The following is a 57,671-nucleotide window of genomic DNA, read 5'->3' as shown; positions in this document are numbered from 1 at the left end:
GATACTTCAATTTTATCAAGCGACTTAATTAAATTTCGTATTAAACTTGTTTTGCCCCCTCCAGAAGGTGCTGCAACAATAAATAAATTACCCAAATATCACTCCTAATAGTACTCATTCAATATTTTGAATTTGCTCTCGCATTTGCTCAATTAAAACTTTCATTTCTACCGCAGTCAGTGTTAATTCCACTAACTCAGATTTTGAACTTAACGTATTTACTTCTCGATTTAATTCCTGCATCAGAAAATCAAGGCGCCTACCTGCTATTTTATCGCAATTTAAAGTTCGACTCACTTCATTAATATGGGTCTGGAGGCGATCTAATTCTTCACTAACATCCAGACGTGCAATTATCAAAGCGATTTCCTGCTCAACACGAAGCTCAGAGACCTCAATTTCAACTGCTTGTAAACGAGTGAGCAATTTATTCTTGATTTGTTCTGACTGCGTGCATACTAAAAATCGTGAACGCTCAACCTCTTTACCCAGTTGATGTAAACGTTCTTCTATATGAGATTTTAAAGCATCCCCTTCAGTAGTACGAACGTGTAAAAGTTGCTCAATTGCTTGCTCAAACAAGGACAATACACTTTGTGTTAATTCCTCAACATCTGGGGTACTGGTTTGTACCACCCCAGGCCAGGATAATACATTGCTAACAGTAAAGTCATTAGCTAAATGATGAGAAGCAGATAATTGATTACTTAAATCCACTAATGTATTGACCATCGCAGTATTTATAGATAACGAATGATGATGAGAATCTGTATCATGGTATTTTAATTGACACTCTAACCTACCTCGATTTACTTTATCACGTAACACCTTTCGTAAATTCGTTTCTATAAAACGAAAAGGCTCTGGCAAACGAAATGAAACATCCAAATAACGATGATTAACTGAGCGAATCTCCCAGCTTAAATTTCCTAGGTTGATTTGTTTTTGCACTCGTGCAAAAGCGGTCATACTTTGAGTCATAAACACACCAATGAATAAACCTTGTACGAATATACCTCAATTCCAAATGATTGGACAGAGAACCGCAAGAAGTCTCGTATAAAATACAGTATTGAGTGCAACTCTACGAGTTAAGCGTTATAATCTCCTTTTTTTGCGAGGATTATCCCATGCGTCCCAGTAATCGTGAGTCTAATCAACTTCGTCCCATTAAATTAACCCGAAATTTTACAAAAAATGCAGAAGGTTCTGTACTTGTTGAGTTTGGTGGAACCAAAGTATTGTGTACCGCCTCTGTCATTGATGGTGTTCCCCGCTTTATCAAAGGAAAAAGCCAAGGATGGGTCACTGCAGAATATGGCATGCTTCCACGAGCAACACACAGCCGCACGGAACGAGAAGCAACAAAAGGAAAACAAGGTGGTAGAACTATGGAAATTCAACGTCTTATAGGACGTTCTCTAAGAGCCTGTGTGGATTTAAAATTTTTGGGTGAAAATACCCTCACGCTAGATTGTGATGTAATTCAAGCAGATGGTGGTACAAGAACTGCTGCCATCACAGGAGCCTGTGTTGCTATGAAAGATGCTATTACCTGGATGGTAGATCGTGAAAAAATACGCAAAATGCCTAATTTTAATTATATTGCTGCAGTTTCTGTTGGTATTTACAGAGGACAACCCGTTCTTGATTTGGATTATGCAGAAGACGTACTCGCTGAAACTGATATGAACGTAGTGATGAATGAAGAGGGACATTTTATTGAAGTACAAGGCACTGCGGAAGATAAAAATTTTAATCGCGAACAGTTAAATAACATGTTGGCATTGGCGGAAATGGGTATTCCTAAGTTAATTGAATTGCAAAAAAATGCGTAACATCACCTTCGAATATTCAACTCTAGGGTTGAACAATAATTGACTATTTATTGCGCTGATGTTGGGCCAAGGCCCAACCTGCCTGAATAACGCATAACAACCATCTCACTTCTATTTTAACGACACGATACTGGCATTTTTTAAAACAAATTTTTATCCACTGCGGCATGTTGTGCCACATACTTTGAAATGATATTTTTAGCTACTAATTCCATCAAATGCTGATCCAAAGTCTGCATCCCTTGAGCGTGCCCAGTTTGAATAGAAGAAAACATTTGTGCCACTTTATCTTGACGAATCAAATTGCGAATAGCACTCGTACATCTCATAATTTCCCAAACAGCAACTCGTCCCCCGCCATTTTTTTTCAATAAAGTCTGCGCAATGACTGCTTGCAATGATTCAGACAACATAGAACGTATCAGATTTTTTTCCTCTGCAGGAAACACATCAATAATACGATTAATAGTTTTAGTTGCAGAACTCGTGTGTAACGTTGCAAATACTAAGTGTCCAGTTTCCGCAGCAGTCATCGCCAGACGAATCGTTTCCAAATCACGCAATTCCCCAACCAAAATTACGTCAGGATCTTCGCGTAATGCAGAACATAAAGCCGCATTAAAACTATGCGTATCTTTGTAAACTTCTCGTTGACTTATCAAGCAATTTTTATTTTGATGCACAAACTCAATAGGATCCTCTACAGTTAAAATATGCTGGTGACGAGAAAAATTAATGTAATCAATCATAGCAGCTAAAGTCGTGCTTTTTCCTGAACCTGTAGGCCCCGTAATTAAAACTAAACCCGTAGAAAAATTGGCTATTTCTTCAAAAATTGGGGGCAAATTTAAATCATTCATACTTAAAACGGTCGAAGGAATAATACGAAATACTGCTCCTGCACCACGAAAATGATTAAAAACATTAACTCTAAAACGTGACAAATTCGTTATTTCAAAAGAAAAATCGCTTTCCAAATACTCTGCAAATTCTTTTTTTTGACGATCATTCATTATCGCATAAATGAGTTTTAATACTTCTTTATGTTCTAAAGGTGCTATATTGATTTGACGTAACTCGCCATCCACGCGAATCATTGGGGGTGACTCTGCAGACAAATGCAAATCTGAAGAATTATTTTTAACTGAAAATGCTAATAACTCTGTTATATCCATGAACTACTTATTCCTAATCGAGGTAAATACTTTTTTTAATTTGATTAATTACATGTTTTTTTGTCGTCAAATTCACTTTTTCCTTAGATTAATTTAACGCAAGATTCCACCTCATCGACATGATATCAAACTGATGAGCATTGATATAGAAATTCAAGGTACTATTTTTTTAATAAAATTGTGCGTTTTAAATTATTTATACTCGGCAAACACTGTTTGTTTTGTTATTGTTAGCCTTTGAGTTAATCAAACCAAAATATGAAACTTCAACAGAATTTAAATCAAATTAAACAACTGATAACTCAAGCTAAATTAGAAAGCGGTAGAGTATCTGATGAGGTTTTATTACTTGCTGTGAGTAAACAACAAAGCATTGAGATGATTACTGAAGCATTTCATCTTGGGATTAGAGATTTTGGTGAAAACTATTATCAGGAAGCACAATACAAAATAAATGCATTAAAAAATCTTCCTCTACGTTGGCATTTTATAGGCCCCATCCAGAGCAATAAAACTAAAGGCATTGCCAGTAATTTTAATTGGGTTCATAGTATAAACCGTGAGAAAATTGCCTTTTTACTTAATGAACATCGACCTGCAAATTTAGCCCCTCTCAACGTATGTTTACAGATTAATTTAATCGATGAAAAAAGCAAATCTGGAATCGTCCCATCAGAAGCTACAGATTTGGCTTTAGCAGTGAGTCAATTGCCCTATCTGAAACTTAGAGGACTAATGACTATCCCTCCTTTGCAAAAAGATCAGCAGAAACAATACGATTTATTGATACAGCTCAATCAACTACTACACTACCTTAATCAGCGACTTGGGTTAACTATGGATACATTATCTATGGGTATGAGTGATGATTTGGCGGCGGCGATTAAAGCAGGAGCTACTATAGTCCGTGTTGGGCATGCACTTTTTGGTGAGAGACAAAGGTAAAAGCCCTTGATATACTACGGTACTTTTTTAGATGATGTCTGTAGGGGAAAACATGCCAGGTCTAACAGCGGTAGGATTATTTGTTGTTTCATTATTTTTTTCACTTCTCAATTTTGCTCTATGGCTTCGTATTGCTTTGCATTATTTTCACATCAGTACACTCAACCCATTAAGTCAGCTTGTACATACAATTACTGATCCGTTGGTTAACCCAATTCAATTAGTGATAAAACAAAAACCAGGACAAAAATATAACCTCGCTGTCATTATATTATTAGTGCTAAGCGAGATATTAAAAATTCTCATTATTAGCCTTATCACCTTTCATACTATTATGCCCATGGCTTATTTTCTAGTATACGTACTAGCTGATTTAATCATTCAACCTTTTGATTTGCTCTTTTTTGCTATTTTAATTCGTCTCATCATAAGCTTTGTAAACCCCACGTGGAATGGTCCAATCGCTGATTTTTTACGTATATTAACCGAACCTCTTTTAAAATTCGGTAGAAAAATTATTCCAAACATTTCCGGCTTTGATTTTTCACCATTTATTATATTAATGATGCTAAAAATAGTTACTTTATTTATTAATGCCAGCCTTCCCTGGAGATTACTATAAAACAAACTATACTTATTTGTAGGTAAGAGCTACAAGGATGAAATCATGAAACTAACTTTCAGCATCAAGTTGGCATTGGTTATTTTACCCTTTAGTCTATTTGCCAATTCACAATCTTTGTATTGTCCTCAAAATCATGCTTACATCAATATTGGTATGACTCCTGACCAGGTTATCGCAGCATGTGGACAGCCAGTCAGTCAACAGGAATCCAATCAACCTGTAACACAAAAAATCCCAGTGCAACAGCTAATTTATAATAATAAAGGAACTACCACTGTTTTTTATGGGGTATGGAACATACCCACAGGTAATGGCGGCGCGCAACTTGAAATTAATATTGTTGATAGAAAAGTAAAAAGCATTAAATTAAATGGTTCTGATAGCAACGCAATATCTATTTGTGGAGGCAACAATTTCCAGATAGGTGATCCAATAGATAAAGTATATTACTCATGTGGCAGTCCTTCCATAACTAATAATACTTTCATTAATGAAATAGTTCCCTCTGCACAAAAACCTCAGGTGTGGATTTTTCAACCCGATCAATATCAGCCTTCAGTGACCTTGACTTTTGTTGATGGCAGATTACAATCCATTAACTAATTAATTAAGGTACCTTTAAATGTCTGAAACCGTTGATGATATCACTATTGCCTTTAGTGAAAATGATACTCAAATTACCAAAGAATTGGATAAACACATATTAAGCAAAGGTGCTTGGACCACCATTATATTTAAATATCAAGATTGGGATAATACCAAAAATGATTATGGCCCAATAAAATATTCCATTCGTCGTTACCAAAAACGTAATAATCAGTACTGGCAAAAATCCAAATTTAACATTTCCAGTGCGGATCAAGCACAAAAGATTGTGACAATTCTTAGTGATTGGTTGAAATAATTTTATTATACCCGACCAAACATGGTGTTCAGCGTGCAACCTAACTAAGGCTCAGCTTTCTTCCTCTATCCACTCTAAGGTAGTTTGCGTTCGTGTAAAATAACCATCTACCATTTGATCTGTAACCCCTTCCAATTGCTCAGGATACCAACGCGGTGTCCTATCTTTATCAATTAATAAAGCCCTGACCCCCTCATAAAAATCGTGACCATGCATAAAATGACTAACGATGTCATAATCCATTTGTAAACATTCTGCTAAGGTTAAGTCTTTAACTTTTTGCAATTGGGCCAAGGTCACTTTAAGACTCAATGGTGATTTTTGTGACAACGTATTATCAATATTTATAGCCCATGCTTCATTTAGTTCGAGCAAGGACGCTTTAATTTTTTCTACTGTAGAATGTGCAAAACAAACATCAATTGTTGGATTAATCTGACTTGGCTCTGCTGTCGCAGATATTAAAGAATATTCATGCAAACAATGATCAACTCCTTTATAAGCATCTTTTGATAAATCTGTATTTTTTAACATATTAAATAGCATAGGAATTCGTTCAAAAGAAACTATTTTTTTAACCAATCCAGCATGCAGAGCATCTATTGCTCCTAATCGATTACCTGTTAACCCTAAATAAATACCTAAATATCCAGGACAGCGATTTAATAAATAACTTGCGCCTATATCAGGGAAAAAACCAATTCCAGTTTCAGGCATAGCAAAAACAAAACGATCACTTGCCACTGGATGACTACCATGTAATGAAATCCCTACTCCCCCTCCCATGACCATACCATCAATCAAAGAAATATACGGCTTACCCAAATGATGAATAAAATGATTTAAACGGTATTCATGCCAAAAAAATTGCATTTGTTCTGCATCACTTAATCTACCAGAAAAGTAAAGTGAACGTACATCGCCCCCCGCACAAAAAGCATTGCCAGGCACCGCTTGCACTACAATCGCACAAATGCTGTCATCTTTTTTCCAAAGACTCAGTTGTTTTTGCATGGCAAGAATCATTGTTAAAGTTAGCGCATTTAATGCGCTAGGTCTATTTAATGTAATTAATCCTAACTGATCTTCTTGTCTAAATAGCACTTCATCCATCATTATTATTTTCCTTTAAATTGAGCTACTCGTTTAGCAAGAAATGCTGTTACCCCTTCTTGCTTGTCTTCCGTAGCGCATACTTTAGAAAAATGAAGGGCTTCTAAATGTAACGCATCGGTCAAGGATAGATCGTAACCATAATCGATCACTTCCATTACTCCTGCAACTGCAAGGGGTGCCATACCTAAAATACCTTGCAAGATAGCCCTCCCATGCTCTAACAATACTTCAGGTTTTACTACTTCACTGACTAATCCCCAATTCAAAGCAGTTTCTGCATTGATAAAGCGCCCGGTTAAACATAAATCTAAAGCACGTCCTTTGCCAATTAAACGTGCCAAACGCTGTGTACCTCCATAACCTGGAATAACACCCAACTTAACCTCAGGCTGACCAAATTGTGCTTGAGTAGATGCTATTCTTAAGGTAACCGCAATAGCTAATTCACAACCTCCACCAAAGGCAAATCCATTCACAGCAGCTAATGAGGGTTTACCCATAGTTTCCAACAAACGAAATACTTGTTGCCCATAACAGGCAAATTCGTAACCAGTTTGCGCAGTACACTCAGCTAATCGATTAATGTCAGCACCTGCACAAAAAGCTTTACCCCTGCCCGTAATCATAATGGCTTTAACTTTGGGATTTATCTTCGCTGCATGTAATAATTCAGCTAAGGTGTTTAATACCTCGGTACTTAATGCATTTAATTTTTCGGCTCTGTCTAAAGTGAGCAGCAAAATTCCCAATTCATCCAGTTCTTGTTCAATGAAATTCATTGAGTCACTCCTATTTAAATAAAGTAGTTAGCGCAAAATATACTCATCATCCAAACTTGCCTTCGCTATAATTTCACGCATAATTTCATTAGTTCCTTCAAGAATCTGGTGTACTCTTAAATCCCTGAAGATTCGCTCTATTTGATAATCCCGTAGATAACCATAACCCCCATGCAACTGCATAGCTTTATCACTAATCTGAAATGCAACATCAGTAGCTAAACGTTTTGCCATTGCACAGTACATCGGTGCGCGCGGATCATTTTTATCCATAGCATTAGCTGCACGATAAACCATCAAACGTGCTGACTCATAATCAGTAAGTATGTCTGCAAAATAAAAACGCAATGCTTGAATAGCTTTTAATTGCTTACCAAACTGTTTGCGTTCATGCAAGTACTGTTGTGTCAAACGTAAACAGGCAAGTGCGCCACCCAAAGAACACGAAGCAATATTTACTCGTCCTCCATTTAACGCATTTAAAGCAATTTTAAAACCCATTCCCTCTTCACCAACGCGATTTGTGATAGGAACACGACAGTTTTCAAAATAGAGCATGCATGTTGGTTGATTTCGCCAACCCATTTTTTTCTCTAATTTCCCAAAACTTAAACCTGGCGTATCTTTTTCAACCAACAAACAACTTATTCCTTGATGAGTTTCATCACCAGTACGTACCATACATAAGTAAATGCCACTAACGGAAGCCCCTGAAATAAAAGCTTTGTTGCCATTGAGCAGGTAATGATCACCATCTTTTATAGCTTTCGTTTTTAAAGAAGCTGCATCGGATCCTGCTTCTGGTTCAGTTAAACAATAACTGCCCAATACTTCCATAGAGGTTAATTTAGGTCCCCATTTTGCTCTTAATTCGGAATCGGCGTAATTATCCACCAGAGTGGTAACCATATTATGAATGGAAAGATAAGCACTAGTACTAACACAGCCTGTAGCTAATTGTTCGAACAATAAAGCGGAATCCAAACGAGTTAATTGTGATCCACCTATGTCTTCACGCGCCATCATACCCGCCATCCCTAAGGAAGCTGCTTCACGTAAAACATCTAGAGGAAAGTAGCTGTGCTCATCCCAACTGTCTGCCATAGGAGCTAATTTATCACGTGCAAAATCAGCGGCCATTGCCCTGATTTCTTGATGTTCCTCGGTGAATTCAAAATCCATAATTTGTCCTTAAAAAATTTCGTTATAACACCACTATATAGTCTGAAGTTGCTATATTCTACCTGAAGATACCGATTTTTCGCTATTGCTTTTGTGCTGGTTACACGTTTAAAAACTCATCGCCGAAGATTCAATTGCTCCTTATAGGATGCTATTATTATCAATTTTTGATTAATCTAAAAGGTATATGTTTCAAAAATTACCCCGAGCTTTTTATGAACGTGATACTATTGTTGTTGCCAAAGACCTTTTAGGCAAATACCTTATTCATCAAGAATACATAGGGAAAATCGTTGAAGTTGAAGCCTATTTGGGCCAGCATGATTTGGCTTCCCACACATCCAAAGGACTTACACAAAGAACAAAGGTAATGTTTGGCAGAGCAGGCCATGCTTATGTCTATTTAATTTATGGAATTCATTATTGTACGAATGTCGTCACGGAAAGGGAAGGAATAGGATCAGCGGTATTACTACGCGCCTTACAGCCCATCCAAAACATCCAAAAACGGACACAAGGACCGGGCTTGCTTTCAAAAGCAATGCATATTGATAAACAACTAAACGCGCATGATCTGACAAGCGATATTTTTTACATCGCCGCAACAGAAAACCAAGAATCGTTTACTATTGTAGAAAGACCAAGAGTTGGTGTGGATTATGCGAAAGATTGGGCTGAAAAATTACTGCGTTTTTATATAAAAGATAATGCTTTTATTTCCAAGCCATAATGATATGATTGTCGATCTTAACGTTTCTGAAAAAATAAGAATAATCCATGGAAACTTTAATACCAACCACGACTACGAATAAAAGCGCCTTGGCGGTGCTGAAAGAGTACTTTGGTTTTGATTCATTCAGAAATCCGCAAGAAGATATTATTACCGATGTTATTTCTGGAAATGATGTACTTGTTTTAATGCCTACAGGCGGCGGAAAATCCTTATGTTATCAAATTCCCTCTATAGTGAGGCCTGGCGTAGGCATTGTCGTTTCCCCATTAATAGCCCTAATGGAAGATCAGGTAACAGCACTGAAATTACAAGGAATTCGTGCAGCATACTATAATTCTTCCTTAACAAGCGAAGAAGCAAAAAGAATTTTAGCCCAATTACATCATGATGAATTGGATCTACTGTACATTGCTCCAGAACGTCTTATCAGTACTTCTTTTTTGGAACGCTTACAAGATTGTCATATTTCCCTATTTGCCATTGACGAAGCGCATTGCATTTCTCAATGGGGGCATGATTTTCGTCCAGAATATGCCGCTTTGGGTTTATTAAAAGATCATTTTCCGACTATTCCAATTATTGCCTTAACAGCTACAGCCGATAAACAAACACGCCAGGATATTGTCGTTAAATTAAATTACTCGCCCAAAAAATACATTGCTTCATTTAACCGTGCTAATATTCACTATAAAGTGGTTCCTAAAACGAATGCTGCAAAACAATTAAATCAATTTTTACACTCGATGGAACAACAATCTGGAATTATCTACTGTGGTACACGTAATAGTGTTGAAAATCTTGCTGGAAAATTGCAAGACATGGGTTTTAAAGCCCGTGCTTATCATGCAGGCCTTTCTCATACTGAACGAAAAGAAGTACAAAATTTGTTCAGGTACGATCGCATTGATCTTGTCGTCGCAACAATTGCCTTTGGCATGGGTATTGATAAGCCCAACGTACGGTTTGTAGTTCACCATGATTTACCTAAAAATATTGAAGGCTACTATCAAGAAACAGGCCGTGCTGGTCGAGATGGCTTACCAGCACAAGCTCTGCTCCTTTACAATGCAGCTGACAGTGCCAGATTACGCTCATGGATTATTAATATACCTGTTGATGAACAACGTCGAGTAGAAACCAATAAACTTAATCATATGCTTGCCTTCGCAGAGGCCTCACATTGCCGACGTCAAATCTTGTTACGGTATTTTGATGAACCTTGTGATATCGAGTGTAAATACTGTGATGTATGTGATAATCCCCCTGTCACTGCTGATGCAACAGAAGATGCACAAAAATTTTTATCCTGTGTTTATCGTCTGCGCCAAAATTATGGCTTGACATACACCATAGAAGTATTACGGGGCAGCAGCTCTGAGAAAATAAAACAATTCCGCCATGAACAGTTAAGCACCTTTGGTATTGGCAAAGACAAATCAGCGAATTACTGGAAGCAATTAGCATGGCAACTCATTCATAAGAATTATTGTTTTCAGGATATCAATCATTTTAATGTATTAAAACTAACTCAAAAGGCCATTCCTTTACTCAAAGGCCAAGAAAACATCTTACTGACTATTCCGAATAATGATCTTCAAGGTAGCAAGAAGAAAACAAAAGTACCACGTTCTCTAGCAAACACTAATAACCCATTGTTTGAAATATTACGCGCTTTAAGACGTAAACTAGCAGATGAAGAAAATAAACCTCCATTTATGATCTTCAGTGACGCTACGTTACATGCCATGACTGAGATCAAACCCCAAAACACAGAACAGCTCCTTGCCGTTCCTGGTGTAGGACAACATAAACTAGCTCACTATGGCTCCTGTTTTCTCAAAGCATTGCAGAAATACACTTCCGAGATATGAAGCTTCTGCAGTGCTATCACTCTGATCGTTCGTTATGGTAGAAGATAAAGAAAAATCAATTAAAACACCAAAATTATAAAAGTTAGAAGTAGACCTTCAGAATAGTTTTATTCCCAGATTTTTACCAGTACATACTCAAATTTTAATATTTTAAGAAAACTCTTGAGTATTAAAAAGAGTTGTTAGATAGTGTATTCCGCTTATAAAATCAAGGAGTCACAATGCAACACATTGAAGCGAATACAGTAAGTAGTAAATTTTCGAAAACTGATCTAACAATACCAAGTAAATGTCACGTTAATGACATTCTTTTTGCTCTACAACCATCCCAACAAATTATAGCTAGATTGAATAAAACAGCCCAAATCTCGGGTAACCCAAATTGCGTCATAACAAGTTTTATTCCCAATGAATCGGAAAATAAATTAATTATTACCGGCAAGTGTATTGATAAATTACTAAAAAGTGCCCATATTTATTTAAATTCACATTTAGTCACAGAGAGCGATTATAAAACAGTAATGGAGTTACTAAAGACTAAGAGCGACATACCCGAAAAATATAAAGGAATTGACTGGAAAAATCGTGCAGTAGGAGTATGCCATGCTCAGGAAATCCATTTACTTGCAGGGACATTCATTAATAAAAAAAGCGAAGTACTGAGCACAGTACTTCCCGATGAAACAACCATTACCGAAGATACTCCTACTTTATTATTACTTTCAAATCCCATATTAGATCTGAGCAAACTCGATTTCCAGAATAACGAAAAATACCCTGATTTAATCACAAGCATGTGCCGCAATCTATTCAATGCTGCAATGAGTGAAGGACGTGATTATATTGTAATGCCTGAAGCAAACTTAGGGAGGCATAAAGCAAAAATGTTTTTTGGTGCATTAATGGCCGTAGCAAAAGAGTATCCTAATTTAAATATTATTTATCATGCAAAACATAAAAAAATATTTGATGAAATATTGAATAGCGCCTTTAACGAGAACGATTTTAAAAATGGAACAAAAACAATTAACGTAACACGCACAAACAAAAATATTATTCTTGAAGCAGCTTCCTTAATGTCAGAAAATAAGCTTTGTGCCCTACACTATCCAGTGAGCAGCAATGTAATTTTCGGTTTAAGTGACATCAGTGAACATGGGCAATCACCTGGTCATAGCTTACTAAGGAAAAATAGAAATAAAACTTTTCAAACCTTCATAGGAACTGTATCTACAGCAATATTAGGCAGTTATAGTATTAATCCAACCGCTTTTAGCAAAATAGTAGAAAGAGATTTAAGCTATGCTTTAGGTACTAGTGAAAATCCTGATGTTTTACTTTTATCAGAATCTAATTCCATTCGTCCGAATATAAAGCCCCCTGCAGCAATAGATTCAATACCTCTTCCTGATAACAAAGATGTGCAATCTGTAGAAAGAGATTTAAGCCATACTTTAGGTACTAGTGAAAATCCTGATGTTTTACTTTTATCAGAATCTAATTCCATTTGTCCGAATATAAAGCCCCCTGCAGCAATAGATTCAATACCTCTTCCTGATAACAAAGACGTGCAATCTGTAGAAAGAGATTTAAGCCATACTTTAGGTACTAGTGAAAATCCTGATGTTTTACTTTTATCAGAATCTAATTCCATTTGTCCGAATATAGAGCCCCCTGCAGCAATAGATTCAATACCTCTTCCTGATAACAAAGATGTGCAATTTAGTAATGAAAAATTCAAAGCAAAAAGAAAATTTTCATTTAGAGATAGTATTTTTTTACCTTTGCCAGAACCCAAAGTTAATAAAGAAACTACTAAAACATCTGAAGAAATGAACACGTCACTTAGTGAAGTACAACTGAAAGAGATACATAAAACCATTGAGCAATTAACAAAAGAAATACAAAGTTGTTGGCCTTATCCTAATAAAGATCTAAAACAAATCAAGATAAATGCTCTAAATTATTTAATCACTAGTGCCCAAACAATGACTATAACTGAAGCAATTACCTCAGTTAAAAATAATTATCCTCGTGCTGTTGAAGGACGGTTTAGTACGCGTACCGCAGATTTGTTGCATCGATTAGATAACACAATTAGATTAACTATCTAGTTGTCATGAGTAGCCTTTTTTAACAGGCTACTCTTAAGCTCACAGCCATTTAAAGAACACTATACAACTACCTTGCAAAAAAAAACTGAAAAGTGAACAAAATATAAGATCTTAGTCCATACTTAAATTAATGTGTAAACTCAACACCCATTCCATCGTCAAGAATAATGATTTTTTGCAGTATATTTAAAGTGAGAGATATATATTAATTATTGGTAAATAGGTAGATTAACAATGAACTCAAGCCATCCGCCAATACGTAAGGCAGTATTTCCAGTTGCAGGCCTGGGCACTCGATTTTTACCTGCAACAAAAGCAGCTCCAAAGGAAATGCTGACCGTTGTTAATAAACCTTTGATTCAATACGCCGTTGAAGAAGCTTATACTGCCGGCATCCGTCAAATGATCTTTGTTACATGCCATAATAAACGTGCTATTGAAGATCATTTTGATCTTGCTTATCAACTTGAAACTGAGCTCATGGCACATCACAAAGAGGAACTCTTATCTGTAGTTCAATCTGTTAAGCCTGAAGATATGGAATGCTTCTTTGTACGCCAACCGAAAACACTAGGCTTGGGGCATGCTGTTTTATGCGCTGAAAAAATTGTAGGTGAAGAAGCATTTGCAGTAATCCTCGCCGATGATTTAATGATTGGAGAATCACCCATTTTACAACAAATGACTACAATTTATGAAAAATATGGACACAGCATTATTGCTTCAGAACATGTTCCGTCAGAGATGACAGAACAATATGGCATTATTCAAGGTATTCACTGGGAAAAAAATCTGTTGAAAGTGCAAAATCTGGTAGAAAAACCTTTACCTCATTTAGCAGCGTCAAATATGGCAATTGTAGGTCGTTATATTCTTACCGAAAAAATCTTTGAACAGATAAAAGCTCTACCCAAAGTGGATCATCAAGAAATTCAACTTACTGACGCAATTAATAATTTATTAAAAAAAGAAACGATTCTAGCTTATCATTATCAGGGCAAGCGTTATGATTGCGGCAGTGTACTTGGCTTTTTAAAAGCAAATGTGGATCTTGGTAAAACACACCCAATTGAGGGGGAGCGTTTTTCCAAATGGCTTTTAGACGAGCATCTCTAATATGATGTTAGTTTGCAAAATTATATTGCTAAAACCTCGAATTGAGCCCGCACTGTATCGTGAAAAGTTCTATAGACTTCAAACTTAAATTGGTCCAGAATAAGATTCCTGCGTGAACTGAAAACATTTTTTCGATCATTTACAACTATAACTTGAGTTTAGCTATTTAGAATAAATTAGTTTTCAATTCATGCTAATGAAATGTCAATAGAATCTAATTTAATTATAACTGAGAGAAGTCATGGAACATCCGACAACCAAAAATGCATGGAAAAAACTTGAACGACATAAAAATAATTTTTCGAAAACATCTAGTTCTTCTTCATTAATTTCTCAAGTAGCAAGCGACAATATTGTAATTGATTTCAGTGGACAACGCGTTAATGATGAAATTTTAACTACCCTTATTGAGCTTGCTATTGAAAGCAATCTGCAGGAACAAATCAATGCACTATTGGCAGGACATCCTATTAATAATACTGAAAATAGACCTGCACTACATACGGCCCTACGCGCCCATGAAAACGAAGTGATTCATGTTAATGATCAAAATGTGGTAACCGATGTACTACAGGCCCGTCAACACATGAAAGATATTTCAACACAAATCAGAAATGGAGAATGGGTTGGTTACTCAGGTAAACCTATCACTGATGTGGTAAACATAGGTATAGGCGGTTCAATGCTCGGCCCTTTTTTTTGTGTGAATGCATTAAGTGACTATGTAACTCCACACGTAAAATTTCATTTTATTGCTGAGATCGATCCTAATGCATTCTTGAGAGTCAGTGCAAAACTTAATCCTGAAACAACTCTGTTTATTATTTCTTCAAAATCGTTTACAACACCAGAAACCATATACAACATGAAGAAAGCATTTGCCTGGATTAATCAAAAACAGCATTTTGACAAACACTTTATTGCTGTAACTGCCAATATAACCAAAGCACTGCAGTACGGATTTAGTCATGTGCTCGCCATATGGGATTGGGTAGGCGGTCGTTACTCAGTTTGTTCTTCAATTAATTTAATTACTTGTATTGCCATTGGTTTTGAAAAGTTTTCAGAAATTCTTTCGGGCGCTAAAATGATGGATAATCATTTTCATTCTACAGAGTTTTCAAAAAACTTGCCTGTACTTTTAGGACTATTAGGTATTTGGAATATTAATTTCTTAAAAAATAATAACCATCTCGTACTTACTTATTCTGAAGATTTAGAATACTTTGTTCCTTATCTTCAACAACTTGACATGGAAAGTAACGGAAAATCGATTAATAAACAGGGACGACAAATAGATTACGATACAGGACCTATTATTTGGGGCGGTCCAGGAAATCAGGCACAACATAGTTATTATCAGCTTTTATGCCAAGGTACGCATAAAATCGCTACTGATTTAATCAGTGTGAAGACATTTGAAGATTGTGCTATTAATCAAATGTGTCTTGGGCATCGACATGTATTAATTCAAGGAGTGACTTATGAGGACAATCCTCACAGTTATATTCCAGGTGAAGTAGCTGTAAATCATCTATCAATTGCTGATTGTACACCTAAGACTTTAGGTTCTTTAATCGCTTTATATGAACACAAAATTTTTGTGCAGGGAATAATTTGGAATATTAATTCTTTTGATCAGCCAGGCGTTGAAAGTTCTAAAAGAATGTTAAATGAATATAGCCAACTTCATCTTGAGATCAATTGACTGTAACTGTAGGTATAACGAAAACCATCCTGGCTATTTGAGCATTTTCCAGAATGGTTTACATTCAAATGCGTCCTCTTGGTATCTGCGATGAGCTATTACGCCCTTTTTCACTGTTAGATCTCTATTTAAATAAATAATTCAATGAATCATTTTCGGAGATGTCCCATGCTAAATCCTCAGGGGATAAAGTTATTTTTGGCGTCTATTTTCTGGATTTTCTTTCTTGACAAAACCTCCTCTTCCTTGCTACTTTTTGAAAAATTAAAAAATATAATTCAATATGACTAAATCAATATCAATCATTGGCGCAGGACATTTAGGAAACGCATTAATACGCGGATTAATTAAAAACGCTTATCCTCAACAATGCATAAACGTCAGTAACCGTAACCCTAATAAATTAACTCGATTGGTTAATGAATTAGGTGTTATAGCCGCTGATACCAACATAAAGGCAGCCGAAAATGGAGACATCCTTATCTTGTGTGTTAAACCCCAAGTCATGCGCACCATATGCTTAGAAATTGCCACAACAGTTCGAAAAAAAAGTCCCTTAATTATTTCTCTAGCTGCTGTTACCGAAATTACATCAATCGCCCAATGGCTTGGCACAAAAGATCTTCCCATTGCAAGGGTGATGGCAAATACACCGATGGAGTTTTGCAAAGGTATTTCTGCACTTTTTGCTAATGAATATGTAACTGCTGCACATAAGTTATTGATTGAAGCTATTTTTGGTGCCGTAGGTTCTTTCTTTTGGGTGGATCAAGAACAACTCTTAGATCCACTGACCGCCGCGATTGGCAGTGCGCCAGCCTATGTATTCTTATTCATGGAAGCACTACAAAACGCTGCCATGAATCAAAAAATTCCGGAAAAAATTGCAAAAAAAATTGCTCTTGATGTTGTAACAGGTGCTGTAGTATTGGCAGAGCAATCAGGACAATCTTTTGCAAAATTGCGTGCGGGAGTTACCACACCTAATGGAATTACAGAGCATTCATTGCGAGAACTATCTATTGAGCTTTTTATTGATAGCTTTAGAGAGGTTTACCAGGCCGCCAATCAACGAATCAAGCAAATTAAAGAAGAGTTTTAGCAGCTAATAATATTCATTTTAAATTGTTTAGGGTAAACGATCACACTGTGCAGCTATAAGCGTGTTATGTAGATTTTCTTGTGTTATCTCATCCTCGAGATAACACATACCTGGTTTTTTGATCAATACAAAACGCATACGATTATTTTTAACTTTCTTATCCAAGTTCATCAAAGTGGTTAACTTTTCTAAATTAATCGCCCCTGGAATTAAATGTGGCAAACCAGCATTCTGCAGCATTTTTTTTACATATGCTACTAACTGTTCATTAATTAAACCCATTTTATAAGATAAAATTGCCGCACAGTATAAGCCTATTGCCACGGCTTCGCCATGCAACCAGTGCTTATAATCCGTATATGCTTCCAATGCATGAGCAAAAGTATGGCCAAGATTCAATAAACAACGTTGACCTCTTTCTTTTTCATCTTTTTCAACAAATTGAGCTTTAATATGACAACATTGAGCAATTAGTTGTGGTAATTGTAAATGACCAGGAGTTAAGTCTTGTTCTAATGCATTATTAAGCTGCTGTAAAAATTCACCGCCAACAAGTAAGCCATATTTAATCATTTCCGCTAAACCGGAACGAAACTCTCTCTCAGGTAAAGTATCTAAAGTAGCCATATCAATAAGCACTGCAACAGGTTGGTAAAAACTTCCTATCATGTTTTTACCCTGAGAATGATTGATCGCTGTTTTACCTCCGATAGAGGAATCTATCTGAGCTAATAAAGTTGTCGGTATATGAATTAATTCAACCCCACGTTGATAAGTTGAAGCGGCAAATCCAGCCATATCTCCAATAACACCACCACCCAAAGCAATAATAGTGGTATCTCTATGGTGTTTGTTTTGGATCAGTGCATCATAAATAGCAAATAAACTGTGTTGGTTTTTATAATTTTCGCCATCTTCTAAAATAACTACATCACATTGAATTTCAGTAAAGGCTGACTGAATATATTTTAGATAAAAAGAAGCAATCGTTTGATTCGTAACAATAAGAACCTGCTGAGACTTAACAAAAGTTCGCATCCATTCAGGACAGCTTAAACCATTACGACAAATACTAATAGAATACGGATCTTCAGTTAGACAAACATCAATCCGTTCATAAGTCTTAAAGTTCGCCATAAATATATTTTATTATATTATTTGCTACTGCTTTGACAGTTAACTTATCTGTTTCAAAACTCACATCGGCTAACTCATCGTAAAATGGCTCACGTTCATCTCTTAACGATTCCAATCGCCCCTCAAGGTCATTGGTTCGCAGCGATGGGCGCTTGGTATCACGTTTAGTTCGTTCAAATTGTTGCTGCAATGAAGTTTTCAGATAAATGACTGTTCCTCTTCCAGCAAGTGCATTTCTGTTTTCAGGAGTAATGACCACACCGCCGCCTGTAGCTAAAACAATATTAGTTTTCTGTGTCAATTCATCGATAACCTTTTGCTCACGACGTCGAAATCCATCTTCACCCTCTATGTCAAAAATCCATGATATATCTGCACCCGCGCGCTCTTCAATAACTTCATCAGAATCAAAGAATTCCAACTTGAGCTCTTTTGCCAAAGCACGACCAATTGTGCTTTTCCCAGCACCCATAGGCCCAATCAGAAAAATATTTCGCACTTTAACTATGCTCATTTTTAATTACATACCTCTTTTTAGCGTGGCGTCATAAATTAAACAAGCTATTATAACAGCAAATTATATTTCGCGCAGTCATTAACTGTGCCAGTTGTAATAGCTCCATACTATAAGTCTGTTGCCATTGCTAGTCTTATAGTCTTAATAGACTTCATTTGAAATTCTACTGTAGATTCAAATTGCTTCGTCGATTCAGTGCTTAAAACCACATGTACTTACCTGCATACTCTAGGTTCTGCGCCTATTATCATCAAACTTTGTGCCTTGCAGCAAGTTTCGAATAAAATCCATTCTATTAAATGAATTATCTACAGCCTAAAAATCCCGCCAAACATTCTACACAAATACCAGTTAAAAACCCATAAAATTATTTCTCCTTCAAAAATCCAGTCGATGTCCACCTCACTAAATTGAGTTAAAATAATTTTATTTGCGGCAAAAATGTAGAGTTTACAATAGTTCTTATCGCTCTTTCCCTTTGTTTATGCTCCTTGAATTTATTATTATTTTAGGTGTAATAAAAATTAGTAATTCGTCATTTTTCAAAGAAACTCGCTTATTTCTAAATAAATTTCCTACTATAGGTAGCTGTCCTAAAAAAGGAACTCTGATGATCGTTTGACTCTTATCCTGTTGATAGATACCACCAAGAACAATCGTCTGATTGTTGTTGACCAGAACATTTGTCTGAATTTCTTTGGTGAGTATAGCTGGGACCCCATTAAATAATTGGGTCGACGTTGTATCTTGATTAATTTTTAAATCCATCAGAATTTTACTGTCGGAAGTAATTTGAGGAGTTACTTTTAAACTCAATACCGCTTTTTTAAATGATACAGCAGTTGCACCACTTGATGTAGATTCCTGGTAAGGGATCTCTTGACCAGAATCAATTACAGCAGGTTGCTGATTTATGGTAATAATTCTAGGGCTGGATATCAACTCAGCTCGTCCTTCACTTTCTAGTGCAGATAATTCTAAATCAAGTAATATATTATTTCCCAATTTGGCCAAAGCAATACCTATAGAGGCAGGTGTCATACTGGCCACGGCTGGAGCAGCAACTAAATCTAAATTTAATCGTTGGATATAAGGGTAACCCTGTGCAGATAAAGTGCTTTGGTCTATTTGGTTTGTATTTTGTACGATATCGCTTAAACGATTTGGTGTGGCAACCCCCCAGCGAATACCTATGTCCTGCGAAAAATCTTTAGACACCTCAACGATACGTACTTCAATTAATACCTGTTTGACCGGCATATCCAATTGCTGAACCAATTCTCTTAATTCTGCGATTTTCACCCTACTATCCTGAATCCAAATGGTATTAGTGCGAGTATCCACACTAATTTTTCCCTTTTCGGATAGCAATGAATTTTGTTTGTCTTTAACCAAATTTGCAATATCAGCAGCTTTTGAATAGTTAATTTGTAATAATTCAGAGTGAATAGGCTCAAATAGTTGCTGCTGACTCTTATGTCGCTGTTTTTCCATTTTCTCTATAGAGGCTTTGGTATCAATCAGCATCACATTAGCTGTTTGGTATTTACGCAACCTTTGCGTTGTCAAAATAATGTCTAAAGCTTCATCCCACGGAATATCATTTAATCTCAGAGTAATATTTCCCTGGACTTTATCACTCACCACAATGTTTATATGAGTGAACTCAGCGAGTAGTTGTAGTACAGCCCGGATACTAATATTTTGAAAATTTAAAGAAAGATGTTTTCCCGTAAAGACGCGTGTTTTTAGGTTCGTTTTATGCATTTCTTTATGCGTTCCTGGAGGTGCATTAACCATGAACTGTGTATTTACCTGTGCTAATACTCCACTTAAACTAACACTCATTAGAACGATACAAACAATGATTTTCCGCACTTCTACTCCTACTTCCTAATATACAAATCAAGAGTGGTGGTATGTTTCTCCCACATCCCTGAAGCGTCTTTGATTGTTTCTTGCAATTTAATTAAATTATTCTGGATTAGTATAATTCGACCATGATTTTGACCGATACAATCACCAATATGCACAGGAATAATTTGTGAGTTAGGCTGTTTAATCAAACCCCATATTCGATTATCCTGAGCTAACGTTCCTACAAACTTTAAAGTATCAAGTGGATAGGCTTCCAAAGCCTGTTTGATTTGATTCTGATGGGATATATATGAATCAATCTGTTTTTCGCCATTCATCACTATAAATGGATTTCTCCGCGAGTCATCATTGGGAAATTTAAATCGAGACAAAGAGGCAAACGTAGGAATAAGTTCTATCGACCGCATTTTCCTTTGCTTTACTTCAGCAATGTAGTGCATCAGATCATCATTATCGCCAGAGCATGCTGCCAACAACAATGAAAATATAGATACTGTAATTGACCTCATCATGAACTACTAAAACGATATATTTTAGCAGTGGCATTCATCACTAGTTTATCTGCTGGAACTACCACCTGATTATCTATGGAAGAAACGTGTTGGATACTAAATTCGTGTATAGTTACAATTTGCTTCATTTCACCTATCTGACTTAGAAATACAGCTAACTGGAAATAACTTCCAATCAAAGATATTTTGATCGGTAATTCCACATAAAAATCATGTGCTACCTCAGGTTGAGGAGCAAATAGTTCCAATTTGAGTCCACAGTCAACCCCCCTCTTAGAAAGCTCCTCCAATAAATAAGGCATTTCATTCTTTATGAGTAACAGTTTAAACATCGATGTATAGCGATCATTTATAATTTGCAGTTGTTGACGATATTCAACTAAATTAACTAATTGCGATTGTTTTTTTTCAAAATCTGCTTTTAAAGTCACTTCTATTGCTTTTAATCGCTCGTAGTTGGTGAAACTATTTTGAATAATAAAACAATACCCCAAAATAATGATGAGCAAACATGCCCCCACAAATACTGGTGTTTTGGCTGGCATTTCAAATTGTACAATATGTTTTAAATAAATCACATTTAAATTAATTTTATTCATGAGTTAAGCTTCATAGAACCTACTTTTTTATCTTCCTTGATTCCATTCACGGTTGGTTATCCAAGAACAAAAGTGAACATAAATTTATTATTTCCGGGGTGCTTTTTATCAGTCTTTTTTTTAATTTCACTAAGAACAGGATGATGAATCCACTTATTATTTTCTGTATTTTTTATTTCCTCGGACACGTAAATAGGTGATTGGGCATAACCCGATGCAGAAATAATATTTTCTTTTCCTTCAATTTTATTCAGAAAAACACCCACTGGGGTTATTTTGATTAATTCATCAAATAAATGAACCATGAGTTCCCGTTTAGATTGTAAGCTTCGCACGGTAGACATTCGAGAAATTAACACTCTTCTTGACCGCTGCAGCTTTTTAATCTCACTTATCTGAGCTGCATAAGCAGTAATTTCTTTTTGTAGCATTTGATTTCTGCTCATTTGATTACTTATCAAATTTGATAGGTAGTAATTAATTAAAAATATTAGCAATGCAGCACCTATAACCCAGACTATTAGCTGTGTGATAAACCGTTTTTTTTCGTGGTGCCGCTTTAGTTCGCGCCACGGCAGTAGGTTAATTTGTGTCATTGGGATAATCCAATATTCCTTAAGGCTAATCCACAAGCAACCATAAATGATGGAGCGTCATTATTTATGGATTCCAAACGAATCATTTTTCCAAATCTCATGTGAGAAAACAGATTAATTACACTAACCTCTATCCCTAATTGTTCTTGAATCAGAACAACTAAACCTGGCAATTGTGATAACCCACCAGCGAGTAAAATAGAATCAACCTCTTCTTCCCGACAAGAGGAATAAAAGAAATGCAACATACGTTTTATATGAACCAAAACATTTTCTTTAAACGGTTCTAAGATGAGTACTTCATAATCGATTGGCAATTGACCTTGTTCCTTTGCCAAAGCAGCCTGTTCAAAAGTCATGTTATAGTGTTCAGCAATTGCTTCAATCAGTTGCTTACCACCAAATTCTTCATCCCGTGAATAAATCAGTTTCATAGCATGCAAGACGAATAAATGAGTGTAATTTGCACCAATGTCAATAATTGCAATCGTTTTATCTGGTCCTGAAGAAGGTAAATTTTTAGTCAGATGTTGCGCTGCCCGCTCTACCGCATAAGACTCTACATCCACCGCTACTGCATTCAAACCGGCTCGTGTCACTATTTCTACACGATTAGTCACATTCTCAGCGCGTGTGGCAACAATAAGTACATCAAGTAATAATGGATTTTTTTCTGAAGCACCCAAAATTTCAAAATCGAAATTAATTTCATTAATGGGATAAGGGATGTATTTCTCAGCTTCAATAACAATCAGTTCCTCCATGTCTTCATCATTTAAACCATCATTAATTTGCACAATTCTAGTGATAACAGCCGCATCAGGAACAGCCAATACAACCTGTTTGCTATTAATTTGTAATCGATCACATAATTTTTTAATACAGAAAGCAATGATATTGACATCTTTAATAACAGTTCCATCCATTGCATGTGGTGGCAAGGCCTCTCGCCCATAACGTTCCATACAAAGTGTCTCACCATCCCATGAAATTTCTAATATTTTCACAGCCGTTGACGTTATATCTAGGCCAAGAGTTGGATAATGCGTAGGCCGAAACGAGTTCAGCAAGTATTTTATTCCGTTGTATCTTCCTTTCATCCCAAAATAATTCCTATAGGACTAATGTGTTGATCTTAACTTAAGCTATTCAAAAATAGAATGTTTTTTTTTGATAATTCATAAGTTAAAAATAGATTGAGAAGCGTATTCAGCACATCAATTATGTCGAAAAATTTATTGTTCTCTTCTCCCAATGTTCGATTTCCACTTAAGGAGGCTACAACTACGAAGAAGATAGAAATGGATTAGCACCCTTGTAAATAAGGTTAATCGTCATTTTCTAAACGCTTTAGAAAGAAGGACTAAAATAGTATCTAAAAACATCTATTAAATTGCAGCTTTATACTCTTTTTACAAAACTCGCAATCTTATAAGGAATCACGGTATAATGCGACTCTAATTTCATTTAAAATAACATGAGTCTATGAAAAAAATGGCATATTTCTGGCGTAAAGGTCTATGGACGCTGATGAGTGTGTTTTTTCTTTTATTAGTAGCCGGTAGTTTTTTATACCTCTACCTAGAAAGCCAACTCCCTAATGTAGACTCATTAAAAACAGTACAATTGCAAGTACCTTTACAAATTTTTAGCAAAGAAGGCTTACTCATTCAAGAATATGGGGAAAAAAAACGTATCCCAGTTACCTATGATGAAATACCACAAACACTTGTTCATGCTCTAGTTGCCACGGAAGATCAACGTTTTTTTGAACATCCAGGTGTAGACATAATGGGGCTTGGCCGTGCCACAGTACGTATGATCAAAACTGGAACAAAATCTCAAGGTGGTAGTACCATCACCATGCAAGTTGCCCGTAACTTCTTCTTAACACGTAAAAAAACATTCTTACGCAAGTTCAATGAAATTATGCTGGCTATAAAAATAGACCGTGAACTGAGCAAAGAAAAAATCCTGGAGCTTTACTTCAACCGAATCTATTTAGGCAATCGTGCTTACGGAGTGGGAGCAGCAGCCATGGTCTATTATGGCAAACAACTAAAGGAGCTCAATCTGGCAGAGCTAGCAATGATTGCTGGCTTACCGCAAGCACCATCGACACAAAATCCTATTGCTAATCCATTAGCTGCAAAAAAACGTCGTGATCATGTTTTAGAGCGTTTATTGGAAGAACACTATATTAATGAAGAGCAATATCAAAATGCTATTAATCAGCCAATCACCGCAAAATATCACGGCACGGACATTAAAGTAAATGCACCTTATGTTGCAGAAATGATTCGCCAATCCTTATATGATAATTTTGGTGCAGATGCATACACTAAAGGTTATAAGGTTTACACCACTATCGATGGTGAACTGCAAAATACTGCAAATAAAGTAGTAGAAAAAAATTTAATTGCCTACGATCGCCGCCATGGCTATCGAGGACCTATTGCCAAGATTGGAGAAAAAGACAGTCAGTCACTACGTACCATTTATAAAATTCTGGTAAAATATCCTGAGTTAAATCATCTTGTTCCTGCGGTTATTACTGAAATTCATGATAAAGAAGTCACAGCAATAGTAAAGAATGGACATTCAATAATTATTCCCTGGAGTGGTTTATCCTGGGCCCGCCCTGCTCTTAAAAATGGCTGGGTAGGAAAATCTCCCTCCAACGCTATGCAAATTGCTGCAGTAGGAGATCTAGTTTATGTCCGTTTAATAAAAGAACATTGGGAATTAGCACAGATTCCTGAAGCTGAATCAGCAATGGTAGCACTTAATCCAAAAAATGGTGCTATAGAAGTTTTAATCGGTGGCTTTAACTTCCAAAAAAGTAAATTTAACCGTGCAACACAATCCAGCAGACAACCTGGTTCAAGTTTTAAGCCATTTGTCTATGCTGCAGCCTTAAATAATGGTTACAGCCTGGCCACATTAATCAATGATGCCCCTATTGTTGTTGATGATCCAAGCCAACCTAATTTGTGGCGACCACATAATGTTAACTTGAAATTCAATGGGCCAACACGCTTAAAACAAGCATTGGTACAGTCTAAAAACCTAGTGTCAATTCGAATTTTGGATGATATTGGTATTAATTACACTATAGAGTTCTTAACTCGTTTTGGTTTTAACAAAAAGTTACTTCCTAAAGGCTTATCATTAGCTTTAGGAAGTTTGTCTATTAGTCCAATGGATTTAACCGCCGCATATGCTGTGTTTGCGAATGGTGGCTATAAAGTAGAACCATTTCTTATTGAAAGCATTACCGATACAGACGGCAAAATTCTATTACAAGCTAAGCCTTCTATTGTTTCCGACAATAATGATAGCAACATAGACCACTCTATCCTGGCACCACGTGTTATTCCTGAGGACATTGCTTATTTAATGAACTCTGCATTAAAAGATGTAATTCAACATGGTACAGCAAGAGCAGCCAGAGTACTTAATCGTCAGGACATCGCCGGTAAAACCGGAACAACCAATGATCAAGTGGACTCCTGGTTTTCCGGATTTAACTCTGATTTGGTGGTTACTGCATGGATAGGTTTTGATAGTCCAAAATCACTTCATGAATACGCTGCTGGCCTTGCCTTACCCTTATGGATAGACTTCATGAAAGTCGCACTGAAAGGGAAACCTGAGCTTGAAACGAAACAGCCTGAAAATGTAGTAGCAGTACGCATTGATCCTAATAGTGGTTTACTGGCAAGACCTAATCAGGAAAATGGCATTATAGAATATTTCCGCGAAAAAGAAGTTCCAACGGAAGAAGATCCTACCCCAGTTTACAATGCCAATAATGGGCAAGAACAGCTTCCATCTGTAGAAGAGAACTTATTTTAATTTCTCAGCTATTCCAAAGCTGATGATCCCTAAGAGAATTACTATCTCTTTGAGGAAGGTCAGCTTTGAATCGATTTGGAACGAAAAAAGATGACCTTCTTTATTTGTTTAAGGTAATTATTTAACGACCAGCTAAAGCAATAGCTGCTGGCGTGTATTCATATCCTAATTCACGAGCGACGGCTTCAAACGTAATTTTACCTTGATGAACATTTAATCCATTTAATAAATGAGGATCATTTATTAAAGCCAACTTTACCCCTTTAGTAATAATATTTAAAACAAAAGGTAAAGTTGCATTATTCAATGCAAAAGTTGATGTTCTTGGCACTGCACCAGGCATGTTTGCAACACAATAATGAACTACATTATCAATAACATAAGTTGGTTCTTGATGTGTGGTAGCATGACTTGTTTCAAAACAGCCGCCTTGATCAATAGCAACATCTACTAATACCGATCCAGGACGCATCGATTTCAACATCGCACGTGTTACTACCTTTGGCGCGGCTGCACCAGGCACTAATACAGCACCAATAACTAAATCAGCTCGGGAAACGTATTTTTCGATTGCATCAGCAGTAGAATAAACCGTATTAATCTTAGAGCCAAACTGAAAATCCAGTTCATTTAAGCGTTTTAGTGAACGATCCAATACAGTCACACGTGCTTCCATACCCATAGCCATACGAACCGCATTAGAACCGACCACTCCCCCCCCAATAACAACAACATTGGCTGCAGCAACGCCTGGAACACCACCTAATAAAATACCACTTCCACCTTGAGCTATTTCTAGACAATGAGCTCCTGCCTGAATCGACATGCGACCAGCAACCTGTGACATTGGCGTAAGTAAAGGTAGACCACCATCATCTTGAGTCACAGTCTCATAAGCAATAGCAGTCACTCCAGATTCTTTCAACATTCGCGCCTGATGTGGATCTGGAGCCAAATGCAAATAAGTAAATAAGGTTTGACCTTCACGAAGTCGTTTGCATTCTATAGGTTGAGGTTCTTTAACCTTCACAATTAAATCAGCCTTGGCAAATACCTCATCGGCACTGGAAACTACTTCAGCACCTGCATGACTGTAATCTTCATCGGAGATACCTATTCCTAATCCAGCCCCCTTTTCAACAATCACCGCGCTGCCCACTCTTACAATTTCTCTAACACTTGAAGGAACAAGGCCTACGCGATGCTCTTGAGGCTTAATTTCTTTTGGAACACCTACTAACATACATTACTCCCCTTAACATTTTATAACTCACCAACTGTCATCCTAAATGCTTTACATCCAGGATAAAAAGTCAAAGAACTCGCGTGCCAATCAAGATTGAATATTAACGAGGCACTAACGGTTTTTTAATTGTTCAATTAATTGTGGTACCAATTCAAATAAATCACCGACTAAACCATAATCAGCAATTTGAAAAATAGGCGCATCTTCATCTTTATTAATGGCAACAATAATTTTAGAATCTTTCATACCCGCTAAATGCTGTACCGCACCTGAAATACCTATAGCAATATAAAGCGTTGGCGCTACTACTTTCCCAGTTTGTCCCACTTGATAATCATTGGGAACAAACCCTGCATCTACCGCTGCACGTGAAGCACCTATAGCAGCTCCTAAAACATCTGCCAATTCATTGATTAATTTAAATTTCTCAGCATCTTGCAAACCCCGGCCACCCGAAACTACAATTTTTGCACTACTTAAATCAGGACGTTCTGATTTGCTTAACTCATGCCTAATAAACTGAACTCCCTGAGAAATACAGACTTTATCCAATACTTCAATTAAGCAGGCTTCTTGTGTATTGATGACTGCCTCGAATGCAGTAGTTCTAATCGTCATCACTTTAACTGCATCTAAAACGCGTACTGTTTCTATAGCATTACCGGCATAAATTGGATGCTCAAAAATACTTCCGTCAATAATTTTACTAACATTAGAAATTTGCGCTACATCCAATTTTGCAGCTATCCTTGGCGCAATATTTTTACCAAAGGTACTGGATGGAATTAATATGGCTTTGAAAGAACTGGCGACAGAAAGAACTAAATCACTCATTTGCTCTGCTAAAGGATGCTCGTAGCATGAGTTATCCGCATACAATACAGCATGTACACCTGCCAGTGTAGCCACCTGCGCTGCTACTGCTTTACATTGATATCCAACAACTAATAAGGTTACCTCCCCTCCAAGCTCCAATGCTGCAGTTAAAGTATTACGAATCGCAGGATGCATTATTTGATTATTATGTTCAACAAGTATTAAAGTGCTCATCAACATCTCCTTCTCAAAGCACTTTGGCTTTATTCTGTAAGTGATCCAGTAATTCAGCTACTGAAGCAACTTTTATTCCGGAACTGCGAACGTTAGGTGCTGTAACTTTTACTACCTCAACATGTTGCTTGAGTGACAGCCCCATATTATCTAATTCAATGACAACCAATTCTTTGCGTTTTGCTTTCATAATATTAGGAAGACTGGCGTATCGTGGTTCGTTCAAACGTAAATCAGTACTTACAATTGCTGGTAATTTAACGCTTATCGTTTCCAAACCACCATCTAGCTCACGGATAACTTCAAGATGATCTCTGCATACATCTAATTTAGACGCGTAAGTCGCTTGTGGCCAGGCCAACAATGCGGATAACATTTGTGGTGTTTGATTATTATCCCCATCAATTGCTTGTTTTCCCATCAATACCAAATCTGGTTTTTCATCCTCAACAATCTTTTTTAACACTTTAGCAATATTAAGACTTTCCAAAGATGCTTGGGTACGTACCAAAATTGCTCTATCAGCACCTAAAGCTAACGCGTGGCGTAAAGTTTCCTGTGCGTTATCTGTACCAATACTCACAACAATAACTTCTGTCGCCCAATTCTTTTCACATAAGCGTAATGCTTCCTCTACTGCTATTTCATCAAAAGGATTCATTGCCATTTTGATATTTTGTGTTTCAACTCCGGTATTATCCGATTTGACCCTAATTTTGACGTAAGGGTCTATTACACGCTTCACTGCAACGAGAATTTTCATAAGTCCTCACTGGAAAATCAAACAAAAGCATCTTGCCAGAGATATAGGATCTAATTCAAGTAGCATTTAAAAATAAGCTGTACTTACCTGATAATCAGCTAAATCTTTAGTAACTCCACGCTCTGCACTATTATCTCTCAAAGCTAAGGGCTTATCTTTAAAAAATTATAAAAATCTCTGAGTTTTATCAATAGCTAAGACAGTTTTTCCTCCTTCGATATAAACAATTTTATTACTTCTAAGTCTATTTAATAAACACTGTGTAATTTCCAATTTAATTTCGATTGAATCTAAATTTTTATTCAGCCTCGAGATATTAGCCAGAAACTCTTTTAAGAATTGAAGTTTAGTCTGCTCCACTCGAAACTTAAGAAAATATTGCTGTCCCAATAAACCAAGACGTGATTCTAGAGGAGAAACAATAAGTTTTAATTGGTAATTTTGAAAGGGCAGCCCAATAGGAACACTTATATTTGTTTGAATCAATTCGTGCTCTATAGTTACTCCCTTAAGATTGACTATCCAACCAACATTTCGCGATTTTCAGGACTCGCTTAACATCATAGGCTTATGCAGCAAGCCCAGTGTTTTTATTAAATCATGAAATGCACTCATAGATTCAATTACTTTTTCTCAATTTAAGATATTGGGTGAAAAAATCCACAACTAGCAAGCTCAGATAAAATGCAATCATCACATCACTTAAATAATGATAATACAATAATACTCTTGAGGCAGCGACAAGAAGAGCAACGGTCAGCATCGCAAAAAAATAACGTGGAAATAATAAACCTAAACCTCCGGCTAAACTGACAACTGTTGTTGTATGTCCAGAAGGGAAAGACCAGTAAGCACTATTTAATTTAAGCCAATAAAAACCAAATTCATTACTACTAAACAAGAGATCGGGACGTGCTCGGCTTAAAGTAACCTTTAACACCAAGCAAACCAAATTTGCTACCAATATACAGCCCAACAAATACCATGCCCTTGATTCATATACTGAATTAACTCTTATAAAACGAAAATATAAAGCAGCCAAAAAAAATAAAAGCACATAAGGTATCGATTTCCCTAGAGCAGTCAAAACACTTAATGCAGGGATTTTCATTCTAAAATCTAATTGATAAAAATAAGTTGCCAAAGATCTATCAATATAAATAAAGGATAGAACAACTAAAATTGCATAAAGTGAAATAACCCATGGTTTTTTCATAAAATGAACCGTTTTTTCAAATTGAGTCATCAATTAGTCCCCGTTAATATAAAATTTGCTCGACTCCATTAGATGAGATTAATCCGTTCAAAAATTTCGTAACTACTTGGCTACCATGTAAAAATCTTGGCGAACGACCAAATTTGGCCATTCCTAGATACGATTGAAAAGTTACAAAATTTCTTTGCCATTGAAATTATGTCTGGAAGTCTTAAGAGTAGACTGACGTAAATACCAAGGAATTGTAATCACTACGGTACGCTCATCACGCTCTAAAAAAATTAAAGCACGCAACCCTGCAGCATGAATATTATGCAATAAATATTCATACCATTTTGGCTCTACCAATTCGGGTATAATAAGCGCAATCATACGATCTGTCTTTTGTTTTTTAACTTTTTTGATATAGTCCAGAATTGGTTTATAAATACGGCGGTAGGGAGAGTTAATAATTTCCAGTTTTGGCACGCCCCCTTTTACCTTTTTGGCCGGTGTTTCAATTTTTTCAGCCCAGAGCTGCTTAATGTGCTCGATATCCTCACATCTTGTATTAATAAATACAGCGGTAATTTCATCAGAAAGAAGCATCCCAAATTGTATTGCTTTTTCTGCAATACGATTAACTCCATGAATAGGAACAATAACTATTGGCGGCTTCAACTTTGTAAAAAACAATTCTGCCGGTGCTTCAATTTCATTCGCAATACGCAAGTAATGACGTCGAACTCTACTCATTAAATAAGCCAAAGAAGGACCAATTAAAAGAATAATCCAGGCTCCTTCCATAAATTTTGAAGTAATAATAATGATTAGTGCAATTGCAGTTACTACTGCACCCAAAGCATTAATGGCCAATTTTAAATACATCCTAGGATCATTCATACGCTTCCAATGAACAATCATACCAATCTGAGAAAAAAGAAAGGCACTAAAAGCACCTACTGCAAATAAAGGAATCAAATCATTTGTAATCCCCTTAAAAACTACAAGCAATAGCGCAGAAACGAGTGCTAAAAGAATAATCCCCACTGAATAAACCAGTCGTCTACCTCGTTCTGCAAAAAAGTAAGGTAAATAATTATCCTCAGCTAATAAACGACATACACGCGGAAAATCAGCAAAACTGGTCTGCGCAGAATAGGCAAGCACCACAAGAATACTGACACTAGAAATATAATAAAAAATTCCCTTTCCGGTAGTTGCCGCAATAAGTTGAGATAATATGGTCTGATATCCGGGCTCCATTTCATCCATTGCAGCGATATGGTATACAGGACATAGGTATCCAATAAGTAATAAAAATAACGCCAATGTTCCCACAATAATGGTTAATGTCCATTGTGCATTTTTAACTACTGGTTTACGAAACAACGGCACTGCATTACTGACTGCCTCGATACCAGTCATCGCCGTCAACCCATTAGCAAAAGCAGCTAACACAATCCAAACAGTTACTGTTTCATGAGGAGATGGCAACATAGGGGGAGCAACAATCGGTTCGGGATGCCCGCCGCTTGACCAAGTGGCAATGAGGCCAATTAATAATGAAACAGCAATACAAAATATAAAGATTAGAGTAGGAAAAATAAAAACCACTCCAGATTCACGAATGCCTCGTAAATTAACTAAAGTTAACATCAATAGAATACCTAAACATAAAATAAGAGTATGATTTTGTAATGCGGGAAGTGCTGAAACGATAACTCCTACCCCAGCGGATATACCTACCGCAACATTTAATAAATAATCTAGTATTAACGATATTGCTGCCCATAGGCCATATTTTCTTCCTAAATTGTCGCTGGAAACAATATAGGCTCCACCGCCATTAGGATAAGCTGCTGCAGTTTGGCGATAAGAAAAATAAAGTGACATCATGACTACTACTAATAATACAGAAATAAGGAAGGAATAATTTAAACCCACAACCCCAAGTGGTAGCAAAATGGTCAGTGCAGCTTCTGGACCGTAAGCAGTTGAAGACAATGCATCCAAACCAAGTGCAGGTACGCCCGTCATAACTGAAAGCTCTTGTTTCCGCACTGATCTCAGAGCCAAAGGTTTTCCAAAGATTTTATTTATTAATGACATTTCCTTATCACCTCTTATTAGACTTATAACAAAACGCTACTGCAAAGCGTTTCGTACTAAGTCCACTAACTTACCCCATACCTGTATGGTTAAACATTGGCCCATAGCCGTCAAGCTACTTTTACACAAAAACCTCCATTAAACTCTTTTAATGACTTGTTATTGCAGCTCACTATTCGTTAAAATGAAAATATATTAATTGTTAAGCGCTTTTTAATGCCAGAATTTACTTTAGTACAACAAATATGCATTTGGGCTCTTCCTGTATTACTCAGTATTACCTTACACGAAGCAGCACATGCCTATGTTGCTAACCTTTGTGGTGATACCACAGCTAAGATGTTTGGTCGCTTGAGCTTAAATCCAATTCGTCATGTTGACCCTGTTGGAACGCTAGTAATACCTCTATTAATCGGTGTATTAACTCATTTTAATTTCGTTATTGGTTATGCAAAACCTGTACCAATTAATTGGAATCAATTACATAATCCACGACGTGACATGATTCTAGTAACACTTGCAGGACCATTCGCAAATTTGCTTATGGCCTTTTTGTGGGCTGCTTGTTTTAAAATCGCAATTTACATGCATCCTGAAACATCCATGACTGCCTTGTTTCTTTTAGTAAGTGCCCGTGCAGGGATGATTATTAATCTGGTTTTAGCTGCTTTAAACTTGCTTCCTATTCCTCCATTAGATGGCAGTCGCGTAGTAAGTAGTCTTTTGCCACCAAGAAAAGCCATGGTTTATGAGCGAATAGAACCTTATGGTTTTTATATTCTTATTCTGTTAATGCTTACAGGACTCCTGAACTACCTATTAACTCCCTTAATTAATATAGGACTCTACGCACTAAGTTCAATTTTTCAATTATGAATATTCTTGCTGACGCCACGCTCCCAGGATTAGAACACGCATTCCCTGGACCTTTTCGCTTAACACTTTATCATCATCTTGATGAGGTTAACCAATTAATTTCTGGACAGGATATTCTTCTGTGTCGAGCTACGCTAAAGGTAACCGATGAATTATTAAAAAATCATTCTTTGCGCTATCTAGCAACTGCTACTAGTGGTAAAGATCATCTCGATGATAAGTGGTTGGCTGCCCAGAATGTCCAGATAATAGATGCAAAAAGTTGCAATGCACGCGCAGTTGCAGATTATGTTGTTTCCACACTAGCTTATTTAGACCAATACCCTCTTATTCAGGGAAATAAAGCAGGTATTATAGGTTTAGGAAATGTTGGCACTCAAGTTGCTGCACGTCTTCAAGTAGCAGGATTCGAACTATTAACTTATGATCCTCCTAAAGAACTACGCCAACCTCATGTCTTCCAAAGTTGTTTGCTTGAAGAATTATATGAAGTTGATCTTTTATGCATTCATGCGGAATTGCATGACACACCGCCTCATGCAAGCAGAAATTTACTTGACCAGCAATTTTTTGCCAATTTAAAACCGAATTGTGTGATTATCAATGCAGCACGTGGGGGTATTGTTAATGAGGAGTCACTACTGACTAGCCGACAAACTCTTACTTATTGCACAGACGTATACCTTAATGAGCCAAACATAGATAAGCGCATTATTGATAAAGCAACTTTATGCACCCCCCACATCGCAGGACACAGTCTTGAAGCAAAATATATCGCTGTTGCCATGATAAGTAACAGCTTACATCAAATTCTTGGGCTCCCTTCTCCTCAATTTGCCATTCCCGAAATGCAGCACTCTTTTGATTTGCCACACTATAAAAGTTGGCAAAAAAATGTATTATCAATTTATAACCCCATTAAAGAAACAGTACTATTGAAAGAAGCTATCAATAAAGAATCTGCTTTCTTAAAGGTAAGAAAGAATCATAAAAATCGGCACGATTTTCACTTATACATTAATGCGGCTTTAGATGAAGTAAGTCAATTAGTACTAGGAGGTTGAAAAACGTATTTGTTCGGGTAACGTCAAATCAGGATCATTTCTTCATATCTTTTTGTTTTTAAAATAAAATACAAGTAGAATTACAAACTACATAAAAAAATCATTAATGCTTTAAAATAAAAACTAAGGATAGTCAAAAATGCGACAATTGATTTTTATTTGCTTAGTCACTGTATTTTTGATTTCATGCAAACATGAGAATAAGTCCTTTAATGGTTATATTGACACCGATCTGGTCTACTTATCTGCTGATTTTAGTGGACGACTTGTTGATTTAGCAGTATTCAAAGGACAGCTTGTCAACGCTAATCAATTTCTTTTCAAACTCGAACAAACCAGTGAACAATATGATGTAGCAAAAAGTAAGTTAAACCAAAAAGATTTGCTTGCACAACGCCAACAGGCAATAATCCAATTGAATTACAATAAAATAAATTATCATCGTAATTTAACAATGCGCCAACATAATGCAGCCAGTCAAGGTGATCTTGATGCTGCATTAAGGGATTTAGATTCAGCAAAGCAACAAGTGGCTTCACTTGATTTTAAAATTGAGAGCAATCAATTTGATACAAAAGAAAAGAAATGGAGGATAGAACGTAAGGAAAACTATGCACCATCAACTGGGATTATATTTGATACTTATTATACTAAAGGTGAATTTGTACAAACAGGTTACCCAGTACTGTCGTTAATCACCAAAGACAATGTTAAAGCCATATTTTTCGTTCCTCAGCAAGAGTTAAGTCGTATCCGGCTTAATGAAAAGATTAAAGTTAAGGTTGATCAAGATTCTTTATACGCTATGGGACATATTTTTTATATTTCCAATATTGCTGAATTTACTCCGCCAATAATCTATTCTCGTGAGGAACGACAACGATTGGTATTTCGTATCGAAGCAAAAATTGATTCACCTGATTTAGAAAAATTGCATCTTGGCCAACCTGTAACTTTGGAATTAGTTTCATGAGTGATTTAGCAATCGATGTTGAAGGTTTGACCAAAAAATTTGATGAACGAATTGCTGTAAATCATATTTCATTAGCAGTTAAACGTGGAGCAATCTTTGGATTTCTTGGCGCCAATGGTAGTGGCAAGACAACAACCATTCGCATGATTTGTGGTCTTTTAACACCAACTGCCGGAAAAGGATTTTGTTTGGGTTATAATATTTTATTGCAACGTGATGAAATTAAAAGAAATGTTGGCTATATGCCACAAAAATTTAGCTTTTATAAAGGATTATCTGTCTATCAAAACCTCCAATTCATTACCGATATTTATCAAATCAAAAACGCAAAACGAGTTATAGAAGAAATTATTGAAGATCTTGATTTGACTCCCTATCGTAACGTACCAGCAGGTAATTTATCTGGGGGTTGGCAACAACGTTTAGCTTTATCATGCTGCTTAGTTCACAAACCTCAATTATTGTTTTTGGACGAGCCTACCGCAGGGGTTGATCCAAAAGCACGTAAAGAATTTTGGGATTATTTGCATAAAATTTCAATACAAAATGGTACTACAATTCTTGTAACTACCCATTATATGGATGAAGCAGAAAAATGTACCGATCTTGCATATATTAACTTGGGAACGTTATTGTATACTGGCAAAACAAAAGATCTAATCCCTCAATCCCAAGTTAAAACCTATGTGATGGAGGGAGATCGCAAAGAACAAGATTTAATAATAAACCAAATTAATCATCATTATCCTGATCTTTTAGCCTCCATTGTTAATAATGTTTTGCGTATTTCATCAAGTAATGAAAAAAAATTAAATCAATTTATCCATGAGAAGAGTGACTTATCATTTAAGGCTGTCACTCCTTCTTTTGAAGAGGTATTTATTGGATTGATGCAATGAATTATAAAAATTTTAATTTTGGGCAATTATCCAAAAAACGTATAGTGGGTTTGATTCGTAAAGAATTTATTCTAATAAGTCACGATCGTGGCACTATCGCTATGTTGGTCATTCTTCCGATAATGTTGCTGATCGTTTTTGGCTTCGCCATTCAATTTGATCCTAAGCAATTACCAACCACCATCGTAAGTTACGATCATTCCCCGTTAACTAGAAATTTTATCAGCTCACTCGAAGCCTCTGGTTATTATAAAATTGTTGATACCTCAGGAAATGAAAAGAAAAAAGAGCAAGACTTCGCCAGTGGCGCAATTAGCTTTGCCATTACAATCCCTCCTAATTTTTCACGAAAATACATCCGCTCGGAGAATCCACAGCTATTGGTAGAAATGGATGGTTCTGATCCCGGCAGCAATGCCAGCGCACTTGGTAACGTGCAACCAATACTGGATCAAGCAATGACATTATTTAATAAACAAGGTTTAGAGAATGCATCACCTCACACTACTTCACGAAGCATTAATCTTACGATACATAGGCTTTATAATGAATCCAATATTAGCGCGTTTAACATCGTACCTGGTTTAATTGGGGTATTACTAACTATGACTATGGTCATGCTGACTTCCACAGCCATTACTACTGAAAAAGATTCAGGTACAATGGAAATGTTATTAAGCACACCATTAAAACCAACTGAAATTATTCTGGGCAAGGTGGTGCCCTATATTCTTTTAGGTTATTTGCAGTTAACCAGCGTATTAATTTTTGGCAAGTTAATGATTCATATTCCAATTCAAGGAAGTCTTTTATTGCTTTATTTATCTGCTGCACCATTTATTATTGCAAATTTAATGGTTGGAATGATTTTTTCTACTTTGGCTAATACTCCCATGCAAGCTATGCAGCTTAGTGTATTTTATCAATTACCTTCAATGTTCTTATCTGGATACATATTTTCTTTTTTTGGTATGCCAAAATGGGCTCAGCTGGTAGGTCAATGTTTACCAATGACCTATTTTATGCGGATAACTCGTGGGATTTTACTCAAAGGGAATGTCTTTTATCAAATTATTCCAAATATTTTACCCATTATTTTATTTGCATTGATTTTGATTTTCATTACTGGGAAAGTATTTAGAACCACTCTAGACTAACTTTCATTGAAAAAAAGATGTGTAAAAGAGACAAAACAAGTTTAAACAGAGCACTGTTGTATTCGTACAGGGGGAAATATTGATTCTTGGAGGAAGGCCATGAAAGCAAAAATTTTAATATTAAGTCTAGCTATTGTCCTAATTACTGCTTGCATTAAAAACCCTGTTATTACTGAAAAAGTCTTACACTATCCAATGAAAACCCGTAGCGGTGTAAAATATGTCGATAAAAAAACAGACTTAAGTCGAATTGCTTGGTGGAGAAAACTTAATGATCCCGCCTTGAATCAGCTTATCATGCAAGCCCTCGCTGCTAATAACCAAATCAAAAGTGCAAATGCGAGTATTCAACAGGCACAGGCTCAATTAAAATCGGCACAATATGCTTGGATTCCAACACTAGATGGCAACGCTCAAGGATTTAGTGGCGCGACTTGGAATACCCGTGTTAGTCCACAAGGGGCTTTAATGGGTACGCCGATTTTTTCAGATCTATCTAACTTTAAATTTCGTGGCTATTCCGCTGGTTTTATCCCAGGATACTCAGTTAACATTATGAATAATATTTATAATGTTAAATCGGCAAGGGCATCATTATCGATTCAACAAGCACAAACGCAAGCAACTAAATTAGCAATTATTAGTCAGACAACAGGTGCTTATTTCATGATTTTAAGCCAGAGAGCACAATTGGAAATAGAAAAAAAGCTTATCAACGATTTAAAAGAATTACGTCAGCTGGAAGAGGTGCGTTATAAAAGTGGTGCAAATGACATCGAGAGATTAACCAACCTTGATCAACAATTAGCCCAAGAAGAAACCAAAATTCCACAAATTGAAGAAGTGATTGCCCAAAATGAAAATGCTATTCATGTTTTATTAAATCAAAATCCAGCCCCAATTCATACCCAGAATCAATTGCTTGCCATAAAAACCGATCATATTATTCCTCAATATTTACCATCAACCGTTTTAAAAAATCGACCTGACATTATGGTTGGACTCTCTAACCTCCAAACATCTAATGCTCAATTAGGGTTAGCCTATTCAGCTTTTTTTCCAACATTTTCATTAACTGGATTGATAGGCCGTGCTTCGGTGGATTTAACCCATCTTTTGAAACTAAACACTGCCTTATGGATTGCACAAGCTATTGGTTCAACAAAAATCCTTAATGCCAGTTCTTATCAAAATATTAAAGTGATGAAAGCCCAATATCTCGCAACTTATTATAATTACTTGCAAACACTCCGCGCTGCATTTGCTGATGTCGATAATAATCTCACTAATGCATCTAAGACACGAGAGGCCTATTTACAAACGCAAAAAGGATATGATGCAGCAAAAAAGACCTATGCTATTATCTCAGATCAATATAAAGCTGGGTCGAAGGATTATCGTGATGTAGTTAATGCACAAATAAGCGTCGATACTTATGCGTTGATTTTAGTGCAGGAAAAAGCGCAATTACTTGATAGTATTGTTCAAGTTTATACTTCAGTAGCAGGAGGATATAATGTGGTTTGTAATCAATAGGTCTTCGCAACGTCATCATTAAATCATATAGATAGCAATAGAACTTAAGTTTAAAAATCAAACAATAATTTTTTGTGCTACTCCAATGCTACCTTTTAAAGAAACATATAAGGTTTATCCAGCCAAATTAAATGCAAATACAAGCTAAGTGCAAAGCAGTATTATGTGGAAATTTGTAATTATGTAACATATTATGTTTTATGTGCACTAATTTTTACTTAATTATTATAAAAATACCATGCCTAATATCTTACTAATTTGTTCAAACATACATAAAGAGTTAGCTGCTGAGCAGCTTGATCTTTGCTCAAGCCTTGTAAAAAATGCAGGCTATGATTATCAAGTTGAATTGTTACAAGCTGGAACGTATGAAATTCCATTTGTAATTAATGCTTATCATCAAAAAAAAATTTTTGACGGTTATCTTGCACTGGGTTTAGTTCTTCAAGCAGATCTAAATCACTATAATCATATTATGACTCACATTCGATACTGTTTTACCCAATTTACGCTAAACGATATTATCGTAGGTAATGGAGTTATTAGCGGAATGACAATTGAAGAATTAGGTGAGAGGATTCGAAGTTCAAACCCTTGTGTCTCTGCTTATCCATCAGCATTTAATGCTATTGATTGTCTTATTAAATTAAGAAACAAGATCGCTGAGATTTAGCTCGCATCGGTTACGCAAAAACGGATTTTATGATTTAACCTGCAATCTTCTCACTACCTCTTGATCCGAAAATGCGTGTTTAACAGTACCAATCTGCTGATAGGACTCATGTCCCTTTCCTGCGATTAAAATAATATCATCCTCATCCGCTTCTTTAAGCGCATAAGCAATTGCTTCTTCGCGATTAACTAACTGAATCACCTGCGCTGAAGAGGAAACACCTTGCACAATCTCATTCACAATAGTTTGTGGATCTTCAGTTCGTGGATTATCGCTGGTAATAATAATGTGATCGGCGTGAAGACTGGCAATTTTTCCCATCACTGGACGCTTGCTTTTATCTCGATTTCCCCCACAACCAAATATCACCCATAAACGACCTTTTTTTAGTTGTCCTAAAGTAATCAATGCATTTTTTAATGCATCAGGAGTATGGGCATAATCAACAAGTACATAAGGAGCACTTGTCACAATTTCTAAACGACCTGGTGCTGCTTTTAATTGCGACATTACGGCAACTACGCGTTCGGGTGCATATCCACTAGCCAATAAACTACTGAATACAGCCAAACTATTATAAATATTAAACGCGCCCAACGCTTTAATTTGTAAATGATATCGGCCCCAGGGAGAATGAACTTCAATTTTAGTACCGCTAATGTCCATATCCCAGTCCACAGCATATACGTCACATCCCTTATCCATACCATAAGTCAATTTGTTCACCTGTGGTTTTACCGCAGCTGCCATAATATGTTGGTATTCATCATCCTTATTGATAATCGCCCATTGCAGTGATTCACCACCGAATAAAGTTGCCTTAGCAGCAGCATAATTCTCCATGCTGTGATGATAATCCAAATGATCTAAAGTTAAGTTAGTAAAAATCGCCTGTTCAAATGCTATAGCATCCACACGGTGCTGTGCCAATGCATGGGAGGACACTTCCATACATATTTGCTTAACATCTTGTTTTTTGTATTGATGTAATAATTTCTGTAAGTACAGTGAATCTGGGGTAGTATTATCCAGAAATTTTAGTTCTTTCACATTACCCTGACCAATAGTACCTATATAAGCAGCTTCTTGACCAAGTAAATGATGCGCTTGTGCTAATTGATAAGCGATGGTTGTTTTACCATTTGTTCCTGTAACTCCGGTAACGATTAATGAGTCTCCTGGATTACCATAAAATTCTTTAGCAATATAAGCTAATTTGGTTACCAAATCAGGAATCGCAATGCATGGAATAGATGTAGGTAATAGACAATTTTCTGGCAAATCAACCGGTTCATAAATCACTGCCACTGCCCCAGCAGCAACTGCCTTCTCTATAAATAAGCGACCATCCGCTATAACGCCTGGATAAGCAACAAATAAGTCTCCAGATTGAATAAGACGACTATCATTTTGGATCCCCTTAATCGTACAATCCATGGCCTCCAGATTCATCCATTGTTTTAATAGTTGTGTTAATTTCATTATCTATTTCCAGGTTAACTTATAATTTCATCGGTGGGAATATTAAATAATCTCAATGCACCAGTCATCACTTTAGAAAATAGAGGAGCAGCAACCGCAGCAGCATAATAACCTTTTCGAGAGGGCTCATGAATGATTACCACAACTACAAATTTAGGTTTTGAGACAGGCGCAATACCAATAAAGCTTGCGGTATATCTACGGTCTTTATAACCTTCTTTTCCTGCCACACGCGCGGTTCCTGTTTTACCTGCCACACGATATCCAGGAACTCGTGCTGACTTCCCCGTACCCTCTTTACCCAGCACCGCCTCCATCATCGATAAAACGTGTTGTGCCGTTTGAGGCTTTATTACCTGAATGCTAGTAGCTGGGGGATTATTATGAAGCAAAGTCACAGGAATTAATTTACCTTGATTTGCAAAAATCATATTTGCTTTAGCTAATTGTAAAGCGGTTACTGATAAACCATAACCAAAACCCAGCGTGGCTAAAACGAAAGGATTTGCATCGTTCACTTTAACTATACTGCCTTCACTCTCCCCTGGATAAGCACTTTCTGTACGTTGACCAAAGCCGCTGTGTTGTAATAATGAGATTAATTGCTCTGGTGGACTAGCTAAAACCATTTTAGTCACACCTACGTTACTTGAATGCTGTAATATCCCTGTCACGTCCAAAACCCCGTAGTTATGTACATCACGTACCGTATGGCCATTGACAACCACCCAGCTAGGATTGGTATCAATAACTGTTGTTGGCGTAAATAAACCTGTTTCCAATGCACTGGCGATACTAAAGGTTTTAATAACCGAACCAGGTTCAAAAGTGTCAGTAACTGCCCTATTTCTGTAAGTATCTTTATCATAACGACCACGAGAATTAGGATTATAAGAAGGCACATTAGCCATTGCTAAAATTTCACCATTTTCAGTATCAACTACCACTACCGAACCTGATTTTGCTGCAAATTCTTCAACCGTTTTACTCAATTCGCTGTATGCCAAATATTGTAGACGTCGATCAATACTTAATACCAAATCACGACCAGGACGTGGTTCTTTGGTCACATTTAATTCTTCTATTATTCTTCCTAAGCGATCTTTGATAACCCGTTTCTTTCCAACAACTCCTCGAAGCCAATCTTGATAAGCAAGTTCAATGCCCTCTAAACCCTGATCATCCACATTGGTAAATCCTAATAACTGAGAAATACTATCAGAATCGGGGTAATAACGTTTAAATTCCTTTTGAAAATTAACCCCGGGTATTTTTAGCGCTTCTATTTTCTTGGATAAGGCTGGAGGCAATTGCCTTTGTAAATACACAAACTCGCGCTTTTCCTTTTCTGCATTCACCATTTTCCTACTTAATTGCTTAGGAGTTAAATGCAAATAGTTTGCTAAAGCCATGAATTGTTCTTTATCAGGAGAAAACTCTTTGGGATCTACCCAGACTGATTCCACCGGAGTGCTAATCGCCAATGGAACACCGTGTCGATCCATAATCATACCGCGATATGCTGGAATATCTACTGTACGCAAACTGCGCGCATTACCCTGTCCTTGTAGAAACTGTCGATGCAATACAGTGAGATCAATCATGCGCCAAATTAAAATACACAAAAGCAATAAAAAAAAAGCAGATACTAGGATCAGTCTAATTAAATGACGTGATTTTTTCATGGCTATCTACTCAATTGTCAACAGATCCTACTGGTTAGCAACAAAATTACTATTGTTGTCCCTGTAACCAAAAAGTACTTTTAGGCGTTGGCAACACCATGCTTAGTTTTTCTTGAGCCAACTCTTCAACGCGAGCGGGCGTAGCCAGACTTGCTTGCTCAAGTAACAATTTTCCCCATTGTAATTGCAAATAATGAGTTTGTTGTTCTTGTTGTTCTACTTGACTGAATGTCGAACGATAAAAATTCGTACTGTATACAACGGCAAAAGCACTTACTAACACAGCAACTACTAATATAATTAACATGTATAATGATTTTGACATTTGCATATCTGCCAGTTGACCATTAAATAAAGTACCTTGATTAATTACTTTCGCTGCAGCGTTCATGCTAATTTCTCCCCAATTCTGAGTACGGCGCTTCTAGCTCTGACATTATTTTTTACTTCTTTTTCCTGCGGCATTATTGCTTTACCTATTCTCTTAAAATTTGATTTTAATTCTTCATAACGAACTGGCACTTCTAGTGGTAATTTTTTCCCCTGCTCTTTATCACGCATAAACTGTTTTACAATGCGGTCCTCAAGAGAATGAAAACTAATTACAGCTAATCTTCCTCCTGGTGCTAAAATATTTAAACATTGTTCTAAACAACTACTTAAATCATTTAACTCTTGATTCACATGAATGCGAATCGCCTGAAAAACTCGTGTTGCTGGATGCTTGTGTTTCTCCCATTTAGGATTCGCATCCTTTACAATTTCTGCTAATTGTAGTGTTGTCTTAATCGGTACACTATTCCTAGCGGTAACGATTGCCCGAGCAATTCGCCCAGAAAAACGCTCTTCGCCATACAGTTTAAAAATTGAAGCCATTTCATCAGCTTCGGCTGTATTCACAAATTCAGCTGCACTCATGGATTGTGATAAATCCATACGCATATCCAAAGGTCCCTGCTGCATGAAACTAAACCCTCGTTGAGGATTATCTAATTGCGGCGAAGAAACTCCTAAATCCAGTAATATGCCATCTACTTTGTTAAGAACGTCTGCTTCAGCAGCAAATTGTTCAATCTGGGCGAAAGAACCCTGAAAAATATGAAAGCGTTGATCATGCTCAAAGTGTTCTTTTGCGTAAGCTACTGCATCTAAATCCTTATCTATTGCATAAAGACGACCTTGAGCATCGAGGTGATTTAAAATTTCTTGGCTGTGGCCACCTCGTCCGAAAGTCCCATCAAAATAAATACCTCTATTTTTAATGGCCAAACCATTGATAGACTCATGTAAAAGTACTGATTGATGCATTGCCATTTTTTTTCCATTACAGGGAAAACGTTTTCATTTCATCAGGCAATCCTAAATCACCTGCACTCTCTTCAGCCAACCATTCTTCTCGTCGAGCCTCCCACAGCTCTTTACTCCAGACCTCAAATTTATTTCCTTGACCAATCATCACCGCATCTTTTTCTAACCTTGCATAATTTCTTAAAACAGGCGGTAACAATACACGACCGTTTGCATCGACTTCTACATCGGTAGCATGACCAATTAATAAACGTTGTATTCTACGTACAGCGGCATTAAAACTAGGTAACTTCTGTAAATTATCTTCAATAATCTGCCACTGCGCCGCGGTATAAAGTAGCAAACACTTTTCTTCAGTATCAATTGTCACCACCAAAGGAATTTTTTCTTCAGCACCCAGCGCAGAACGATAGCGTGTAGGAATGGCTAAGCGTCCTTTAGTATCTATGGTGATCGTGTTTATTCCACGGAACATGATTGTCTTTTTGTAAAGGGATTAAGCCCCTCCACAATTCTCCACTTTTTTATTATTTTAACCCACTTTTATACACTATAGAAACACATTTCAATACCCGTCAAGCGAAAAGCCCATTTTTTCTTGTTTTATTTGTAATTTTTTTGAACTTAACATGCTAATGGTTAAAAAAAAATCTTTTAACATGAATTATGGGCATAAATAAATCCTAGAGATAAAACTTTATTGTGAGTAACGTGATACGCTGTAGATCATATATAAGTAGAAACCTCGACTGACTCTAATTATTCATCAATGCGGCTAGACGTATTCCTTGAAGAACTAAATCAAGAACTAAGTGATCATATAAATTCTGTTTTTCAAATAAGGAAGCAAAACCACCAGTTGCCAGAACTAATGCTCGATTGGCGCTAGAAGAAAACGCTTCTTGATTTATGCGCTGAATTAATTCACGACAGGCACCTAACATGCCATAATAAATACCAGATTGAATGCTCTCAATAGTAGAACGGCCTATTGTATTTTCAATTTTTATAATTTCTACAGCCGGTAATTTAGCGGTATTTTTTGACAATGCATCGACAGATAATCTCAATCCCGGCAAAATTGCACCACCTAAATATACTTTTTTTGTGTTAATTGCGCAAAAAGTGGTTGCTGTACCAAAATCAATAACGATAATATTTTGATTAGGATAGTATTGAGTCGCTGCAATTGCATTTGCAATTCGATCTGCCCCTACTTCAATAGGATTGCGGTACTTAATATTTAATCCTGTTTTAACACCAGCTTGTAATAAGAATGGATCTATAGAAAAATATTTAATGCAAGCAGCCCGCAATGAATAATCTAATTGTGGAACAACAGAACAAATACCAATTTTAGTAATTGCTTCTGGAGAACAATTATTCTCGCGCAAAACACTCTTTAAAAAGATACCTAATTCATCAGAAGTACTAACTTGGGAAGCATGACGGAAACGGAGTTTGATTTCCTCACCATCAAAAACACCCCCATATATATGAGAATTACCCACATCAATGCAAAGAATCATAATCTAATTACCGGATAAAAAAACAGGATAGTAAATTGTGCTTCTCTTATTATCAAGTCCAAATAACTATGCATCAACTGGAATAGAATACTTTAGTGCATAAAAAAGCCCTGCATAACACAGGGCATGAATAGACTGCATGTAATTAATATTAGTTGAATTTAATAGTATGGTTTAACAATTACTGTTGTACCCACGTCGGCAAAATCCTGATTTAACCATTTTGCAGCGCTGGGTAATAATCGAATGCAGCCATGACTTGCGTTATAGTTGGGTACTTCATATGCTGCATGAATTGAGTAACCCCCATGGAAATGCATACAATAAGGCATTCTTGCACCGCCATGCGTTTCAATGGGATAAAGGCTAGAAGTACAATTCTCGCCTTTTTTAGAATAAATTTTAAAGGTTCCGGTTACTGTATGGCATGGTTTTCCAACATCACCACAAAAATCCTGACCACCAGAGGCACTACCAGTCTTTACTCGATTACCCTCTCTATCATAAGCAGCCCAAGCGGTAGCTTTAGGATCAAAGATGAACACCTTATTTCCAGTAGCTACTCTCTTTTCAGGAAAATGACTAGATCCTTTGTGATCACGTTGCATACTTTTGGTGTAATGAGTGTAACCAGCATCATCGACTATAGGCACGCCTCCGTCTATAGAAGAACATGATGCAGCCAAAGCACAAATAGGAATTAAAAGTAAATATTTTTTCATTTTTTTCTCCCTCTTTTTTTTATGTATCGGGAGAATTCGAAATAGATTTAGGTTTTTTTATGCATTTTTTTTACTTTTTGATCTATTTATGACTATCTTGTTTATTTTATTTATTTTTTTCCGCTTCTTTTGGTAACATAAATGTGATAGCCAAAATTAGCTGTTTATCAGTACATTCAAAGCATCCCCCTCTAGGAGGCATTGCGTTTAAACCTTCATCAGTATGTAGAAAAAGAATATCCATACCTTGTTTTAAACGTAATTTCCAGTCTTCCTCCTCTCCTATTCTTGGCGCTCCAATAGAAATTAACGGTTTAGTTGCATGACAATTAACACAAAAATGAGTGTAAATTTGTTCGCCTTCATTTTTAGAACCATTGATGGACTGTAAAAATTTTTGTGGGTGATGGCTTGTTGCATTAAGATGAACATTGATAAGTAACAAAAAAACTGTAGCGAAAATAATTCGACAATTCATTATGCTCTAAGCTCCATAAAAGGTGTTTAATTTAGATTTGAAAAAAATTAAAAAATTTACTAAATATTTTTTCACAAATGCCGATATAGATTTTAATAATACATGCCTATAAAGTGAGAATTAAGGACAAATTTATGTGTGATCAAATCAGCGATGATGTAACACCTGTAGAGTCAGTCAATCTTTTGAATGCAAAAAAACCTAAAATCAGCAGGTTATTAACTGACAGTAACTCTTCATTTGATGATAGTATTAATAATAACATCTTCAATCAATTAGAAGCCATCAAAAAATCGTTGAAAGAGGTTTCTGAAATTGATGAAACGAGGGTTTTACATCTCAAAACAGAAATAGCTTTGGGTAATTACAAAGTTAATAGTGATAAAATTGCCATGAAGATGCTAAACAATATAGAAATGGCTTAATTTCTCAGCACCTCTTGCTATCTTGATGGAGTAACTCTTCTCTTTTCCATAACATTTTGCCTTCATTGAGACTAACTTGACTAATATGATGTGTTGAATTCTTACGATAAAATTTAGGCTATCAAATATTTTTAAGATCACCAGAATCCAGCTAGTATCTATTTGTCCTCAACCCATAAGGAAAAGCTTGAGGCATTCTAAGTAATTGTAATATAAAACATTTGAAACACGACCTGTTGCATCACTGAAATAGGTAACCCGAAATAATCTAATAAAGCCAAAATCAGTGGATTCGTTGCATCATAATTAAGGTAACCGGGTTTTTAAAAAATAAAAGAAAAAATTTGTTGTTGTGTCTGTGGGTATGTGGGCAAAAAGTTATCAAGTGTGGTCAAGCTGTGGGTAACGCGTTTTTTAGCGTTATCCATAGCTTGTCCATATATCCCGTTAGGGTGATGACTGGTCCGAAGGATTTGTCCACATATCCATAGACAAGAGCACTAGATCTTTTTTCTTGGGGTTTTATTCAATTGAACATAACTAAAGATACGTTTCAATTTTTTATCAATTATCCGTTTAAGTTCGAAAGGATTCAATGTTTGATGTACTTTTTTTAATGCATCTTTTTTTTCTTTTGAGATATCAGGGCAATCAAGTACACGTTGATACGGTGTTTTAGGTTTATCAAATTTTCTTTGATATTTAGAGTTTATTTTCACTTTCTCAATGCATTTCATCGTGGGTATAAAATGATTTTGGTATAAGCTCCATTCATTACGATACAGATCATTCATCATCGCTACGAGATACTCCTTGTCAAATCGATGATAGCCAAATAATTGCCTTACATGCGTCCAGTTTTTTTGTTCGACATGGGCGTTATCATTTTTTTTATAAGGTCTGGAGCGAGTGAATTGGATCGTTTTTTCCTTAGGTCTGTCTGCAAACTTTTGAATCAAGTGATAATTTAAAAACTCTGAACCGTTGTCGCAATCAAACCCTTTGATTTCAAAAGGTAATCTCGTCTAGGTCTCCAAATTCCTCTTCATAAAAGTGAAGCCACAAAACCACTTTCAAACGTTTACCGCAAATTTGATCTGATGCTAACCAGATGAGTTTTATGATTGGCAAATAAATTTCTGTTTCGTATGTCGGTTTCGCTCCTCGACGTTTAGGGGGTCTAACTTTCTTTTTGTTCAGCTTGCATATTAAATATTTGCGATTCATTCCAGTCAAATCGCATAGCTCATCCAGCAATAGACTTCTTTGCTTTATATTAGAGCGCCGATACTTGTGGTATATTCGCTGCCAATCGATTCGTTTTTCATAGGGTTTTGCCATCATCGTACTCCACAATTTCGGGTTACCTTAATTGTGATGCAACGAATGCTTTTTTAGTCTTGGTTAAATTTTAATCGGGTTACCTTTAATGTGATGCAACACGTGAAATACTTGTTGGTGAAAAAATGATTGACAGGACATGTCTTAAAAACTAAAATTTTGCCTGTTTTTGAAGCACCTTGATGATTTATATAATGTTGGGAGAACAATAAACTCCTTACTAATCAAGGTTTTGTTAAATATTTTTTAAATTAGAAACATCTAAATTAGAAACATCTATTAAGGAGTTTAAAATGTTCCACTCCAGTAAAAAGGAGACGCTTAAGGACGTCACACAAAATGGTAATGCACTTAAATTCGCATCCAAAAAATTACAAGCTGATAAAATTGTTGTGCTTGCTGCAGTGCAACAAAATGGTCTTTCACTGCGATTTGCCCAGGATGCATTAAAAGATGACGATACAATTGTTAATACGGCCATAGCACAAAATCCATCCTCACTTCAATACGCCTCTAAAAGGATCGTACTTGATGTTTTAAAAAAAAAGGGGCTTTGGCTGCAATACGTCGCCAATGAATTTAAAAATAACGATGAAATTGTTAATACAGCCATAGCACAAAATCTATCCTCACTTCAATACGCCTCTAAAAATATTGGACTTAGTGCTGTGCAAAAAAATCCTCGTTTATTACGATACGCCTCTGAAGAGGTTGTACTTACTGCCGTGCAACTAAATGGCCTTTTACTGGCATTTGTCTCCCTTAAATTAAAAGATAATGAGAAGTTGGTGCATGCTGCCGTACAACAAAATAGTCTTTCGCTGGAATTTGCTTCCGATACATTAAAAAATAACTCTACAATTGTTAGTGCAGCTATGGCCAAAAATCCTTTTTCACTTCAATACGTCTCTCAACAGATTGCATTTAATGCGGTGATACAAGATGCTAAGTTACTTATGTACATTTCTAATCAATTAAGAAATGATCAAGAATTTTTGCTTGGCTTAGTAAAGAGAAATGGAAACATACTTAAATATGTGCCCGAGAAATTTAAGGATAATAAAAAAATAGTGATGGCAGCACTTCAACAGAATCCATTAGCAATTGAACATGTTTCTGAAACTCTGAAAAATACGCCAGATATTCAAAATGCCTGTTTGAAACTACAATATAAAACATCAGAAAACGTTATTTTCTTCGCAGCGCATTCTAATAATGACCTGCTTACAACTCACACTAAATCTACTATCCCTATCCCTCCCCCTAGATCTAAACAGAACCATCAGATAACTACTCAACAGAACTCTTTACATACGGACTCTGAATCTCCAACGGATTCTATATCTTCAACGGAGATACAGAACCATCAGATAACTGCTCAACAGAACCCTTTACATACAGACCCTGTATCTCCAACAGAATCTGTACCTCAAACGGAACCAAAGAAACCTATATTGAAAACTATTCCAACACTTGATGAGGAGACAGCTACTAAACTGCATTACAAGTATTTTAGTTTGGATAATAGTCATAACAGGAAACATCATGCGTTTGAAGTATCAAATACTAATACCGATTTAAGAGGTGATGCATTAAAAACTAGTATTTTATTCAAAATTTGGAGAGATCTACAGGATATAACCAATCAGGATGAACTTGATTTTAAACTTAGAGGCATTAAACAGGACGAAGATTATAAAATTCTTAAATCTGGCCAAGGTATTACCACTCGTTTCTTTAAATTAGAAACTTCTTCTGTGAAAGCGGTTGAAGCAATTTTTGCTGAAAGAAAACAACAAATAGCTAAAGAAAATCCGTCATGCGTCCTTGGATCAAAATAATTTATCTAGGTGAACTTTGTTCGTGTAAGCTTTAGGTGAATAGGATGTCAAAATTTTGGTAAACGAAAACCACCTTGGAAGCATGTATTATTTTTCAAAGTGGTTTTCTTCAAAAAGGTTACATACGAATTTTTTTAGGGGGACTTGACCTATTTGTTATTCCAAGGAGAAACTTCACCAAAGTTCCTTATTCTTTTCAAGCAATTCACCAAAACCTAATGCACAGAATATAATTAACAGACTACCCGCTGTTGAATAACACAATATAGTATCCGAGAATGAACCAATACAAAAAGCCAGCAAAATACCAAGAATAAGCGATTTGTTTTCGTTGTTAAGCTTAAAAGCAGTCATGAATAAAGTAGCATAGAAAATAAGTAAAAATATAATTCCAATTATTCCTTGTTCTGCGAGGGTTAACCAATATTGACTATGGGGATCATTAAGCCTTTTATTCCATTCTGGAATTGGATGATCTTGAGAAAAACGATATTTAAAGCCACCTGTTCCTATACCTATAATGGGATGCTGTTTAAATAAAGAGTGTGCATAGTCATGAAACTGTACTCTAAAGCCCAACGAAGTATCTTTATGCTGATGTAAAGATTTAATGTCATTAACTAACAAAGCAGTTCTACTTTGCATTAATGGACTTAATGTATATATCAAACTAAGAGAACTACAAAATAACATGAATCCCATAAGTGCTTTTTTGAATGATAACTTTTGCACAATCAGTAACGACATTAAAAAACCATAAATTACATAGCCTGTTCTACCCGTATTAAGAAAAAAAATTTGATAACTACCGAAAACTACCATGAGTAAATAATAAGCACGTAACCACTTATTTATCTGAACATCAAAAAATAAAAATGCTGCAAAATATACCGCTAGAGCAATCATGAATCCAGTAGCAATGTGATTATGGAACACTTCACCACTATCCATCATATTACCGAATACTATCCATCCCTTTTGTTTTAATAAGGAAACAAGACAGGTAAGGAGCATGATCGCAAAATAACTATTAAAAACACTTCGTCTTGTTTTAGGATTAATAAACACAACAGCAAAAATAGGTAAATAAATTAATTTGGAATATTTATCAATCACCTGTAAACGCATCGAATAAGGTGCATCAGACCATAAACAGGCAATAATTAGGTAAACAAAAAAAATAACTGCAGTACGCCCCCATAGTGTATTAAAAGCTTCTAACAGCTGCTTTCTATAATAAGGGGTAAGTATGATTGCACCTATACTAAGTACTGACATAATAGACTTTAGACTAAAACTAAGAGGAACAGAAAATACATACAAGACAATAAAAAAAGGAGCTATCATAATACTTATTTCTTCTAAAGAATTCTTTTCTTGCTCTCGCGAATTAAATAAGGGGCCGTCTGCAGGAAGATCTTCTCTATTTTTTGCCCACAAGGTCGAAGTTATTTCTGAAAAAATACGTCTCACACTAAATCCTCTGTAATTTTCGGTAAATTAGGTAGTTGGTCAATATTTATATCTTGATACAGTTGTTTAACATTTCGATAAAAAGTACCTTGCGCATTATATACTGCGAACAAAAAACCTAATTTACCGTCTAAAAAACCATATTGAACGATGTAGCATCTAAAAAACATCCATGAGGTGCTTGCCAAAATTTTTAAAAAACTAGGTCTTTTTCTCTTTAAAATGTATGTCTTGGCGCTGTACGATGAATATTTATTCATTTTATACAACATGTGGCTTACATCTTTAAATGAATGATGCATGATGGAATTTTTAAGCTTTCCAATTCTTGCGTCTTTAGGAAGAATGATTTTTTCATGCACAATATCCGTACTAAAATAGGCATTTTCACGTTTAAATAAGCGTGCATGTCGTTTAGGACTGCAGGAGTATTTTAGCGATTGATTATAGAAGTTCATACGTATTGTGATTCGATAAGCATCTGCAGAATCTGAGGTAATCGCCTCGAGTAGTTCCTGCTGTAACTTCTCACTTATAGTCTCATCTGCGTCAAGATTTAATACCCAATCGCTTGTAGCCTTAGATAAGGCTCTTTGTTTTTGTGGCCCATAACCTGGCCAGTCAGTCGAAAAAACATGCTCTGTGAACTCTTTTGCTATAGTAACAGTATTATCACTACTACCTGAATCCAGCACTATTATTTCATCAGCAAATTGTACTGATTCAAGACATCTTTTAATAGTTTGTTCTTCATTTTTAGCAATTATTATTACAGTCAAACCCATTTAAACAACACCTTCTCTATGATCATGACTATCAAAGTGTAATTTACCATCTTTAACTTTTAAAGTGACATGACCACCATGCATTAATTTACCAAATAAAAGCTCATCAGCAAGTGGTTTTTTCACATTTTCCTGAATTAATCTAGCCATCGGTCGTGCACCCATTACTTTGTCATAACCATGTTCTATTAGCCATTCACGAGCCATTTTATCTACGTTAAAACTAACGCCTTTATGGCTCAATTGTTCGTCCAGCTCCATAATGAATTTATCAACTACTAAACCTATAGTAAGTGAATCCAATGAAGCAAAATTAATAATGGCATCTAATCTGTTTCTAAATTCTGGAGTGAATTGTTTTTTAATAACTTCCAGACCATCATTACTATTATCTTGATTTGAGAAACCAATAGAGTGCCGCACGAGTTCTGTTGCCCCTGCATTCGAAGTCATGACTAAAATGATGTGTCTGAAATCTGCTTGACGACCATTCGTATCTGTTAACGTACCATGATCCATAATCTGTAATAATAAGTTAAAAACGTCTGGATGTGCTTTTTCTATCTCATCGAGCAGCAACACTGCATGTGGATTTTTAGTGATCGCCTCTGTAAGTAGTCCCCCCTGGTCATAACCAACATATCCTGGAGGTGCACCAATTAAACGAGAAACGGTGTGTTTTTCCATGTACTCAGACATATCAAAACGGAGCAACTCAATGCCTAAAACATTAGCCAACTGTCTGGTTACCTCTGTTTTTCCAACACCAGTGGGACCAGCAAATAAGAAACAACCTACTGGTTTTTGTGGTTCTCTAAGACCTGAGCGCCCTAATTTAATCGCAGAAGCTAAAGCAGTAATTGCTTGATCCTGCCCATAAACCAGGAGTTTCAAATCACGTTCTAAATTACGTAAAGTATCTTTATCTCGTGCAGAAACTTTCTTAATAGGGATTCGTGCAATTTTGGCAACCACACTTTCAATTTCATTCACGCTGATAATTTTTTTGCGTTTACTTGCAGTTAATAAGTTTTGATAAGCCCCAGCTTCATCAACCACATCAATTGCCTTATCAGGCAAAAACCGGTCATTAATGTATTTAGCAGACAATTCAGCTGCTGCCTTCAGTGCAGGAATAGTGAATTTAACGCCATGATGCTCTTCCAATCGACCTTTTAATCCTTTTAAGATTTCAAAGGTTTCGTCAACTGAAGGCTCAAGAATATCAATTTTTTGAAAACGTCTAGCCAATGCTCTATCTTTCTCAAAAATACCGCGATACTCTTGATAAGTTGTTGAACCAATACATTTTAACTCGCCGTTTGCCAATAGAGGTTTGATTAGATTAGAGGCATCCATAACGCCACCAGAAGCTGCTCCCGCACCAATGATGGTATGAATTTCGTCAATAAATAAAACCGCGCCCTCTTGATGTCCTAATTGTTTTAGAACTGCTTTTAAACGTTTTTCAAAATCCCCGCGATATTTAGTTCCGGCAAGTAAAGCACCTAAATCGAGCGAATACACGACGCAGTCACGAATGGCTTCTGGTACTTCGCCATCAACAATGAGTCGCGCTAATCCTTCAGCTATGGCTGTTTTACCCACTCCTGCCTCACCCACAAGTAATGGATTATTTTTTCTACGGCGACATAATACCTGTATAGTACGTAGAACCTCTTCATGACGACCAATTAAAGGATCAATTTTTCCTTGTTTTGCTCGTTTATTAAGGTTTGTACAATAGCTTTCTAAGGGAGACTCATTACCTTCTGAAGCCCCCATATCTTCGTCAATAGATGTATTCATATTTTCATGAAGGTCATTATTTTGATATTTGGAAACCCCATGAGAAATATAATTAATTATATCTAAACGTGTGATATTTTCACGACGCAGGAAATACACAGCTTGACTTTCTTGTTCGCTAAAAATTGCAGCAAGTACATTGGCGCCGGTCACTTCGGTTTTTCCTGCAGATTGCACATGAAATACTGCTCGTTGTAATACTCGTTGAAAACCAAGTGTTGGTTGAGTTTCTCTATTTAATTCTTCTTCGGGAATTTTTGGCGTAGTTTCATCAATGAATTCAATTAAATCGCGCCGCAGGGCTTCAATGTTAGCGTCGCACGCTTGTAATACGTTACCGGCCGCTGGATTATCAAGCAACGACAATAATAAATGCTCAACAGTCATAAATTCATGACGTTTTTCTTTTGCCTCCTTGAAAGCTAGATTCAAGGTGAATTCAAGTTCTTTATTTAACATTGTCGTTGCTCCTCTTCAGCGCACAACAAATTATTCCGGTTCCATGCTGGATAGCAATGGGTGCTGATTTATTCTGGCATATTCATTCACCAGGGCTACTTTCGTTTCTGCTATATCTCGTGTAAATACACCACACACGCCTTTTCCTTGAATATGAACCTGTAACATCACCTGAATGGCAGTTTCTTCATTAAGATAAAAAAAGTGCTTTAGCACATCCACTACAAAATCCATCGGTGTATAATCATCGTTGAGCAACACTACTCTATATTTTCTAGGCAGTTTATTCTCTGTGCGCATTTCTGGCTCAGAGACTTTACTTCTTACAATTTCCTCGATATTTTGCCCGCTCATAACATACAACCTCTTACTATTTTTATAGACTCCCTACACGCATTTGGCCAGTAAAATCAGCTAATTTTAGTGAAAAAATTGGTCTTTGAAATAATCAAAAACATATTGATTAGATCACACCCATGAAAATCAATGTTGTCAAATAAGTTGGTTTTATTAGCTTCAGGTATTATGCAGTTGAGTTGTATCACTAATAGGTGTCCTGTTAATGCTAAAAACCCTCTCGTCCATTTCTGGAGAAAGGAAAGGGAATAACTCTCGATCTTCTTTGCCTTAGAGGTTTCCCTTCTTCAGCGAAAAAGGGATCTTTCTTAGGCTCCGTGGTAATTACATGTGTTTAATTATTTCATCAGCAAATCCGGAACTACTTACCAAAGTTGCTCCATTCATACCGCGTTCAAAATCATAAGTCACTGTTTTTGCTTCAATTGCACCTTCCATTCCTTTGATAATGAGGTCGGCAGCTTCATACCAACCCATATGGCGCAACATCATTTCCGCAGAAAGAATAATGGAACCTGGATTTACTTTATTTTTACCTGCATATTTTGGTGCTGTTCCATGCGTTGCTTCAAATACAGCAACCTCAGCACCAAGGTTAGCTCCCGGAGCAATACCAATCCCCCCTACCTGAGCAGCTAAAGCATCAGAAATATAGTCCCCATTTAAATTTAAGGTAGCAATAACACTGTAATCTTCTGGTCTTAATAAAATTTGTTGTAAGAATGCATCAGCAATTACATCATTAATAATAATTTGTTTGCCAGTTTTTGGATTATTGAACTCCATCCAAGGACCACCCTGATACTCTTTAGCACCAAAAAAATCTCGTGCTACTTGATAACCCCAATCTTTGAAAGCCCCTTCAGTAAACTTCATAATATTACCTTTATGAACTAAAGTTACTGTTTGGCGATCGTTATCAATAGCGTATTGAATTGCTGCTTTTACCAAACGAGTTGTTCCCTCTTTAGAAACAGGCTTAATACCAATACCACAATGATCTGGAAAACGAATCTTTTTAACACCCATTTCGCTTCTTAAAAATTCGATTACTTTTTTTGCTTCAGGTGTATCTGCCTGCCACTCAATACCCGCATAAATATCTTCAGAATTTTCTCTGAAAATAACCATGTCCGTTTTCCATGGTTCTTTAACTGGGCTTGGGACACCTGTGAAATAACGAATAGGTCGCATGCATGTATATAAATCCATTTCCTGACGAATTGTTACATTCAATGACCGAATGCCCCCACCAACCGGCGTAGTTAAAGGGCCTTTAATAGAAACAACATATTTTTTTATTGCATCTAAAGTTTCCTTAGGTAACCATTGATCGCCACCGTAGACTTTAGTCGCTTTTTCACCGGCGTATACTTCCATCCAAGAAATCTTTTTCTGATTGCCATAGGCTTTTTTTACTGCAGCATCAACAACTTTAATCATCGGAGGTGTTATATCAATACCAATACCATCGCCTTCAATAAAAGGAATAATTGGATTATTAGGTACACGAAGAGATTGATCAGCAGCAACAGTAATAGCTTCACCATGTGAAGGCACTTTAATTTTATCGTAAGGCATTGACAACTCCGTAAATTTTAGAGATGTAAATAATAACACGCGACAACTTGGAATCCCAAGTCCAATTAGGTGAATTTGTGGGAATAATTTATAGATTAAGTATTTTGGGTTAAAAACTTCGTTTAAGATTTCCCTTTATTGCCATTTGATCAGGAGTTTTTAAAAAAATATTCAAGCATGCTGCAGCATTTTTACTTGTTCAATAAACTGATCATAACCTGCTTCTACGTTAATGTACTTATTTTTTGCCAAATAAATGGATAAAGAACCATCATCTGTAGCTGTATTTTTTTGCAAAACACCGTTATAGCCCTGACTTTTTAAACGAAGAAAATCACTACTTCTAGTAACCACATAAAAATTTCGATAATAATTTTGTGGCAACATACAAATTGCTTGCGCATCATGTTCAAGAGTCTTCCCTGGTAAATAATCTTTCAGTGAATAAGATGAATTATTATGTACCGCAATGACTTTACCTTCAGGCAAAAGCTGTTTGATTTTATCAGCTAATTTTTTTACTTCATGATGTGCTTCTGGGGTATAT

Annotated in this window: 54 protein-coding genes and 2 pseudogenes (1 of these 56 running past the window's edge); 21 read left to right on the top strand and 35 right to left on the bottom strand. The window is 36.3% G+C overall.

Translation table 11 applies throughout. The features are described 5' to 3' along the window. Window positions 1–95 carry the 5' end (the start) of a guanylate kinase gene (gene gmk, locus WA877_RS11430; RefSeq protein WP_425171043.1) on the bottom strand. The gene continues 520 nt to the left of window position 1, outside the view, so the window shows 95 of its 615 coding nt (coding positions 1–95); it begins with the start codon at window positions 93–95; its stop codon lies beyond the left edge, outside the window. 19 nt (window positions 96–114) lie between these two features. Continuing rightward, window positions 115–981, bottom strand: a complete 867-nt coding sequence (locus WA877_RS11425) for a YicC/YloC family endoribonuclease (RefSeq protein WP_425171042.1) — start codon at window positions 979–981, stop codon at window positions 115–117. Between the two features lie 149 nt (window positions 982–1,130). Here WA877_RS11425 and rph point away from each other — a divergent pair, with 149 nt between their 5' ends. Then, window positions 1,131–1,838 (top strand): ribonuclease PH, encoded by a 708-nt coding sequence (gene rph, locus WA877_RS11420; RefSeq protein WP_425171041.1) that lies wholly within the window; start codon window positions 1,131–1,133, stop codon window positions 1,836–1,838. Between the two features lie 140 nt (window positions 1,839–1,978). Here the strand turns inward: rph and WA877_RS11415 are convergent, their stop codons facing one another. Then, the gene (locus tag WA877_RS11415) at window positions 1,979–3,013 is read right to left on the bottom strand and encodes a type IV pilus twitching motility protein PilT (protein WP_425171040.1); all 1,035 of its coding nucleotides are present in this window, start codon (window positions 3,011–3,013) and stop codon (window positions 1,979–1,981) included. Window positions 3,014–3,271: 258 nt separating this feature from the next. Between WA877_RS11415 and WA877_RS11410 the strand changes: the two genes are divergently transcribed. The 4 genes from WA877_RS11410 to WA877_RS11395 are packed head-to-tail and all read left to right on the top strand — an operon-like array spanning window position 3,272 to window position 5,487. After that, the gene (locus WA877_RS11410) at window positions 3,272–3,958 is read left to right on the top strand and encodes a YggS family pyridoxal phosphate-dependent enzyme (protein ID WP_425171039.1); all 687 of its coding nucleotides are present in this window, start codon (window positions 3,272–3,274) and stop codon (window positions 3,956–3,958) included. A gap of 52 nt (window positions 3,959–4,010) precedes the next feature. After that, a complete protein-coding gene (locus WA877_RS11405) occupies window positions 4,011–4,580 on the top strand; it encodes a YggT family protein (RefSeq protein WP_425171038.1) in 570 nt (189 codons plus the stop codon). A gap of 45 nt (window positions 4,581–4,625) precedes the next feature. Further along, complete coding sequence (locus WA877_RS11400) at window positions 4,626–5,186, top strand: DUF2845 domain-containing protein (RefSeq protein ID WP_425171037.1); 561 nt, start codon at window positions 4,626–4,628, stop codon at window positions 5,184–5,186. Between the two features lie 19 nt (window positions 5,187–5,205). Continuing rightward, window positions 5,206–5,487: a hypothetical protein gene (locus WA877_RS11395; protein ID WP_425171036.1), complete on the top strand. Its 282-nt coding sequence runs from the start codon at window positions 5,206–5,208 to the stop codon at window positions 5,485–5,487. Between the two features lie 51 nt (window positions 5,488–5,538). Here the strand turns inward: WA877_RS11395 and WA877_RS11390 are convergent, their stop codons facing one another. Genes WA877_RS11390 through WA877_RS11380 form a run of 3 tightly spaced genes read right to left on the bottom strand, consistent with a single transcriptional unit; the run spans window position 5,539 to window position 8,564 of the window. Next, on the bottom strand, window positions 5,539–6,603 hold the full coding sequence (locus tag WA877_RS11390; protein WP_425171035.1) for an enoyl-CoA hydratase/isomerase family protein: 1,065 nt from the start codon (window positions 6,601–6,603) through the stop codon (window positions 5,539–5,541). Window positions 6,604–6,605: 2 nt separating this feature from the next. After that, window positions 6,606–7,382: an enoyl-CoA hydratase/isomerase family protein gene (locus tag WA877_RS11385; protein WP_425171034.1), complete on the bottom strand. Its 777-nt coding sequence runs from the start codon at window positions 7,380–7,382 to the stop codon at window positions 6,606–6,608. Between the two features lie 27 nt (window positions 7,383–7,409). Continuing rightward, window positions 7,410–8,564 (bottom strand): acyl-CoA dehydrogenase family protein, encoded by a 1,155-nt coding sequence (locus WA877_RS11380; protein ID WP_425171033.1) that lies wholly within the window; start codon window positions 8,562–8,564, stop codon window positions 7,410–7,412. 187 nt (window positions 8,565–8,751) lie between these two features. Here WA877_RS11380 and WA877_RS11375 point away from each other — a divergent pair, with 187 nt between their 5' ends. From WA877_RS11375 to proC, 6 genes are all read left to right on the top strand, one after another. Further along, window positions 8,752–9,294 (top strand): DNA-3-methyladenine glycosylase, encoded by a 543-nt coding sequence (locus WA877_RS11375; RefSeq protein ID WP_425171032.1) that lies wholly within the window; start codon window positions 8,752–8,754, stop codon window positions 9,292–9,294. A 47-nt stretch (window positions 9,295–9,341) separates the two neighbouring features. Further along, window positions 9,342–11,168, top strand: coding sequence for a DNA helicase RecQ (recQ, locus tag WA877_RS11370; protein WP_425171031.1), 1,827 nt, complete (start codon window positions 9,342–9,344; stop codon window positions 11,166–11,168). Between the two features lie 221 nt (window positions 11,169–11,389). Continuing rightward, window positions 11,390–13,282, top strand: coding sequence for a hypothetical protein (locus tag WA877_RS11365; protein WP_425171030.1), 1,893 nt, complete (start codon window positions 11,390–11,392; stop codon window positions 13,280–13,282). A gap of 234 nt (window positions 13,283–13,516) precedes the next feature. After that, entirely contained in the window at window positions 13,517–14,398 is an 882-nt protein-coding gene (gene galU, locus WA877_RS11360; protein ID WP_425171029.1) for a UTP--glucose-1-phosphate uridylyltransferase GalU, read from the top strand. Between the two features lie 241 nt (window positions 14,399–14,639). Then, entirely contained in the window at window positions 14,640–16,106 is a 1,467-nt protein-coding gene (gene pgi, locus WA877_RS11355) for a glucose-6-phosphate isomerase (RefSeq protein WP_425171028.1), read from the top strand. Window positions 16,107–16,389: 283 nt separating this feature from the next. Beyond that, a complete protein-coding gene (gene proC, locus WA877_RS11350) occupies window positions 16,390–17,208 on the top strand; it encodes a pyrroline-5-carboxylate reductase (RefSeq protein WP_425171027.1) in 819 nt (272 codons plus the stop codon). A gap of 27 nt (window positions 17,209–17,235) precedes the next feature. On the opposite strand, the gene aroB is transcribed toward proC, so the two are convergent. The 7 genes and pseudogenes from aroB to pilM form a co-directional block, all read right to left on the bottom strand. Then, window positions 17,236–18,345 (bottom strand): 3-dehydroquinate synthase, encoded by a 1,110-nt coding sequence (gene aroB, locus WA877_RS11345; RefSeq protein ID WP_425171026.1) that lies wholly within the window; start codon window positions 18,343–18,345, stop codon window positions 17,236–17,238. Next, a complete protein-coding gene (gene aroK, locus WA877_RS11340; protein WP_425171025.1) occupies window positions 18,332–18,859 on the bottom strand; it encodes a shikimate kinase AroK in 528 nt (175 codons plus the stop codon). Before aroK ends, aroB begins: the two co-directional genes overlap by 14 nt. A 465-nt stretch (window positions 18,860–19,324) precedes the next feature. Further along, a pseudogene (locus tag WA877_RS11335) lies at window positions 19,325–20,680 on the bottom strand (type IV pilus secretin PilQ); the annotation flags it as partial. 68 nt (window positions 20,681–20,748) lie between these two features. After that, window positions 20,749–21,249 carry a pilus assembly protein PilP gene (locus WA877_RS11330; protein WP_425171024.1) on the bottom strand — a complete coding sequence of 167 codons (501 nt, stop codon included), beginning with the start codon at window positions 21,247–21,249 and terminating at the stop codon, window positions 20,749–20,751. Continuing rightward, entirely contained in the window at window positions 21,249–21,851 is a 603-nt protein-coding gene (locus tag WA877_RS11325; RefSeq protein WP_425171023.1) for a type 4a pilus biogenesis protein PilO, read from the bottom strand. The genes WA877_RS11330 and WA877_RS11325 overlap by 1 nt, the downstream gene beginning before the upstream one ends. A 56-nt stretch (window positions 21,852–21,907) precedes the next feature. Then, window positions 21,908–22,297: a PilN domain-containing protein gene (locus WA877_RS11320; RefSeq protein WP_425171022.1), complete on the bottom strand. Its 390-nt coding sequence runs from the start codon at window positions 22,295–22,297 to the stop codon at window positions 21,908–21,910. 146 nt (window positions 22,298–22,443) lie between these two features. After that, the gene (gene pilM / locus WA877_RS11315; protein ID WP_425171021.1) at window positions 22,444–23,517 is read right to left on the bottom strand and encodes a type IV pilus assembly protein PilM; all 1,074 of its coding nucleotides are present in this window, start codon (window positions 23,515–23,517) and stop codon (window positions 22,444–22,446) included. Window positions 23,518–23,932: 415 nt separating this feature from the next. On the opposite strand from pilM, the gene WA877_RS11310 reads away from it, so the two are divergent. Further along, the gene (locus tag WA877_RS11310; protein WP_425171020.1) at window positions 23,933–26,305 is read left to right on the top strand and encodes a penicillin-binding protein 1A; all 2,373 of its coding nucleotides are present in this window, start codon (window positions 23,933–23,935) and stop codon (window positions 26,303–26,305) included. A 121-nt stretch (window positions 26,306–26,426) separates the two neighbouring features. Here WA877_RS11310 and ald read toward each other — a convergent pair whose 3' ends face one another. From ald to WA877_RS11280, 6 genes are all read right to left on the bottom strand, one after another. Continuing rightward, window positions 26,427–27,548, bottom strand: coding sequence for an alanine dehydrogenase (gene ald, locus WA877_RS11305; protein ID WP_425171019.1), 1,122 nt, complete (start codon window positions 27,546–27,548; stop codon window positions 26,427–26,429). 114 nt (window positions 27,549–27,662) lie between these two features. Further along, the gene (locus WA877_RS11300) at window positions 27,663–28,601 is read right to left on the bottom strand and encodes an electron transfer flavoprotein subunit alpha/FixB family protein (protein ID WP_425171018.1); all 939 of its coding nucleotides are present in this window, start codon (window positions 28,599–28,601) and stop codon (window positions 27,663–27,665) included. Between the two features lie 13 nt (window positions 28,602–28,614). Beyond that, window positions 28,615–29,364, bottom strand: coding sequence for an electron transfer flavoprotein subunit beta/FixA family protein (locus WA877_RS11295; RefSeq protein WP_425171017.1), 750 nt, complete (start codon window positions 29,362–29,364; stop codon window positions 28,615–28,617). A 165-nt stretch (window positions 29,365–29,529) separates the two neighbouring features. Then, a complete protein-coding gene (locus WA877_RS11290) occupies window positions 29,530–29,850 on the bottom strand; it encodes a hypothetical protein (protein WP_425171016.1) in 321 nt (106 codons plus the stop codon). Between the two features lie 133 nt (window positions 29,851–29,983). Continuing rightward, a complete protein-coding gene (locus WA877_RS11285) occupies window positions 29,984–30,610 on the bottom strand; it encodes a phosphatase PAP2 family protein (protein WP_425171015.1) in 627 nt (208 codons plus the stop codon). A gap of 141 nt (window positions 30,611–30,751) precedes the next feature. Continuing rightward, entirely contained in the window at window positions 30,752–32,599 is a 1,848-nt protein-coding gene (locus WA877_RS11280; protein ID WP_425171014.1) for an APC family permease, read from the bottom strand. A 288-nt stretch (window positions 32,600–32,887) separates the two neighbouring features. On the opposite strand from WA877_RS11280, the gene WA877_RS11275 reads away from it, so the two are divergent. The 7 genes from WA877_RS11275 to WA877_RS11245 all read left to right on the top strand — a co-directional run bounded on the left by WA877_RS11275 (window position 32,888) and on the right by WA877_RS11245 (window position 39,849). Then, window positions 32,888–33,547, top strand: coding sequence for a site-2 protease family protein (locus WA877_RS11275; protein WP_425171013.1), 660 nt, complete (start codon window positions 32,888–32,890; stop codon window positions 33,545–33,547). Beyond that, window positions 33,544–34,611, top strand: a complete 1,068-nt coding sequence (locus WA877_RS11270) for an NAD(P)-dependent oxidoreductase (RefSeq protein ID WP_425171012.1) — start codon at window positions 33,544–33,546, stop codon at window positions 34,609–34,611. Before WA877_RS11275 ends, WA877_RS11270 begins: the two co-directional genes overlap by 4 nt. Window positions 34,612–34,750: 139 nt before the next feature. After that, window positions 34,751–35,584, top strand: coding sequence for an HlyD family secretion protein (locus tag WA877_RS11265; protein ID WP_425171011.1), 834 nt, complete (start codon window positions 34,751–34,753; stop codon window positions 35,582–35,584). Further along, window positions 35,581–36,483: an ABC transporter ATP-binding protein gene (locus WA877_RS11260; protein ID WP_425171010.1), complete on the top strand. Its 903-nt coding sequence runs from the start codon at window positions 35,581–35,583 to the stop codon at window positions 36,481–36,483. Before WA877_RS11265 ends, WA877_RS11260 begins: the two co-directional genes overlap by 4 nt. Then, the gene (locus WA877_RS11255) at window positions 36,480–37,640 is read left to right on the top strand and encodes an ABC transporter permease (protein WP_425171009.1); all 1,161 of its coding nucleotides are present in this window, start codon (window positions 36,480–36,482) and stop codon (window positions 37,638–37,640) included. The genes WA877_RS11260 and WA877_RS11255 overlap by 4 nt, the downstream gene beginning before the upstream one ends. 99 nt (window positions 37,641–37,739) lie before the next feature. Beyond that, entirely contained in the window at window positions 37,740–39,176 is a 1,437-nt protein-coding gene (locus tag WA877_RS11250) for a TolC family protein (RefSeq protein WP_425171008.1), read from the top strand. A 238-nt stretch (window positions 39,177–39,414) separates the two neighbouring features. Beyond that, window positions 39,415–39,849 carry a 6,7-dimethyl-8-ribityllumazine synthase gene (locus tag WA877_RS11245; RefSeq protein ID WP_425171007.1) on the top strand — a complete coding sequence of 145 codons (435 nt, stop codon included), beginning with the start codon at window positions 39,415–39,417 and terminating at the stop codon, window positions 39,847–39,849. 27 nt (window positions 39,850–39,876) lie between these two features. On the opposite strand, the gene WA877_RS11240 is transcribed toward WA877_RS11245, so the two are convergent. The 8 genes from WA877_RS11240 to WA877_RS11205 form a co-directional block, all read right to left on the bottom strand. Beyond that, window positions 39,877–41,331: a UDP-N-acetylmuramoyl-L-alanyl-D-glutamate--2,6-diaminopimelate ligase gene (locus WA877_RS11240; protein WP_425171006.1), complete on the bottom strand. Its 1,455-nt coding sequence runs from the start codon at window positions 41,329–41,331 to the stop codon at window positions 39,877–39,879. A gap of 14 nt (window positions 41,332–41,345) precedes the next feature. Next, window positions 41,346–43,016, bottom strand: a complete 1,671-nt coding sequence (locus WA877_RS11235) for a peptidoglycan D,D-transpeptidase FtsI family protein (protein ID WP_425171005.1) — start codon at window positions 43,014–43,016, stop codon at window positions 41,346–41,348. Between the two features lie 49 nt (window positions 43,017–43,065). Next, window positions 43,066–43,407, bottom strand: a complete 342-nt coding sequence (gene ftsL, locus WA877_RS11230; RefSeq protein ID WP_425171004.1) for a cell division protein FtsL — start codon at window positions 43,405–43,407, stop codon at window positions 43,066–43,068. Continuing rightward, complete coding sequence (gene rsmH / locus WA877_RS11225) at window positions 43,404–44,330, bottom strand: 16S rRNA (cytosine(1402)-N(4))-methyltransferase RsmH (protein ID WP_425171003.1); 927 nt, start codon at window positions 44,328–44,330, stop codon at window positions 43,404–43,406. The genes ftsL and rsmH overlap by 4 nt, the downstream gene beginning before the upstream one ends. A 10-nt stretch (window positions 44,331–44,340) precedes the next feature. Then, a complete protein-coding gene (gene mraZ, locus WA877_RS11220; protein WP_425171002.1) occupies window positions 44,341–44,799 on the bottom strand; it encodes a division/cell wall cluster transcriptional repressor MraZ in 459 nt (152 codons plus the stop codon). A 280-nt stretch (window positions 44,800–45,079) separates the two neighbouring features. Beyond that, complete coding sequence (locus WA877_RS11215) at window positions 45,080–45,853, bottom strand: type III pantothenate kinase (RefSeq protein WP_425171001.1); 774 nt, start codon at window positions 45,851–45,853, stop codon at window positions 45,080–45,082. A 161-nt stretch (window positions 45,854–46,014) separates the two neighbouring features. Further along, entirely contained in the window at window positions 46,015–46,575 is a 561-nt protein-coding gene (locus tag WA877_RS11210) for a L,D-transpeptidase (protein WP_425171000.1), read from the bottom strand. Between the two features lie 106 nt (window positions 46,576–46,681). After that, on the bottom strand, window positions 46,682–47,053 hold the full coding sequence (locus tag WA877_RS11205) for a c-type cytochrome (RefSeq protein WP_425170999.1): 372 nt from the start codon (window positions 47,051–47,053) through the stop codon (window positions 46,682–46,684). Between the two features lie 134 nt (window positions 47,054–47,187). Between WA877_RS11205 and flgM the strand changes: the two genes are divergently transcribed. Continuing rightward, on the top strand, window positions 47,188–47,478 hold the full coding sequence (gene flgM / locus WA877_RS11200) for a flagellar biosynthesis anti-sigma factor FlgM (RefSeq protein ID WP_425170998.1): 291 nt from the start codon (window positions 47,188–47,190) through the stop codon (window positions 47,476–47,478). Between the two features lie 500 nt (window positions 47,479–47,978). Here the strand turns inward: flgM and WA877_RS11195 are convergent, their stop codons facing one another. Next, the gene (locus WA877_RS11195) at window positions 47,979–48,275 is read right to left on the bottom strand and encodes a hypothetical protein (protein WP_425170997.1); all 297 of its coding nucleotides are present in this window, start codon (window positions 48,273–48,275) and stop codon (window positions 47,979–47,981) included. Window positions 48,276–48,486: 211 nt separating this feature from the next. Next, window positions 48,487–48,822 (bottom strand): hypothetical protein, encoded by a 336-nt coding sequence (locus WA877_RS11190; protein WP_425170996.1) that lies wholly within the window; start codon window positions 48,820–48,822, stop codon window positions 48,487–48,489. A 290-nt stretch (window positions 48,823–49,112) separates the two neighbouring features. On the opposite strand from WA877_RS11190, the gene WA877_RS11185 reads away from it, so the two are divergent. Beyond that, window positions 49,113–50,660: a DUF4116 domain-containing protein gene (locus tag WA877_RS11185; RefSeq protein ID WP_425170995.1), complete on the top strand. Its 1,548-nt coding sequence runs from the start codon at window positions 49,113–49,115 to the stop codon at window positions 50,658–50,660. A 174-nt stretch (window positions 50,661–50,834) separates the two neighbouring features. On the opposite strand, the gene WA877_RS11180 is transcribed toward WA877_RS11185, so the two are convergent. From WA877_RS11180 to WA877_RS11155, 6 genes and pseudogenes are all read right to left on the bottom strand, one after another. Continuing rightward, window positions 50,835–52,133, bottom strand: coding sequence for an O-antigen ligase family protein (locus tag WA877_RS11180; protein ID WP_425170994.1), 1,299 nt, complete (start codon window positions 52,131–52,133; stop codon window positions 50,835–50,837). Further along, window positions 52,130–52,918: a glycosyltransferase family 2 protein gene (locus tag WA877_RS11175; RefSeq protein WP_425170993.1), complete on the bottom strand. Its 789-nt coding sequence runs from the start codon at window positions 52,916–52,918 to the stop codon at window positions 52,130–52,132. The genes WA877_RS11180 and WA877_RS11175 overlap by 4 nt, the downstream gene beginning before the upstream one ends. Beyond that, window positions 52,919–55,186 carry an ATP-dependent Clp protease ATP-binding subunit ClpA gene (gene clpA / locus WA877_RS11170; protein ID WP_425170992.1) on the bottom strand — a complete coding sequence of 756 codons (2,268 nt, stop codon included), beginning with the start codon at window positions 55,184–55,186 and terminating at the stop codon, window positions 52,919–52,921. A 30-nt stretch (window positions 55,187–55,216) separates the two neighbouring features. Further along, the gene (gene clpS, locus WA877_RS11165) at window positions 55,217–55,486 is read right to left on the bottom strand and encodes an ATP-dependent Clp protease adapter ClpS (protein WP_425171064.1); all 270 of its coding nucleotides are present in this window, start codon (window positions 55,484–55,486) and stop codon (window positions 55,217–55,219) included. Window positions 55,487–55,867: 381 nt separating this feature from the next. Further along, window positions 55,868–57,124 (bottom strand): NADP-dependent isocitrate dehydrogenase, encoded by a 1,257-nt coding sequence (icd, locus tag WA877_RS11160; protein ID WP_425170991.1) that lies wholly within the window; start codon window positions 57,122–57,124, stop codon window positions 55,868–55,870. A gap of 171 nt (window positions 57,125–57,295) precedes the next feature. Then, window positions 57,296–57,671, bottom strand: a pseudogene (locus WA877_RS11155) (protein tyrosine phosphatase); the annotation flags it as partial.

This window comes from Legionella sp. (assembly GCF_049790535.1).
Lineage (GTDB): Bacteria > Pseudomonadota > Gammaproteobacteria > Legionellales > Legionellaceae > Legionella.
Note: the sequence above shows the minus strand (reverse complement) of the source record. Positions and strands in the feature narration are given on the sequence as shown.

Bases quoted from the DNA above. Each gene is read 5' to 3' on its own strand.
- WA877_RS11425 (WP_425171042.1), bottom strand. From the start codon at position 981: ATGACTCAAAGTATGACCGCTTTTGCACGAGTGCAAAAACAAATCAAC.
- rph (WP_425171041.1), top strand. From the start codon at position 1,131: ATGCGTCCCAGTAATCGTGAGTCTAATCAACTTCGTCCCATTAAATTA.
- WA877_RS11415 (WP_425171040.1), bottom strand. From the start codon at position 3,013: ATGGATATAACAGAGTTATTAGCATTTTCAGTTAAAAATAATTCTTCA.
- WA877_RS11410 (WP_425171039.1), top strand. From the start codon at position 3,272: ATGAAACTTCAACAGAATTTAAATCAAATTAAACAACTGATAACTCAA.
- WA877_RS11405 (WP_425171038.1), top strand. From the start codon at position 4,011: ATGCCAGGTCTAACAGCGGTAGGATTATTTGTTGTTTCATTATTTTTT.
- WA877_RS11400 (WP_425171037.1), top strand. From the start codon at position 4,626: ATGAAACTAACTTTCAGCATCAAGTTGGCATTGGTTATTTTACCCTTT.
- WA877_RS11395 (WP_425171036.1), top strand. From the start codon at position 5,206: ATGTCTGAAACCGTTGATGATATCACTATTGCCTTTAGTGAAAATGAT.
- WA877_RS11390 (WP_425171035.1), bottom strand. From the start codon at position 6,603: ATGATGGATGAAGTGCTATTTAGACAAGAAGATCAGTTAGGATTAATT.
- WA877_RS11385 (WP_425171034.1), bottom strand. From the start codon at position 7,382: ATGAATTTCATTGAACAAGAACTGGATGAATTGGGAATTTTGCTGCTC.
- WA877_RS11380 (WP_425171033.1), bottom strand. From the start codon at position 8,564: ATGGATTTTGAATTCACCGAGGAACATCAAGAAATCAGGGCAATGGCC.
- WA877_RS11375 (WP_425171032.1), top strand. From the start codon at position 8,752: ATGTTTCAAAAATTACCCCGAGCTTTTTATGAACGTGATACTATTGTT.
- recQ (WP_425171031.1), top strand. From the start codon at position 9,342: ATGGAAACTTTAATACCAACCACGACTACGAATAAAAGCGCCTTGGCG.
- WA877_RS11365 (WP_425171030.1), top strand. From the start codon at position 11,390: ATGCAACACATTGAAGCGAATACAGTAAGTAGTAAATTTTCGAAAACT.
- galU (WP_425171029.1), top strand. From the start codon at position 13,517: ATGAACTCAAGCCATCCGCCAATACGTAAGGCAGTATTTCCAGTTGCA.
- pgi (WP_425171028.1), top strand. From the start codon at position 14,640: ATGGAACATCCGACAACCAAAAATGCATGGAAAAAACTTGAACGACAT.
- proC (WP_425171027.1), top strand. From the start codon at position 16,390: ATGACTAAATCAATATCAATCATTGGCGCAGGACATTTAGGAAACGCA.
- aroB (WP_425171026.1), bottom strand. From the start codon at position 18,345: ATGGCGAACTTTAAGACTTATGAACGGATTGATGTTTGTCTAACTGAA.
- aroK (WP_425171025.1), bottom strand. From the start codon at position 18,859: ATGAGCATAGTTAAAGTGCGAAATATTTTTCTGATTGGGCCTATGGGT.
- WA877_RS11330 (WP_425171024.1), bottom strand. From the start codon at position 21,249: ATGAGGTCAATTACAGTATCTATATTTTCATTGTTGTTGGCAGCATGC.
- WA877_RS11325 (WP_425171023.1), bottom strand. From the start codon at position 21,851: ATGAATAAAATTAATTTAAATGTGATTTATTTAAAACATATTGTACAA.
- WA877_RS11320 (WP_425171022.1), bottom strand. From the start codon at position 22,297: ATGAGCAGAAATCAAATGCTACAAAAAGAAATTACTGCTTATGCAGCT.
- WA877_RS11310 (WP_425171020.1), top strand. From the start codon at position 23,933: ATGAAAAAAATGGCATATTTCTGGCGTAAAGGTCTATGGACGCTGATG.
- ald (WP_425171019.1), bottom strand. From the start codon at position 27,548: ATGTTAGTAGGTGTTCCAAAAGAAATTAAGCCTCAAGAGCATCGCGTA.
- WA877_RS11300 (WP_425171018.1), bottom strand. From the start codon at position 28,601: ATGAGCACTTTAATACTTGTTGAACATAATAATCAAATAATGCATCCT.
- WA877_RS11295 (WP_425171017.1), bottom strand. From the start codon at position 29,364: ATGAAAATTCTCGTTGCAGTGAAGCGTGTAATAGACCCTTACGTCAAA.
- WA877_RS11285 (WP_425171015.1), bottom strand. From the start codon at position 30,610: ATGACTCAATTTGAAAAAACGGTTCATTTTATGAAAAAACCATGGGTT.
- WA877_RS11280 (WP_425171014.1), bottom strand. From the start codon at position 32,599: ATGACGGGCGTACCTGCACTTGGTTTGGATGCATTGTCTTCAACTGCT.
- WA877_RS11275 (WP_425171013.1), top strand. From the start codon at position 32,888: ATGCCAGAATTTACTTTAGTACAACAAATATGCATTTGGGCTCTTCCT.
- WA877_RS11270 (WP_425171012.1), top strand. From the start codon at position 33,544: ATGAATATTCTTGCTGACGCCACGCTCCCAGGATTAGAACACGCATTC.
- WA877_RS11265 (WP_425171011.1), top strand. From the start codon at position 34,751: ATGCGACAATTGATTTTTATTTGCTTAGTCACTGTATTTTTGATTTCA.
- WA877_RS11260 (WP_425171010.1), top strand. From the start codon at position 35,581: ATGAGTGATTTAGCAATCGATGTTGAAGGTTTGACCAAAAAATTTGAT.
- WA877_RS11255 (WP_425171009.1), top strand. From the start codon at position 36,480: ATGAATTATAAAAATTTTAATTTTGGGCAATTATCCAAAAAACGTATA.
- WA877_RS11250 (WP_425171008.1), top strand. From the start codon at position 37,740: ATGAAAGCAAAAATTTTAATATTAAGTCTAGCTATTGTCCTAATTACT.
- WA877_RS11245 (WP_425171007.1), top strand. From the start codon at position 39,415: ATGCCTAATATCTTACTAATTTGTTCAAACATACATAAAGAGTTAGCT.
- WA877_RS11240 (WP_425171006.1), bottom strand. From the start codon at position 41,331: ATGAAATTAACACAACTATTAAAACAATGGATGAATCTGGAGGCCATG.
- WA877_RS11235 (WP_425171005.1), bottom strand. From the start codon at position 43,016: ATGAAAAAATCACGTCATTTAATTAGACTGATCCTAGTATCTGCTTTT.
- ftsL (WP_425171004.1), bottom strand. From the start codon at position 43,407: ATGAACGCTGCAGCGAAAGTAATTAATCAAGGTACTTTATTTAATGGT.
- rsmH (WP_425171003.1), bottom strand. From the start codon at position 44,330: ATGGCAATGCATCAATCAGTACTTTTACATGAGTCTATCAATGGTTTG.
- mraZ (WP_425171002.1), bottom strand. From the start codon at position 44,799: ATGTTCCGTGGAATAAACACGATCACCATAGATACTAAAGGACGCTTA.
- WA877_RS11215 (WP_425171001.1), bottom strand. From the start codon at position 45,853: ATGATTCTTTGCATTGATGTGGGTAATTCTCATATATATGGGGGTGTT.
- WA877_RS11210 (WP_425171000.1), bottom strand. From the start codon at position 46,575: ATGAAAAAATATTTACTTTTAATTCCTATTTGTGCTTTGGCTGCATCA.
- WA877_RS11205 (WP_425170999.1), bottom strand. From the start codon at position 47,053: ATGAATTGTCGAATTATTTTCGCTACAGTTTTTTTGTTACTTATCAAT.
- flgM (WP_425170998.1), top strand. From the start codon at position 47,188: ATGTGTGATCAAATCAGCGATGATGTAACACCTGTAGAGTCAGTCAAT.
- WA877_RS11195 (WP_425170997.1), bottom strand. From the start codon at position 48,275: ATGATGAATGATCTGTATCGTAATGAATGGAGCTTATACCAAAATCAT.
- WA877_RS11190 (WP_425170996.1), bottom strand. From the start codon at position 48,822: ATGATGGCAAAACCCTATGAAAAACGAATCGATTGGCAGCGAATATAC.
- WA877_RS11185 (WP_425170995.1), top strand. From the start codon at position 49,113: ATGTTCCACTCCAGTAAAAAGGAGACGCTTAAGGACGTCACACAAAAT.
- WA877_RS11175 (WP_425170993.1), bottom strand. From the start codon at position 52,918: ATGGGTTTGACTGTAATAATAATTGCTAAAAATGAAGAACAAACTATT.
- clpA (WP_425170992.1), bottom strand. From the start codon at position 55,186: ATGTTAAATAAAGAACTTGAATTCACCTTGAATCTAGCTTTCAAGGAG.
- clpS (WP_425171064.1), bottom strand. From the start codon at position 55,486: ATGCGCACAGAGAATAAACTGCCTAGAAAATATAGAGTAGTGTTGCTC.
- icd (WP_425170991.1), bottom strand. From the start codon at position 57,124: ATGCCTTACGATAAAATTAAAGTGCCTTCACATGGTGAAGCTATTACT.